This is a genomic window from Amycolatopsis thailandensis (genome assembly GCF_042723255.1).
In the GTDB taxonomy this organism is placed as follows: Bacteria; Actinomycetota; Actinomycetes; order Mycobacteriales; family Pseudonocardiaceae; genus Amycolatopsis; species Amycolatopsis thailandensis.
Genome location: NZ_JBHXJK010000052.1, coordinates 1 through 54,902, shown reverse-complemented (window position 1 = coordinate 54,902; position 54,902 = coordinate 1). Strand labels below are relative to the sequence as shown.

The following is a 54,902-nucleotide window of genomic DNA, read 5'->3' as shown; positions in this document are numbered from 1 at the left end:
GAGCACGTGCCGCTGGGCGAGTTCGCGGACCGCCGCCGTGCCGTTCTCCCAGCCGTCGAGGACGTAGCCCTCGTAGCGGCGGACTTCCGGGACCGGGCGGACGCGGAGGGCGACCTCGGTGATCACGCCGAGCGTGCCCTCGCTGCCGACGGCGAGGTGCCGCAGATCGGGTCCGGCGGCCGACGCCGGCGCGACGCCGAGCTTCCATTCGCCGCGCGGGGTCGCGAGCCGGACGCCCGAAACCATGTCCTCGAACCGGCCGTAACCCGAAGAGGCCTGCCCGGCGGACCGGGTCGCGGCGTAGCCGCCGATCGTGGCGCGCTCGTAGGACTGGGGCACGTGCCCGAGGGTGAAACCGTGCCCAGCGAGCAGCCGATCGGCCTCCGGGCCGGTGACCCCCGCCTGCAGGACCGCGATCCGGGAGACCGGGTCGACGGAGACCAGGCCGTCGAGCCTGGTGAGGTCGAGCGCGATCACCGCGCTCTTGTCCCCGCGCAGCGCCGAGACCCCGCCGACCACCGACGTCCCGCCGCCGAACGGGACGACGCCGACGTCGTGCCGTGCGCAGATTTCCAGCACCGACTGGACTTCGCCGGGATTCCCCGGCAGGACGACGGCGTCCGGCACCGGAAAATCACCGAACCCGCGGCGCCGCACCAAGTCCAGATAGGACAGGCCGCTCGCCCGCGCGAGCCGTTCCCCCGGCGTCGCCAGAACGTGTTCGGCGCCGACGAGGTCTTCGAGGTCTCGCTTCGGCTGTTCGTCCAGTCGCGGTTCGGGAACGGACAGCGCCGATTCGGGTGCGAACGGCGCCGCGGAGGCCAGCGGGCCGATACGCTGGACGAGCCACCGCAGCGCCTTCGCCGGAAGGTGGGCCGCGTCACCCGCCTCGGGCGTCCAGGATCGTCTTAACCGGTGGTCAATAAGCTCGGTCACGACTACAGTGTTACATATGGACGTAAAACGTCACTCACCTGCGGAAACAGGCGTCTCGGCACTGGCGGACACCCGATCCCGCCAGGCCTCGACACGCGTGTCCGACGACGTTCTGCTCGACGCGGCGAAGAAGTGCGTGCTCGCCGTCGGCGTGCGGCGGACCACACTCGCCGAGATAGCGCGGACGGCGAAGGTCAGCCGGATGACCGTCTACCGCCGGTTCCCGGACGTGCGCAGCGTGCTCGCGACCCTCATGACCCGGGAATTCGGCGGCCTGCTGCAAGGCGCCGCCGAACCGGAGGTCGAACCGGCCCACTTCCGCGAGAAGCTCGTCCAGAGTTCGACGGCCGCCGTCGCCGCGCTGTCGGGCGACCCGCTGTTCCGCACACTGCTGGACCTCGACCCCGAACTGGTCCTGCCCTACATCGTCGAGCGGCTCGGGAAGACCCAGCGCTTCGCCGAAGGCGTGATCCTGCACCTGCTGCGAGGCGGCCACGAAGACGGCTCGATCCGCAAGGGCGACCTGCCCTCGCAGGCGCGCACCCTGTTGCTGCTCATCCAGTCCTTCACGTTCTCCTACCGGCCCGCCACCGCGGACGTGAACGAGAAAGCCCTGATGGCGGAGTTCGCCCACGTGCTCGACGCGGCGTTGCGACCGTGACGCCAGGCTCGCTCAACGCTCTGCGCCGTGAGCGGGAGCTCGCGGCACTGGCCGGCGGCGAGCGGGTCGACCTGGTGGTGGTCGGCGGCGGTGTCACCGGCACGGGGATCGCGCTGGACGCGGCCGCGCGCGGGCTCTCGGTGGCGCTGATCGAGGCGTACGACCTGGCGTACGGCACGTCGCGCTGGTCCAGCAAGCTGGTCCACGGCGGGCTTCGGTACCTCGCCAAGGGCGATCTGGCGCTGGCGCACGAAAGCGCGGTCGAACGCGGGATCCTGATGACCCGCACCGCCCCGCATCTCACCCGGGCGATCCCGCAGCTGTTCCCGCTGTATCCCGAGACTTCCCGCGGTCAGCAGGCGTTCATCATGACCGGCCTCGTCGCCGGTGACGGGCTCCGCCGGGCGGCCAGGACCCCGGCGTCGGTGCTGCCCCGGCCGCGGTCGATCCCGGCCGCGGAGGCGCTCGCGCTCACGCCCGGCCTGTCGCCCCAAGGCCTGCGTGGCGCGCTGCTGGCCTACGACGGCGCGCTGACCGACGACGCGCGGCTCGTGGTGAGCCTGGCGCGCACGGCGGCGTCACGCGGCGCGAAGATCCTCACGCGGGTCGAAGCCCTCCGGCTCGACGCCGATTCCGTGCTGGCCCGCGACCGGCTCACCGGGCAGGAGATCGAGATCCGCGCCGGTCAGGTCGTCAACGCGACGGGCGTCTGGGCGGGCGAGCTGGCGGAGTCGGTGCGGCTTCGGCCGTCCCGCGGTTCCCATCTCATCCTGGCTTCGGGGGCGGCACGGATCGGCGCGACGTCGGTCAACGTCCCCGTCCCCGGTGAGAACAACCGGTTCGTCTTCCTGCTGCCGCAACCCGACGGCCGCGTGTTCGTCGGGGTCACCGACGAACCGACGGACGGCCCGGTCCCGCGCGTGCCGACCGTGCCGGAGTCCGATGTGGACTTCCTGCTCGAAGTGGCGTCGAAGGCATTCACCCGCCCGCTGACCCGTGCCGACGTCGCGGGCTCGTTCGCCGGACTGCGGCCACTGGTCGAAGGCGGCGGCGGACGCAGCGCGGATCTCTCGCGCAAACACGCGGTGGTGACCGGCTCCGACGGCGTGCTCACCGTCGTCGGCGGCAAGCTGACGACGTACCGGAAGATGGCCGAGGACGCCGTCGACGCGGCGTTGAAGCGGTCCGGGCAGCGTGCCGGGCCGTCGACCACGTCCCGGCTCCCTTTGCTCGGCGCGACTCCGCGCCATCGTCTGTCCTCTGTGGACGCACCGGCCCGGCTGGTCGCCAAGTACGGCACCGAAGCGCCGCGTGTCGCGGCGCTCGGCGAGGTCGATCCGGAACTGGGCCTGCCGCTGTCCGACGGCACCGAGATCAGCGCGGCGGAGGTCGTCTGGGCCGTGCGGCACGAGGGCGCGCTCGACGTCGATGACGTCCTGGAGCGCCGCACCCGGCTCGGCCTGGTCACCTCCGACGCCGAGGCCGCCCGCGCCCGCGTCCAGGAGCTCGTCGACAAGTCGCTCGCCGGCCTCGCCTGACCGCGTTTCGTCCTCTGAATGCGGTACTTGCGTGCGCAACTACCGCATTTAGTCCTCTAGATGCGGTGAAGCGCGCCCTCAACTTGACGAGTCGTTGGGTTTTTGCAACAGTATGTTCCATGAGCCCGGTCAGACGCGGCAAAGAGCTGCCGATCTACAACCGGCTTCCCGTACTTCGCGCCGAGCGCGGACTGAGCCGGGCCGCCCTCGCGACGGCGGTCGAGGTCAATCCGCAGACCATCGGCGCACTCGAACGAGGCGACCACTACCCGAGCCTCGACCTGGCGTTTCGCATCTGCGCCGTGTTCGACCTCCCGGTCGAGGCCGTGTTCAGCCGCGAACCGTTCACGCCACTGTCCACTCAGGTCTACCGGGAGGGGGGAACATGAGTGAGGAACGAGGCCGTCTCGCGACGTACTGGGAGCGTCAGCAGGAGCGCTGGGAGGCGCTGGAACGCAAGCGAGCCCAGCGGCTTCCGTCCTGGCGGACGAGGAAACGGCGGCGGACGTTGAGCGTGTTCGTGGTGGCGGGCAACCTGATCCTGATCACCGGCGCCGCCCTGTTCCACGTGGCACCCGAGGTGGTCTTCTTCGTGTGCTGGTTCGGCGGCTGCGTCGTCGCGGGCGGCGCGCACTACCTGCTGCGGATCCTGACCGGCAAGATGAGCAACGGCTTCTCCAGCCGGCTCGACGAGCGCGAGCGGGAATGGCGTCACCGTGCCACGTTCATCAGCTACCAGGTCTTGGTCGCGCTGATGATCGTCGCGGTGTTCTATGGCCTGCTCGTCTCCGGCACCGAGGACGGCGGCGCGCGCGGCGCGATGATGGGCTGCGCGCTCCTGGTCGCCGGCACCACGCTGTCCGGCGTCATCCTGGGCTGGTCGCTGCCGGACGACGATCCGGAGGACTTCGAGGAGGTGACTCCCGCATGATCGTCACCAGGACCCGCTCTGATCGGCGGCGGCTCGCCGTCGCCGCGGTGATCGGCCACCTCGTGGTCATCGCCGGAGCCGCGTTGCTGCGCGAGCCGACGTTGTGGTTCGCCGTCGGCATGATGGGCCCCGGGCTGTGCCTGTGCGTCGGCGCCGCGGCCGTGTTGCGCCGTTCGGTCGGCAGACCCGGCTCCGCGGCGAAGGACCTCGACGAGCGCGAGCTGCTGCTGCGCGACCGCGCGCACTACGCGGCGTTCCAGGGGATCTGCCTGCTGATGCTGGTGGACCTCGCCTACGGGCTCTACGCGGCCGGGCAGCCGGATTCCGGCTCGTTGCTTTCTTCGATGACAGCGGCGTTGTTCGTCTTCGGTACGTCGCTGCCGGCGCTCTGGCTCGCCTGGAAGCTGCCGGACGACGATCCAGAGGACTTCGACGAGGGGATTCCGGCATGACCGGCCACAAGCGGCGCCACAAGGTGTCGATCGGGGTGATCGCCGTCGCTTTGGTGGCGGGCGGGGTGTTCGGCGGCGCGGTCAGGGCCGTATTGGTTTACCGGGCCACTTCGGTGGTGAGCAACGTCAAGCTGGACGGCTTGATCCAGCGCAACCGCACGGTTTCCGGCGTCCATCGGGGGATCACGGCGCTCGTGCGGTATTTGGAGGAGGGCAAGTGGAAATGACCGAGGGGAAACTGGAGATCGACCGGATCTCCAAGAAGTACGGCGCGAAGGTCGCGCTGGACGAGGTGAGCTTCGAGGTCCAGCCCGGTGAGCTGTTCGGGTTCGTCGGCAGCAACGGCGCGGGCAAGACCACCACGATGCGGATCGTCCTCGGGGTGCTGGCGGCCGACTCCGGCCAGGTGCGCCTCGGTGGCGCGCCGATCACCCACGAGACCCGCACGCACATCGGGTACATGCCGGAGGAACGCGGCCTGTACCCGAAGATGAAGGTGCTGGAGCAGCTGGTCTACCTCGCCGAACTGCACGGGATGTCGGCCAACGACGCCCACCGCAGCGCCGAGAACTGGATCGCCCGGCTCGGGCTGAGCGAACGCAAGAAGGACGAGGTCCAGAAGCTGAGCCTCGGCAACCAGCAGCGCGTGCAGCTCGCGGCCGCGCTGGTGCACGATCCGCGCGTCCTCGTGCTGGACGAGCCGTTCTCCGGCCTCGACCCGCTGGCCGTGGACGTGATGAGCGGTGTGCTGCGCGAGAAGGCGGCGACCGGGGTGCCGGTGGTGTTCTCCAGTCACCAGCTGGATCTGGTCGAGCGGTTGTGCGACCGGGTCGGCATCATCCGAAGTGGACGGATGGTCGCCTCGGGCACCGTCGGCGAGCTGACCGCGGGCGCGGGCAACGGCCTCGTCGTCACAGCGCCCAATGCCGCGCCCGGCTGGGCTTCGGCCGTTCCCGGTGTCCGGTCCGTCGAGCAGAACGGCCCGACGTCGATCCTCGAACTCGAGGCGGGAGCCGACGATCAGGCCGTGCTCGCCGCGGCGCTGGCCACCGGGCCGGTCACCGAATTCACCAAGCGCAGGCGTTCGCTGACCGAGCTGTTCCGCGACGCCGTCGCCGAGAAGCCCGCCGCACAGGGAGTTTCCGCATGAACACCGTTTCGTCGTGGCGCGCGGTCTGGCTCATCGCCAAACGTGAACTGAACACCCGGCTGCGCACCCGGTCCTTCGTGGTCGGCACCGCCGTGCTGCTGGTCATCCTGATGGGCTACGTCCTGCTGCAGTCGACGCTGGCCGACAACCAGGACAAGAGCAAGATCGGGCTCACCGGGCAGACCGCCGGGATCGCGCAGCAGCTCCAGAAGGCGGGTGAGGCGCTCGGCGAAAAGATCGAGACCGTCACCGTCGCCGATCCGGCCCAGGGCAAGACGCAGGTCGAGAGCGGCGATCTCGACGCGTTGCTGTCCGGCAACGCCACCGAGCTGAAGGTGCTCGTCAAGTCCGAATTGGACACCAAGCTGCGCACCGTGCTGAACGGCGTGTCCCAGCAGGAAGTGCTGAACGGCATCCTTTCCGAGGCCCAGAAGTCCCCCGACGAGGTGATGCGCACTGTCGGGCAGACGCAGGTCGAGGTCGACTCGATCAAACCGCCGGATCCGGAGAAGTCCCAGCGGATGGTGATCGGGCTGATCGTGGCCGTGCTGCTCTACATGAGCATCGTGACCTACGGGACGCTGGTCGCGCAGGGTGTGGTCGAGGAGAAGTCCAGCCGGGTCGTCGAGATCCTGCTCTCCACCGTCCGGCCGTGGCATCTGTTGCTGGGCAAGGTGATCGGGCTCGGCCTGGTCGGGCTGACGCAGCTGGTCATCATCGGCGGCGCGGGGTTGATCGTCGCCTCGGCGACCAACGTCCTGACGCTGTCCGGGGTCGCGACGGGCGCGCTGCTGTGGGGTGTGGTCTGGTACCTGCTCGGGTTCCTGCTGTACGCCACCGTCTACGGCGCGATGGGTTCGCTGGTCTCCCGGCAGGAGGACACCCAGTCGGTCATCGGCCCGGTCAACATCGTGCTGATCCTCGGCTTCGTCGTCGGGTTCAACCTGCTGGCGCAGTCCCCCGAGGGCACGGGGACGAAGATCCTGTCCCTGGTGCCGTTGCTCTCGCCGGTGCTGATGCCCGCGCGGATCGCGGCCGGGACCGTCGAGGTGTGGGAAGTCGCGCTGTCGCTGGGCCTGACCGTGGGCGCCATCGCCCTGTTCACCTGGCTGGGGGCGCGGATCTACCAGAACAGCGTCCTGCGGGTCGGCAGCCGGATCAAGCTTTCCGAGGCCCTGAAGGGCTGACCCCCAAGTACGTGAAGGCCCCCTTCATTGCGCCTAGGTACATGAAGGGGGCCTTCACGTACCTTTGATGGCGCCGTAGCGCTCCAGGGCGACCTGGCGTTCGTGGGCGTGGTCGACCATCGGCGCCGGATAATCCTTGACGCCCTGCGGCTTGTGCACCGCTTTCCCTTGCACGGAGCGGAGTTCGGGGACGTAACGGCGGACGTACTCGCCCGAGGGGTCGAACTTCTCCCCCTGCGTGGTCGGGTTGAAGATCCGGAAGTACGGCGCGGCGTCGGTGCCGCTGCCCGCCACCCACTGCCAGTTCAACTGGTTCGACGCGAGGTCGCCGTCGACGAGGTGCCGCATGAAGTGCCGGGCACCCAGCCACCACGGCAGGTGCAGATCCTTGACCAGGAAACTCGCGACGATCATCCGGACGCGGTTGTGCATCCAGCCCTCGGCGAGCAGCTGCCGCATCCCCGCGTCGACGATCGGGAATCCGGTGCGCCCCTCGCACCAGCGTTTGAAGCCCTCGTCGTCGCTCTCGTGTTCCATGGCGTCGAAGCGGGAGTCGTAGTTCTTGCGCGCGGTTTCGGGGCGGTGCCACAGGACGTCGGCGTGGAACTCGCGCCAGGCGAACTCGCCGCGCAGCGACTTCGCGCCTGATCCCTCGTTCCCGGCGAGGTCGGCCAGCAAGGTGCGCGGGTGGACGCAACCCCAGCGCAGATACGGCGAAAGCCTTGTCGTACCGGGGCGATCCGGGCGGTCGCGATCCTCGTCGTAGGTCTCCAGGCCGTCGTCGAGGAACTCGTGCCAGCGCTCCAGCGCGGCCTTCTCGCCGGGCTCCGGCAGCTCCATTCCTTTGAGCGACGGGGATTTGGGGAGCTTGACCGACCGCGGCGGCTCCACCCAGTCCACTATGGACTTTCCGGTGTCCGCCGGGCGCGGCCAGCCGTGGCGCACCCAGGCGCGGTAGAACGGGGTGAAGACGCGGTAGGGGTCGCCGTCCGGTTTGGTGATCCGGCCGGGGGTGACCGCGTACGAGGAGCCGGTCTCGGTCCAGGCGATGTCGTGCTCCGCCAAGGCCTTCTTGACCTCGTCGTCGCGGCGGCGGCCGTACGGGCCGGTGTCCGAGCTGACGTGCACGGCCGCGGCGCCGATCTCCCGCGCGGCCTTCACGACCTCCTTGACCGGGTCGCCCTTGACGAGCATCAGCCGTCCGCCGAGCTGGTCTTCCAACGCCTTGAGGCAGCCGTGCAGGAACGCGACGCGCGGCGCGCCGGAGGGCTTGAGGAGCGCGTCGTCGAGGACGTACAGCGCGAGGACGTGCTTGCTGTGCTTCGAGGCTTCCAGCAGGGCGGCGTGGTCGCCGAGGCGCAGGTCGCGGCGGAACCACAGCACTACGGGGGCTTCTTTGGTCACCCGGGGAACCCTAAGCGGTACCGGCGGTGAGCGCAGTCCGGCCCCCGGATGTCATGAGGGGTCCCCATGGGACGTTTTTCGCCCTATGGGGACCCCTTATGACACTTACGAGACCGGAGGGTCAGCGCTCCGAGATCGGCGCGTAGTCCCGCTCGGCGGAGCCGGTGTAGATCTGCCGCGGGCGGCCGATCTTGGTGGCCGGGTCCTGGATCATCTCGCGCCAGTGCGCGATCCAGCCCGGCAGACGGCCCAGCGCGAAGAGCACGGTGAAGTACTTCGTCGGGAAGCCGAGCGCCCGGTAGATCAGACCGGTGTAGAAGTCGACGTTCGGGTACAGCTTCCGCTCGATGAAGTAGTCGTCCGAGAGCGCGGTCTCTTCCAGCTTCTTCGCGATGTCGAGCAGCTGGTCGCCGCCCTTGAGCTTGGAGAGGATCTCGTCCGCGGTGTTCTTGATGATCTTCGCGCGCGGGTCGTAGTTCTTGTAGACCCGGTGCCCGAAGCCCATCAGGCGGACACCCTTTTCCTTGTTCTTCACGCGCCGGACGAAGTCCGCGACGTCGCCGCCATCGGCCTGGATGCCCTCGAGCATGTCCAGGACCGCGCTGTTGGCGCCACCGTGCAGCGGGCCGAACAGGGCGTTGATGCCCGCCGAGATCGAGGCGAACAGGTTCGCCTCGGAGGAGCCGACGAGGCGCACTGTCGAGGTCGAGCAGTTCTGCTCGTGGTCGGCGTGCAGGATGAACAGCAGGTCGAGCGCCTTGGCGACGTCCGGGTCGACCTCGTAGGGCTCGGCCGGGAAGCCGAAGGTCATCCGCAGGAAGTTCTCGACCAGGCCGAGCGAGTTGTCCGGGTACAGCAGCGGCTGGCCGACGGACTTCTTGTACGCGTACGCGGCCAGGGTCGGGACCTTGGCCAGCAGGCGGATGGTGGACAGCTCCACGTTCGCTTCGTCGAACGGGTTGAGCGAGTCCTGGTAGAAGGTCGACAGCGCCGATACCGCGCTGGAGAGCACCGGCATCGGGTGCGCGTCGCGCGGGAAGCCGCTGAAGAAGGCCTTGAGGTCTTCGTGCAGCAGGGTGTGACGCTGGATCTTGCCGGTGAACTCGTCCAGCTGGGCCTGGGTGGGCAGCTCGCCGTAGATGAGCAGGTACGAGACCTCGATGAAGGTCGACTTCCCGGCCAGCTGCTCGATCGGGTACCCGCGGTAGCGCAGGATGCCGGCGTCACCGTCGATGTAGGTGATGGCCGACGACGCGGCACCGGTGTTCACGAACCCCGGGTCGTGGGTGATGTACCCGGTCGTCGCCAGCAGCTTCCCCAGCTCGATCCCAGGCGCACCCTCGACCGGGTGGATCACCTTGAACTCGTGCTCGCCGTTGGGCAGGCGCAGCGTCGCGGTCTCGCCGGACTGCCCCGCAGCCGTCGTCGCGTCGGACATGTAAGTCCCTCTCACGTTCAGCACGGGCCGGCGGCGCCTGTAGGTTCCACAGGTACGCCCTCTTTCACGCGCGTGACCCACGGCCTCGCTGCACACCGCCCCGCTGGGGTATGAATTCCCCTCCACGCTAGTCGAGAATGGGGTCAACGCGCAGCGGGTGAGTTGCTCACAACAGCCCCTTTGGGACCAGGTTCACACGGCGGATGCCATATCGTCGGCCGTCGGCGGTTCCGCCCCACTCCGAGAGACCGTGATCGACGCCGCTTTCGCCGCGAATTCGAGCGCCGTGCGCCAGCCGTCGGCGTCGAGAGTGGACACGTCGCGCACCCCGTTCGAGTACAGCCACGCCAGGAGCGCGCCCTGCACGGTGTCACCCGCGCCGATGGTGTCGACGACGGCGACTCGGCGTGACGGGACCTGCGCGATTTCCCCCGCCCGTGTGATGACGGACAACCCCTGCGCGCCACGGGTGAGCACCACGGCATCAACTCCGCGAGAGGTCCAGACCTTTGCCGCTTCGACCGGATCGGCGCCTTCGGCGAGCCATTCCGTGTCGTCGTCGGAGATCTTGAGCAGGCGGATGTGCGGCAGCCAGGACTCGAACCGCGCCCGGTAAGCCGCCGGATCGGTGATCAGCGCCGCGCGGATGTTCGGGTCGAGGACGGTCAGCACGCCTCGGGCGGATTCACGGCGCAACACGGTTTCGTACGTGCTCGCGCCCGGCTCCAGGACCATGCCGAGAGTGCCGAGCGAGAGCGCCGTCACACCGTCCGGCAGCGGGCCGGGGTCGCCGACGAGCCTGTCCGCGGTGCCCTCGGTGTAGAAGGTGTACCGCGCGGAACCCTTTTCGTCGAGCGCGACCACGGCGAGTGTCGTCGGCTCGTTTCCCCGCTGCAGCAAGACGGTGTCGACGCCGGAGGCGTGCAACCGGTCCACCAGCGCGACCCCGAAACGGTCGTTCGAGACGCGCGAAAGGAAGCCCGTCGGGACGCCGAGCCGACCAGCGGCGAGCGCGACGTTGTACGGACCACCACCCATCCGGGGCAGCAGGGCGCGCAGCCCACCGTCCACAGTGGAATCCAACGGTTCACCAGGAACGAGGTCGACCAGCGCCTCTCCACCCACCACGATCACGGGCGCGATGCTAGCCGAGAGGGCGGCGAAACCACCATGATTGTCAGTTCAGGACATTTTTTGTCGCGATTCCTCCAAGCAAAAGCTCTGACAAAGCGGTGAACGCCTCGGCGTCGGTCACCCCGGTGCGCTGACCGACGACACCGGTCTGGATTCCCTCGATGATCAGCCCCGCCATTTCCGCGATCAGCCGCGCGTGCACCTCGCGGAAAACACCGTCGGTGACGCCGCGGTCGATGAACGACCGGATCCGCTGGGCCGCGGCGCGGCTGTTGAGCTGATACGCGTCCCGCGCCGGCGCGAATTCGGCGATGTCGGTCATGAAAGCGGCCGAAGCGCGATTCAGGTATTCGGAGATCCCGGCGAGGTACTCCCCGAGGATCTTCCGGGCGTCGTCGATACCGCCGATCCGCTCCTCCAGGAGCTCGGCGGCGCCCTTGAAAAAGTGCGCGACCACCTTGACCGCGAGCTGCTCCTTGCTGGGCGCGAGCGCGTAGAGGGTCGACTTCGAGCAGTGGAGCCGGGCGGCGAGGTCGTCCAGCGTGAACTGCGAGAACCCCTCGGAGAGGAAGAGGGCTTCGAGTTCCGAGAGCAGTGCTCGCTGACGCGCGGTGGGCTGACGGCGCGGGGTCCTGCTCTCGGTCATCGGATCACTATCCCTTACGCGGACGGTGTCCCCCCAGCGCCATCTACTGTACGCTGAATCAGCCCACAGTACTGTTTTGAGTACAGTTCAGCGCGGAGGAATCATGCCGGCGGACCGTCTGCTGCCCAGCACCGAGGCTCAGGATCTGATCGATCTGGCCAAGGAGATCGCACGCGAGGAACTCGCCCCGATCGCGAGCAAGTACGAAGAGACCGCGCACTTCCCGCGCGAGCAGTTCCGCCTGCTCGGCCAGGCCGGGCTGCTCGGGCTGCCGTACGCGGAGCGATGGGGTGGCGGCGAGCTGCCGTACGAGGTCTACCTGCAGGTTCTCGAGGAGATCGCGGCCGCGTGGATGTCGGTCGGTGTCGGGCTGTCGGTGCACACGATGTCCTGCTTCGCGCTGGCCCACCACGGCAGCGACGAGCAGCGCGACCGCTGGCTGCCCGCGATGCTGGAAGGCGGTCTGCTGGGCGCGTACGCGCTCTCGGAGACCCACGCCGGCTCCGACGCGGCCGCCCTCTCGACCCGCGCGCGGCGCGACGGCGAGCAGTACGTCGTGAACGGCACGAAGGCGTGGATCACCCACGCGGGTGAGGCCGACTTCTACACGACCATGGTGCGCACCAGCGACGACGGCGGCCAGGGCATCAGCTGCCTGCTCGTCGACGCGGCGACGCCGGGTCTCTCGGCCGCGCCGCCCGAGCGGAAAATGGGCCTCACCGGGTCGACCACCGCGCAGATGCTGTTCGAGGACGCCGCCGTCGACGCCGACCGGCGGATCGGCGAGGAGGGCGAGGGACTGAAGATCGCGCTGTCCTCGCTCAGCTCCGGACGCCTCGGCATCGCCGCCTGCGCCGTCGGCCTCGCGCAGGCCGCGCTGGACGAGGCCCTCGAATACGCGAAGGGCCGCACGCAGTTCGGGCGGCCGATCATCGAGTTCCAGGGCCTGGAGTTCCTGCTGGCCGACATGGCCGCCACCGTCGAGACGTCACGCGCGATGTACCTCGACGCCGCCCGCCGCCGCGACCGCGGACTGCCGTTCCAGCGGCAGGCGTCGATCGCGAAGCTCGTCGCGACCGACGGCGCGATGAAGGTGACCACCGACGCGGTGCAGGTCCTCGGCGGCGCCGGCTACACGAAGGACTTCCCGGTGGAGCGGTACATGCGGGAGGCGAAGGTGCCGCAGATCTTCGAGGGCACGAACCAGATCCAGCGCATGGTGATCGCGCGGGAACTCCGGAAGGCCTGACTCTCCGCACTGATACGATCACCAGTGGTCACTCGGCAGCCATGAGACACTGTGGAGGACGTGAGGAGACGCTGTGACAGCCCTTCCCTTTTCCACAACGGGGTCGCACGGTGAGTCAGGGTGGGCCATCCCGGAGCACCTGCTGTCCGTCGCGGAGTACGCGGCGCTCGGTGAGCCCGATTCGGGATTCACCGAGCTCGTGGAAGGCCGCCTCGTCATGTCACCGAGCCCCAAGAGGCGGCACAACAAGGCGCTGTACGCCTTGGCGAGACAGCTGGAATCGCAGCTGCCCGATCACCTCGAGTTCGTCCAGGACATCGACGTCGACCTAGGGCTGGTTCCACCTGGTGAGCCGGGCTTCGCCAGGCGTCCGGACCTGATCATCGCCCTTCGCGAAGCGGGCGACCGGATCGACGCGGAAGACACGATGTATCACGCGGACGACGTCGTCGTGGTGGTCGAGATCGTGTCACCGGGCTCGAAGCGCACCGACTACGTGACCAAGCACGGCGAGTACGCCGACGCGGGGATTCCGCATTACTGGATCGTCGATCTCAGCGAGCCCGTCTCGCTTGTCGCCTGCCATCAAGCGGGTGAACTCGGCTACCAGGATGCTCCCGCCATGACCGGTGAATTCACCGCCACCGAGCCGTTTCCGGTGAAATTGGACCTCGGCCGGCTGCTTTCCTAGCACGGAACCGCTTCGCTACCGACCTCGTGAGTGGCAAGGACGGCCTGTCGTCCGTCTGATCACGCGAGTTCGCCTTCCGGCCCGGCGACCAGGCCGGTCCAGGTGCTCGTGAGTGGTAAGTGCCGTTAGAACGACACTTACCACTCACGACCCACGTGACCGAACGGCCGCCTGCTCAGCCTTCGCGGTAACGCCTGTCTTCGGTGACGCCGACCCCGGCTTCCTCGTCGAAGTGGTAGACCTCGCGCCCGCGCACGAACACCCGCATCGCGCGGTTCATCACGTCCAGCGGGTCGCCCGACCAGATGGCCACGTCCGCGTCGAGGCCCGGCTTCAGCGCGCCGACCTGGTCGTCGAGGCCCAGCATCGCGGCCGGGTTGACGGTCAGCGCCTTCAGCGCGGTCTCCGGGTCGAGGCCGTCCTTCACCGACAGCGCCGCCTGGTACACCAGGAAGTTGATCGGCACGACCGGGTGGTCCGTGGTGATCGCGATCCGCACGCCCGCCCTGGCGAGGATGCCGGGCGCGCGCAGGGTGCGGTTGCGCAGCTCCACTTTGGACTTGGTGGTGAACAGCGGGCCGAGGATCACCGGCACGTCGCGCTCGGCGAGCAGGTCCGCGATCAGGTGGCCTTCGGTGCCGTGGTTGATCACCAGTTTGTAGCCGAACTCGTCCGCCAGCCGGATCGCGGTGACCATGTCGTCGGCGCGGTGGACGTGCTGGTCCCAGTACAGCTCGCCGTCGAGGACCTTGGCCAGCGTCTCCTTGGTCAGGTCGACGTCGAACGGCTTGCCCTCGCCGGCGGCGTGGTCGCGCTGGGCGGCGTAGTTGCGCGCGGCGGTGAACGCGTCGCGGATGGTCGACGCGACGCCGAGCCTGGTCGACGGCGTCTGCTTCCTGTCGCCGTAGACCCGCTTCGGGTTCTCGCCGAGCGCGCTCTTCACGCTGACACCCTCGGCGAAGATCATGTCGAGCACTGTCCGGCCCCAGGTCTTGACGCCGATCGTCTGCCCGCCGATCGGGTTCCCCGAACCCGGCTTGATAACGACGCTCGTGACACCGCCCGCGAGCGCGTCGTCGAAGCCGGGCTCGTACGGGTCGATCCCGTCGATCGCCCGGAACCGCGCGCCGTTGGGGTCGGTCATCTCGTTGGTGTCGTTGCCCGACCAGCCTTCGCCGTCCTCGTGGACGCCGAGGTGGGCGTGCGCGTCGATGAACCCGGGCAGCACCCAGCTGCCCGCGGCGTCGATCAGTTCCGCGTCGTCGGGGACGTCGACGTCGGCGTCCGTGCCGACCGCGACGATCTTTCCGTTCTCGATGAGGACCGTGCCGCCGTCGATGGGTTCACCGTCGACAGGGACGACGTAACCACCGACGATGGCCTTGACCTGTGCTTTGTCAGACATACTTTGACACGCTAACGAACTGTGCCGTCCGTCCGCACGCGGGGCTTTTCGAAGTGGACGAGCTCGTAGTGTTCCTCGGGCGTGCGGTGCGTCTCGACGTAGCCGAGCTTCCGGTACATCCGGAGCGGACCGGCGCTGCGCTCGCCGGTGAACAGCCGGAACACGGTCACGGACGGCGGCATGGCCGCTTCGGCGGCGAGAAGCAGCGCGCTGCCGAGCCCGTGTCCCTGCCTGTCCGGGGCCACGATGAGCCTGCCGACGAGACCGGCGCCGCCGTCCACGACGATCCGGACGCTGGCCACCAGCCGTCCGGATTCCCTGACGCCCCAGGCGAAACACGCGGGATCGCCCAGGGCCTCCTTGGTCTGTTCGAAGGTCTCCAGCAGCGGCGGGAGGTCGATGTTCTCGTGCGCCCTCGCCTCCGGGACGTACGCCGCGCGCTGCAGCGTGAGCACTTCGCCCGCGTCCACGGGCCCCAGCCGAAGCGGCGGTGACGGCGGTGATGCCATCAGCGCACCCTGATTCCCCAGCTCCCGGTCCACGAGGAGGCGGGCTCCAGGTCGATCAGGTCGGTGCCGGTGTTGAGCGCGTCGGCGGGGCAGGTCATCGGCTCGATCGCCACCGCCCGGCCGCGGCCGACCAGGTCGTCCGGCGTGAACACCTGCGCCCAGTGGAAGTCCGGCCCGGCCCAGACCACCAGCTCCCGCTCGCCGTGCGAGAGGACGAACTGGTGGTTGCCGTCGTCCGCGACGCTCAGCCCGCCGAACGCCGTGTCGAGGTCGACGCCTTCAAGGAGCTTGCCGGACCGGAAGTCGTACTCGGTCCCCTCGACGTCCTGCTCCTCGGCGTACGGCATCTGCTCGTCGCCGAGGTACGGCCGGACCCGGCTCGCGGGCAGCGTCAGGGTCAGCTCGTCGGTGGGCACGTCACCGACGCGGAAGTACGGGTGTGTGCCGAGCCCGACGCCGATCGGGCTCTCGCCCTCGTTGCGGATCTCGTGCGTGACGACCAGTTCGCGCGGCGAGATCTCGTAGGTGATCGTCGCGCGCAACGGCACCGGCCAGCCCTCCTGCGCCGGGACGTCGACGGCCAGGGTGATCGACGACTCCGCGTGCTCCAGCAGCTCCCACTCTTCGTGCCGGGTCAGGCCGTGGATCGCGTTGCCGCGCGCCTCCTCGGTGATCGGGAGCTGCTGCTTCTCGCCCTGGTGGACCCACTGGCCGCCCTTGGTGCGGTTCGGCCAGGGAAGCAGCACCTGCCCGGCACCCTTCGGCGGCTTCTCGTCCTCGGCGAAGGCCTCGACGTACGGCACACCGCCGACCTCGAACGCGCGCAACCCGGCACCGATCTCGGTGACGACGGCGCGCGCGTTGCCGCGGGTGATCTCGAACTGCTCTCCGGTGGGATTGGCCATGCCGACGAGGTTACTGTGAGAATGCCCCGCCCGGACGAAGGAGACCGCCGCGATGACCGTTCCCGGCTACCCCAGCACCGTCGGCCGCGTCTTGGAGCGGAGCGCGCGCCGTGTCCCGGGCAGGGTCGCGCTCACGTTCGCCGATCGCGTGTGGACGTACGCGGAGCTCGATCGCGCGGCGGGACGGGTCGCGGCGAAGCTGCTCGAAAGCGGACTCGTCCACGGTGACCGCGTCGCGGCGTTCGGCAAGAACTCCGACGCGTACTTGTTGCTGTATCTCGGTTGCGCGCGGGCCGGGCTGGTGCACGTGCCGGTGAACTTCAACGCTCGCGGCGAAGAACTCGAGTACCTGCTCACCCAGTCCGAACCCGCTGTCGCCTTCGTCGATCCCGCGCTGGCCGAGCACGTGACGTCCGACCATAAGTCCACTTCGGACATTCTCGGCTGGGCGCTCGACGAGACCGTCGTCCCGCACGAGGAGTCCGGTGTCGCGGACGACGATCTCGTACAGCTGCTCTACACGTCCGGGACGACCTCCCGGCCGAAGGGCGCGATGCTCACCCATCGCGCGCTGGTGCACGAATACTCGTCCTGCATCGCCGCGCTGGACCTGAGCGACCGCGACGTGCCGCTGCACGCGCTGCCGCTGTACCACTCGGCGCAGATGCACGTGTTCCTCATGCCGGGTCTGGCCGTCGGCGCGACGAACCATCTCGTCGAGGCGCCCGATCTCGGCGACATCCTCGCGCGGATCCCGCGCCAGGGCGTCACTTCCCTCTTCTTCCCGCCGACCGTCTGGGTGGGACTCGCGAATCATCCCGGCCTCGCGGACGCGGATCTGAGCGGTCTCACCAAGGCGTACTACGGCGCGTCGATCATGCCCGTGCCGGTGCTGAACAAACTCCGCGGACAGCTGCCGGGGGTCGGCTTCTACAACTGCTTCGGCCAGTCGGAGATCGGTCCACTCGCGACAGTGCTGCGCCCCGAAGAGCACGACGCGCGACCGGATTCCGTCGGCCGCCCGGTCTTGTTCGTCGAGACGCGCGTGGTGGACGCCGAGATGAACGACCTCCCGCCGGGCGAACTCGGCGAGGTCGTGTACCGCTCTCCCCAGCTGTGCACGGGTTACTGGGGCAAGCCCGAGGAGTCAGTGGAGGCTTTCACGGGTGGCTGGTTCCACTCCGGCGATCTGGTGCGCCAGGACGAGGAGGGTTACCTGTTCGTGGTCGACCGGATCAAGGACGTCGTCAACACCGGCGGCGTGCTCGTCGCGTCGCGCGAGGTGGAGGACGCGCTGTACGCACACCCCGCCGTCGCCGAGGTCGCCGTCGTCGGTCTGCCGCACGAACGCTGGATCGAGGCTATCGCCGCGGTGGTCGTGGCGAAGGAGTCCGTCGAGGAAGCGGAGTTGATCGAGTTCGCCAAGAAGTCACTGGCGGCGCACAAGGTCCCGAAGTCGGTGCATTTCGTCGGCGAACTGCCGAAGAACGCTTCCGGGAAACTTCTCAAACGCGAGCTGCGGCAACAGTTCGGCGGTTCAGCGTCCGCGATCGGGGTCTAGCGCTTCGGCGTACGCGGCGAACTCGCAAGCCGCTTCGAGACTGCCCGGGCGCGGCGGATCTTCGGGATCCCAGCCGAGTTCGCGATCTCGAAGGACTTGCGTGAGCAACGACCGCCAGCGTGGATCGAGGTGTTCGCGAGCCCATTCGAGCGCGCCGCGCTTCGACTCGACCTCGGCCGTGCGCAAGGTGTAGAGCACGCGGCAACAAGTCGACACGATGTAGCGCTGGGTCCACGCGATGTCGAAGGGCGCCCAGGTCCGGATGCCGTCGACCAGGCCGTGCAGCTCCTCGCGCATCGCCGCGCGCATCGCCTCCGGCGGCGGTTCGTCGACCAGGCTCGCGATCGGCGGGCCGTCGAGCACGACGCCGCGGTGGCGCAGGATCCAGCGGGTGTGGAGGCTGTTGCAGTGCGTGTCCCAGATCAGGACGCGATGGCCGTGATCGCAGTACAGCCAGGGCGTGCCGAGCCCTTGGCTCGTCCTCAACGAGGCTACGTCCGCGTACGAGCCCTCGATTTCCTTGCACCAGAAGCCTTCCCTGGTGGGAAGTTCGTCGTGGAGAACGCGGAGGGCCGCCTCGGCCTCGCCGCTCGGCGGTTCGGTGGTCGCGATGATGAAGTCGCAGTCGCTGTGGAGGTCTCCGGCTCCGAGTGCGAAGGACCCCTGGACGTACGCGCCGACGTAGGTGTCGCCGAGGATCTCGCGGGCGGAAGCGACCAAGTCGGTGAGGACTTGATCGAGTTCCGCGTAGGGCGTGTACACGGTGCGGACGCTACCCGGTCTCGCGTAGGATCTCCCATGCGTTGAACCCGTCCTCGGCGTGCGGACTGCCAAGCGCGAGCCAGGCCGGGTGCCGAGAGTCGTCGAGGCAATCGACGAGACAGCCGAAGCGGGGTATGGCCGGCGGCTCCCCGGGAAAGAGCTCATCGGGGTCATCGACGAGTGAAGTCAGGAACGCGATGTCGGAGATATGACGACTGGGCGCACCTGGCTTCACCGGCTCATCGATCAAGGCCTTCACCTTGACGACCAGAGCGGCGGCCAGCCCAGGCAGATAGAGGGTCGCCGACTTCCCGTCGTAGACGACCGAGAGCGGCCGCGCGTCGTCCAGCGCCGTCTTGCCACCGGGGATCGAGACGATCTTTCCGGCGGGCGTCCGGAGTTTTGGGGCGGCGCGAGCGCCGAGTTTGTCCGGCGCGAGGATGTCGATCACCATGCCGCTGTCCGGGTGCAGGTAGCGATGCGCTTTGCCGTCCGCACTGATGCCATCGACCTCGTAGCCAAGGTTCTTGAGCACTTCGTGCGCGCGAGGGAACGCGTCGAGCGTGAAACGAACATCGAAGAGTAGATCGATGTCCTTGGTCACGCGTGGGATCGAACGACCGGCCAGCAGACCGTGGAGGATGACCATCTGCCCGCCGATCATGACCCAAGGTTTGGGCAACCGGTCAGCGAGGTCGAACATCGCGGGCCAGACGATACGGTCACCCCCGCCCTGCAACGGTGGCAAAGCCAGCGTGCCCAGACCGGGCCGCGCGGAATCGATCATCCGCCGAGCTTATGCACCTCGCCCAAACGGGTGAGAAGTTGTTGCGCCGCAAGGACAGAGCGCTCATCCCCGGCATCGAGCAGATCCGCCGCGACGGCCGCCGGGATCGCGTAGCCGTCCGATCCCGGCGGACGAAGAACACCAGACAGGGCCGGAACGCGGATCACCGCGTTGGGCTCCGCACTGTCCAGTCGAAGCCGTCGTGACCGCGCGAGCTCCTCGAAACGGGCGGCGTCCACGTAGAACTCCTCGTCCGCGCCCCCCGCCATCAAATCGGCACCGTAATGACCAGCGGCGGCCGGGCCGCTGACAACAGCATGCGGGTCCTCCCGCAGCCGTGCGAGCGGGCCAGCCAGCATCCGGACGCGGTACACGCGCGCACGGCCGGAGAGCAGGCGCGGCCATTGAGCGGGCTCGCGTTCCCGCGCGTAGCGCTTGAGCCGGACCCGCTCGGACGGCGAGATCCACGACGGGTTAGAGCCGCTCAGCGACCACAAGAATCCCCAGGCCATCCGCGCGGAAAGCGGGCGGCCGGCAGCGGGCTTCACCACGCTCTTCCGATGCTCGACCGATCGGGCATCGATCAGCAGTTCACGGCCGATCCGAATCGCGTCGAGCCTGCCGCCGTGCACGAGTTCGCGGACGCGCTCTCGTGAAATGTCCAGAACCTGCGCCGCCCGCGCGACCGGGAGCAACTGGGCCGAGTCGACCATGCCCGCTCCCCTTCAGCCGCCGGTCGGTTCACCGCCCAGTTTACACAAACATTCGCAAAACAGAGGGTTTGTGTAAACCAGTCTTACTAGACCGGTCGTCATAGTTTGAGCTACAGTCGGCCGCATGGTCCGCCGCACCGACACCCGGCAGCGCATGCTCGACTCCGCCGCCGAGCTCTTCCACCAGCAGGGTTATCACGCCACCGGTCTCAACCAGCTCGTCGCCGCCGTCGGCGCGCCCAAGGGATCGCTCTACTTCCACTTCCCCGGCGGCAAGGAACAGCTGGCCGCCGAGGCCATCCGCCAGTCCGCCGATCGGCTCTGCGACCAGTTGCGCGCGATCGTCGCGAGCTCGCCCGACGTGATCACGGGCATCGAGAACGTCGTCGACGCGCTCGCGAAGTCCTTGGAGGAGTCTGATTTCCAGCGAGGTTGCCCGCTCGCGACGGTCGCGCTCGACGCGTCGGGTGACAGCGAGGAGATCCGCCGGGCCTGCGCCGACGGTTACACCTCCTGGCACACCCTGATCGCCGAAGCGCTGAACACCGACAAGGCGGCCCACCTGGCGACAGTCGTCCTCGCCGCCGTCGAGGGCGGCTTGCTGCTGGCCAAGACGTTGCACGACACCGCGCCGCTGCGCGCGATCGCCCCTCACCTTCGCACCACACTCGAACGGGAGCTGCCCTGATGCGCGTCCACCATCTCAACTGCGGGACCATGCGGCCGCTCGGCGGCAAACTCGTCGACGGCAAGCCCGGCCTGTTCCGCCGCGCGGAACTGATCTGCCACTGTCTTCTGCTGGAGACCGACACCGGGCTCGTGCTCATCGAGACCGGCGTCGGGACCCCGACCGTCACCCGGCCGGTCGAATGGCTCGGTGCCGGTTTCGTCCGGCTGGTCCACCCCGACAGCGACGACGACCTCAGCGCCACCACGCAGATCCGCGAACTCGGCTTCGACCCGGCCGACGTGCGCGACATCGTGCTCACCCACCTCGACCTCGATCACGCGGGCGGGCTCGTCGACTTCCCGCGGGCGCGGGTCCACGTGCACGCCCGCGAGCTCCAGGCGCTCGAAAAGCCGGTCGACCGCAAGGAGGCCGGCCGCTACCGGAAGGTCCAGTTCAGCCACGGCCCGATCTGGAAGTCGTACCGCGCCGACGGCGAGCCCTGGTTCGGTTTCGACGCCGTCCGCGAGCTCGAAGGTGTGCCGGACGTCCTGATCATCCCCCTCGCCGGGCACACCCGCGGCCACGCCGGCGTCGCTGTCGACACGGGTGACGGCTGGCTCCTCAACGCCGGTGACGCCGTCTTCCACGGCGGCGAACTGGCGGAAAAGCCGCACATCCCCTTCGCACTCGGCTTCTTCGAGTCGTACATGCAGACGGAGAAAACGGCACGACTGGACAACCAGCGCCGGCTGCGCGAACTTGTCAGTAACAACGGTGACGAAGTGACGGTGTTCGCCGCGCACGACGCCACCGCATTCGAACGGCTCAGCCAGAGGAGCAGGCTATGAAGGTCCACCATCTGAACTGCGGCACGATGCGGGCGCCGGGAGGCAAGTTCCTCGACGGCCAGCCCGGTCTGCTGCGCCGCTCGGAGCTGGTGGCGCACTGCCTTCTGATCGAGACCGGCGACGGGCTCGTGCTGGTGGACACCGGTTTCGGCCGCAAGGGTGTCGCGAATCCCGGCGCGTGGCTCGGCACGCCGTTCACGATCATGGTCGGCGCGAAGCCGGTCGAGGTGGAAACGGCGGCCCACCAGGTCGAAGCTCTCGGCCACAAGCCGGAGGACGTGCGGCACATCGTCTGCACCCACCTCGACGTCGATCACGCGGGCGGGCTCGCGGACTTCCCGAACGCGGTCGTGCACGTCCGCACCTCGGAGCACGACGCGGCGACCTCACCCGCGAACGCGAGCGAGAAGTTCCGGTTCCGCGCCAACCAGTTCGCCCACCGTCCACTGTGGAGCACCTACGACGAGGCCGGTGACGAGTGGTTCGGCTTCCAGGCCGTCCGCGAGCTCAAAGGCCTGCCGCCGGAGATCCTGCTGGTGCCGCTCGCGGGACACACCAAGGGCCACACCGGGGTCGCGGTCGACACCGGCGACGGCTGGCTGCTGCACGCGGGTGACGCGTACTTCTTCCACGGTCAGATGGATCCGGTGAAACCGCACTGCCCGCCGGGGATGACCGTATTCCAGAACATGGTGCAGACGCTGCGCAAGCCGCGTCTGGAGAACGTCGAACGGCTGCGGGAGCTGAGCCGAGAACACGCCGACGAGATCACCGTGTTCTCGGCCCACAGCCCGGTGGAGTACCAGGCCCTCAGCCGCGGTTAGGGGTCAGCCGACCGGCGGCTCGATGGGCTGCCGGTCCTCCTCGCTGTGCGTCGCCCGCATGACGAGCCAGTTGATCCCCCACAGCACGACACCGACGCCGAGCAGGATCGCGGCGACCTTGTAGTCGCGCGCGGGCCGTCCGGACAACGGTGTCACCAGGTAGACACAGAAGATCGCGGCCAGCACCGGGACGATCGTCGGCGCACGGAAATGCTTGTGCGCCGACTTTTCCTTGCGCAGCACCAGCACGGCGACGTTGACGATGGCGAAGACGGCCAGCAGCAGCAACGCCGTCGTACCGCCGAGCACGCTGATGTCCACAAAGGACACGAGACCGATGGCGATGACGCTGGTGAACACGATCGCCACCCACGGGCTGCGGCGGAACGGGTGCACGGTGCCGAGCTGCTTCGGGATGATCCGCTGGTTCGCCATGCCGTAGAGCAGGCGGCTGGCCATCAGCATGTTGATCAGCGCCGAGTTGATGACCGCGAAGAGACCGATCGCGGAGAAGACCTCGCGCGGGAACCCGGGCGCCCCGACGTCGAGCACCTTCAGCAGCGCGCTGCTCTTGGCGGCCTCCAGCTCGTCGGCGGGCACCAGCAGCGAAGAGGTCACGGAGACCAGGATGTAGATGGTCGCGGCGATGACCATGCCCCACAGCATCGCCTTCGGGAAGATCCGGATCGGGTCCTTGCACTCCTCGGCCATGTTGACCGAGTCCTCGAAACCGACCATCGCGAAGAACGCCAGCGACGTCGCCGAGGTGATCGCCACCAGCATCGTCTGGTTCTCGGTGTCGAACTCGACCAGCCGCGAGGCGTCCCCGTTGCCGTTGAGCACCGCCCAGACACCGACCCCGATGATGATCAGCAGCCCGCCGATCTCGATGCAGGTCAGCACCACGTTGGTCTTCACCGATTCGGAGACCCCACGGAAGTTGATCAGCCCGAGTCCGATCACGAACAGGATCGCCACCAGTGGCATCGGCGCGGTGATGAACTCGGCGAGATAGGTGTCTCCGAAGGCCTTCGCCGCGGACGAGGCCGACGTGATCCCCGAACACATCACCGCGAACGCCACCATGAAGGTGAGGAAGCGGATCTTGAACGCCTTGTGCGTGTACAGCGCGGCCCCCGCCGCCTGCGGGTACTTGCCGACCAGTTCCAGGTAGCTGAACGCGGTCATGATCGCGACCACGAAGGCGATCAGGAACGGCAGCCAGAGCGCGCCGCCAACCCGTCCCGCCACTTGCCCGGTGAGCGCGTAGACGCCCGTCCCGATGATGTCCCCCACCACGAAGAACAGCAGGAGCTTGGAACCCATGACCCGTTTGAGGCTCGGCTGACCGGCAGGGCCGGCCTGTTCCGTTGTCGTCGTGTCCGCCATGCGGCAAGAGTGTGCCGCATCACGTCTGTGGCCGACAGTCCGATTTGGTCAGTTCTTCGTCACGGGTTGACGGAGACCGATTCGGGGTATCAGTTCGCGTCGACCGCGGTCTTCACCAGCGGGAGCATCATCTCCTGCGTCATCTTGATCGGCCCGGTGTAGTTGACCAGCATCGGGACGTTGTTCACGACTTCGGCGACCGCCAGCGTCGCGGTCTTGTTCTCGTCGGTGTAGTAGATGGCGCCCTCACCGACCCCGGCGACGTCCTTCGCGTTCGTCTTCGCCTTCTTCATCGCCGCGATCATCTCGGGGGGCTTGATCTTGTTGCCTTCGAAGCGGGTCACGGCGAGCGCGCCGAGTTCCTTGCCGTTCGCGGAGTAGACGCAGCTCCTGGCCTTGCCGCCGTTGGCTGCGTTGTCCTGCACCGGGCCCGGCGCCGACGTCACGCCCTGGATGTTGATCGCCTTCGAGACGGCCTCGGCGGGCAGCAGCGCGCACGGCTCCTTCGAACCGGCGCCACCGGTGGGAGCGGCCGAAGAACTCGGCGCGGCGGAGGAGGACGGAGCGGGCGCCTGGCTCGACGGCTTCGCCGCGTTGTCCGACTTCCCGTCCCCGGAAGAACAGGCGGAAAGGGTCGCGATGACAGCGGCGAATCCGACGATCGCTCGTGAAATACGCATGGGCCCGACGATAGCCCCGGCGAATCAGTCCACCGGGGCCCGGTACCGCCAGAAGGACGGGATCAGCAGGGCGGCGGCGACGACCAGCACGATGACCAGCACCCCGCCGCCCGAGGCGGCGGCCGCGGTGCCGACACCGGCGGCAGCCCAGCCGTGGGTGAGGTCGGCGATCCGCGGACCGCCCGCGACGACGACGGTGAACACGCCCTGGAGCCGTCCGCGCATCTCGTCGGTGGTGGCGACCTGCAGGATCGACATCCGGTAGATCGCGCTGACCATGTCGGCGGCCCCGGCGAGCGCCATGAAGAAGACCGCGAGCCACAGCGAGTTCGCGAGTCCGAAGCCGACGATGGCGGCGCCCCAGACGCAGACCGAGATGATCACGCCGGCACCTTGTTTGCCGATCTTGGTCAGCCAGCCGGAGAAGAGGCCGATCAGCATCGCGCCAGCCGGGAGCGCGGCGTACAGCCAGCCCAGCGCCGGTCCGCCGCCGGGCGGGTCGCCGAAGGTGCGTTCCGCCATCTCCGGGATCAGCGCCCGCGGCATGCCCGCGACCATCGCGATGATGTCGACGAGGAAGGACGCCAGCAGGATCTTCTGGGTCGCCAGGTATTTGAAGCCGTCGATGATGTCGCGGATCCCGGCGCGGCGCGCGATCTCGCCGAGCGGCGGGATCGGGGGCAGCTTCCAGACTGCGATGAGGGTCAGGGTCAGCGCGACGACGTCGATCAGGTACAGCGTCGAGAGGCCGAGGATCGGGATCAGCGACCCGGCGAGCAGTGGGCCGAAGACCGCCCCGAAGGTGGCCATCGTGCTGCTCAGCGCGGTCGCGGGCGCGATCAGGTTGTCCGGCACCAGCCGGGCGACGACGGCGCTGCGGGTCGGCATGTTGACCGCGAAGAACGCCTGGTTGACCGCGAGCAGGGCCAGGACGAGCCAGACGGAGCCGATGTTCACGAACGCCTGGAGCCACAGGACCGCCGAAGTGACGGTGACCCCGACGTTGGTGACGAGCAGGAGCTTGCGGCGGTCGACGGCGTCCGCGATGGCGCCGCCCCAGAGGCCGAAGACGAGCAGGGGGATCAGCGCGACGAGGCCCGTCAGGCCGACGTACGCCGACGAGCCGGTGAGGTCGAAGACCTGTTTGGGGACCGCGACGGCGGTGAGCTGGCTGCCGATGGCGGTGACCGCCGTGGACAGCCAGAGGCGGCGGAACGCGGGGATCTTGAGCGGCCGGGTGTCCACGACGATCGAGCCGAACAGCTTGCGGACACCTTTGCGCTGCTCAACCCCCACGTCATCACTCACAACCAGACAGCTTAGCCGCGCTAACTAACCAACCGCGCGCGATTTATGTCACCCACCACCCGAAGGGAACTTTCCCCACGTCAGACGCGGCGAAGGACGCTTTCGCCTCATGAGATGCGGCGAAAGTCCCCTTCACCACGTCTCACGCGGCGAAAGTCCCCTTCAGCCCACGGCGCTGCGCTCGCGCCACGGCCCCGGTGACCTCACGCTGTCGCGCCCTAGTCTCCGTGACCCCACGCTGTCGCGCCCCAGTCTCCGTGACCCCACGCGTCTCCCGGAAGCGCGTCAGCGCGACGGGAGACTTCACCTCGAGCGCCCTCTTTCGGGCCGAAGGCCCACGAAAACGCGATGAAGGGGCGCCCTCCGCACCCAACGCGAGTTGGAAGCGGCCTGGCGCCCCTTCGGCGCGCTTTTCGTCAGCGCTCGAGAGATATCACGGCGCGACGCGCTCTACCTGCCAGCCGTCGTCGGTGCGGACGTAGCGGAGCCTGTCGTGCATGCGGTCCTCGCGGCCCTGCCAGAACTCGACGACGTCGGGCCGGATGCGCCACCCGCCCCAGTGCGGCGGGAAGGGGATGTTCTCGACGTCGGCGAAGCGGCGCTCGATGCCGTGCAGCGCGGTCTCGAGGGCGCGGCGGCCGTCGACGACGCGGGACTGCGGCGACGCCCAGGCTCCGAGCTGTGAACCCCGCGGCCGGGAGGCCCAGTACTCGGCGGTCTCGGCGACGTTGACCTTCTCCACCTCGCCGCGCACGTGCACCTGGCGCTGGAGGGCGTACCAGGGGAAGGTGATCGACGCATAGCGCGTCGCGGTGAGGTCGTGGCTCTTGGTCGACGTGTAGTTCGTGTAGAACACGACGCCGCGCTCGTCGAGGCCCTTGCACAGGACGGTCCTGGAGGACGGCCTGCCCTCCGGGTCGGCCGTGGCGAGCACCATCGCGTTCGGTTCGGCGACCCCGGCGGAGACGGCCTGGTTCAGCCAGTCCTGGAGCTGGGTGGTCCAGGTCTCCGCCAGCGCGGACTCGTCGAAAGCGGCCCCTTCGTAGGCCACCCGCATCCCGGGCAGGCGAACGACGGCGTCGCCGTTGTCGGCAGCGCCTTCCTTGATCTCCGGCATCATCCGCCAAACCTCCGTACCCGGTCGGGGCATCTGTGACTGCGGCTTCGCCGCCGACGGTATTGCCTCCGACGCGGCGGCGAAACCCACTGAACGGTGACACCCGCCACCCCCGTCCGATCATCTGTGCGTAACCGCTGGACCGCAAGCCGTTACCTCCCGGTTACCTGCCCGGTCCTGATCGATCCAGCACGGGACGCCCGTCGTACCGCTTTGTTCCGAATCGCCCCGGCGACCCGCGGAATCGCGCTCGCCGCCGCGGAGCCGGACCGGCCCGTCTTTATCCGGCGCGGGAATTGCCTGGACAGACCGGGTCCGCGCAGATCGACAAGGAATCGTCCGCCAATGAAAAAGGCCCCCGCTTCCCTTTTCTTCGCCGACCATTCCGGCGCCCGCGAACAATTCTTCCGGCCATTCGAGTCCGGCCCGCGCGGGCGACCGGTCCGCCGTCCCGTTAATTCTGTCGATTGACAGAAATTACCCGGCCGGGAAACCTCCGCGACACATCCGGGCAAGATGTGTCAGAAGACCGGCCCGGGACGGCAATTCGTCCCGAAACCGGCCTTCACTTCTCCTGTCCGGCTGTCAGTTCGTGACAGTGAACTCCGCGCGGACAATCCAGCCCCAGCAGTCGTACGACGCCGTGTACCGGCCGGGCACCGTCCCCACTGGACCGTCGCCCCGGAGCGCGACGCCGATGCCCCCGGTACCGCCGTCTCCCACCACCCGCAAGGGAATCGGCGCGGCGAGACCGTCCGCGGCGAGCGTCGTCGCGAGCTCGCCCGCACCGGACGGGCGCAGGCAATAGATGTCCGCGGTGACCGTCCCACCTGCGACGACGGCGCCAGGGCTCAACACCAGACTGGACGGTCTGGTCGCGTTCGCCTGACCCGCTCCGGCCAAGGTGGACACGATCGCCGCCCCAGCGACGCACAACGCGGCCGAACGAAATTTCATCCTCTGCTCCCTCCCGGAAGACGGGCGAAGTTTTCACCCGCCACCCGATCGACGTACCCCGACCGGCCGGGGTTGCCCATCAGGCGAGACTCTTCCCCTTGGGGCGAACGGCCGGATTTAGCAGAATGTGACAGCAAATCGAGCAAGAGCTGACGATCACACTAGGTAGACCTTGCGCCACTCGATAGGATCGCCGCCGAGAGCAACGGGGTGATCACCTCTATCCAGAGTGTTCAGAGGTTTCGGATGGGACTGCCGGGTGTGCGGCTGATCCATCCGCTATTGCCGGCCGGGCTTCCACGAGGAGCCCGACACCGGTCGATCAGTCCTGCGCTCGAACCGCCGGAACTTTCCACGCCCGAGTTACTCCCCTTCCCCAGGAGTGCGTTGTGATTTCCCGTTACCGCCGTCTCATGACGGCGTTGTTGTGCGCCATTTCGCTCGCGGGCGTGACCGCCCTTTCGGCATGTTCCGACAGCACGGCGGCCTCCGGCACCAAGGTCACCATCGGTTACAGCGCCTGGCCGGGCTGGTTCCCGTGGGCCGTGGCCCAGGAGAAGGGCCTCTTCGAGAAGAACGGCGTGACCGTCGACCTGAAGTGGTTCGACAGCTACACCGAGAGCATCAACGCGCTCTCCTCCGGCGCGATCGACGCGAACAGCCAGACCCTGAACGACACCCTCGCGTCGGTCAGCGGTGGCGCGAAACTGTCGGTCGTGCTGGTCAACGACAACTCGACCGGCAACGACAAGATCATCGCCCGCCAGGGGATCACCGGCGTCGCCGACCTCAAGGGCAAGAAGATCGCCGTCGAACAGGGCACCGTCGACCACTACCTCCTGCTGCTCGCGCTGCAGGAGGCGAAGCTGACCGAAAAGGACGTCGAGCTGGTCCCGCTGCTGACCGACGCCGCCGCGGCCGCGTTCGTCGGCGAGCAGGTCGACGCCGTCGCCGCCTTCGCCCCCTTCACCACGAAGGCGCTGGAGCGCCCCGGCAGCCGCGCGATCGCGACGTCCGCCGAGTTCCCCGGTGCCATCCCCGACCACCTTGTCGTCTCCGAGCAGATGTCGAAGGAGCGCAAGAAGGAGGTCCAGGCGCTGGTGAACACCTGGTTCGAGACGGTCGAGTGGATCAAGCAGAATCGGGACGAAGCCGTGAAGATCATGGCAAAACGCGGCGCCGTGTCGATCGACGAGTACAAGACCTACGACGCCGGCACCACGATCTTCACCAAGCAGCAGAACCTCGACGCCTTCACCCCCGGCGTGACCCCGGCCCACCTCAACTTCCAGGCGGGCAAGATCGTCGAATTCATCCTCTCCAACGGGCTCGCGCAGAACCGGCCCGACATCGACGGGCTGTTCGACGACCAGTACGTCAAGGCGGTGAAGTGAGCACCACCGACGCGGCGAAGCCCGCCTCTCAGCGGACGGACGCCGCTGACGAGGCCGAAGCGCGGCGTCTCGACGACGAGCAGCGGCTCGCCGAAGCGCAGGAAGACCGTCGCCGGGGCGGCGCGCGACCGGACTGGTCGCCGCTGCCCCGCCGGGCGGGCCTCAAGCCGAACGCGTCCCCGCTGTTCTCGCTCCGGACACCGATCCCCGCGCGCTGGCGGTGGACGCTGGCGGTGGCCTCGTTCGCGATCCCGCTGCTGATCTGGGTGACGCTGAACGCGCTGGGCACCATCAAGCCCACGTTCCTGCCGACGCCGGTCGCGGTGTTCGACGCGCTGCTGAAGATGATCGAGTCCGGCGAACTGTTCAGCGATCTCTGGGCGACGACCCAGCGGGTGCTGCTCGGCTTCGGGCTCGCGGTGCTCGTCTCGGTCCCGCTCGGCATCGTGATGGGGACGTTCAACGCGGGATTGGCGCTGTTCGAACCGGTCATCGCGATGCTGCGGTACCTGCCGGCGAGCGCGTTCATCCCGCTGCTGATGATCTGGCTCGGCCTCGGCGAGCCGTCGAAGGTCGCGGTCCTGTTCCTCGGCACGGTCTTCTTCAACACGCTGATGACCGCCGACGCCGTGCGCGGGGTGCCGCGTTCGCTGATCGACGTGTCCTACACGCTCGGCGCGCGACGCGGTGAGGTCCTGCGCAAGGTGATCGTCCCGCACGCGCTGCCCGGCATGATCGACGCGACCCGCGTCAACGCCGCCGCCGCGTGGAACTTCGTGGTGGTCGCCGAACTGATCAACGCCACCGCCGGACTCGGCCTGCGGATCATGCGGGCGCAGCGGTTCACCCAGACCGACCGGATCTTCGCGCTGCTGATCGTGATCGGCCTGCTCGGGCTGGTCATCGACATCGCGCTGCGGCTCCTGCGGGCCCGGGTCGGGAGGTGGGCGGCGTGACGCTCCAGCTGAAAGCCGTCGCGAAGGACTACACCGTCCGCGGCAAGACAACCCGCGCGCTCGACGGGATCGACCTCGACGTCGCGCGCGGCGACTTCGTCTGCGTGGTCGGCGCGAGCGGGTCCGGCAAGTCGACCCTGCTCTCGCTGATCGCCGGCCTGACCGAGCCGTCCGAAGGTCTCATCACCCTCGACGGCGACGCCGTGACCGGGCCCGGCCCGGATCGCGGCCTGGTGTTCCAGCACGGCGCGCTGTACCCGTGGCGCACGGTGGAGAGCAATGTCGCGTTCGGACTCGAACTGCTCAGCCTCGACAAGGCCGAACGCGCGCGCCGGGTCGACTGGTATCTCGAAGAGACCGGGCTCGCCCATCTGCGGAAGTCGTTGCCCAAACAGCTTTCCGGCGGGCAGAAGCAGCGCGTCGCGATCGCGCGGGCGCTGGCGGGCGAGCCCGACGTCCTGCTGCTGGACGAACCTTTCGGCGCGCTGGACGTCCAGACCAAAGAGGACATGCAGGTCCTGATCCGCCGGATCTGGACCGACACCGGCACCACCGTGCTGATGGTGACCCACGACGTCGAAGAGGCCGTGTTCCTCGGAAGACGCGTCGTGGTGCTGGCCTCGGATCCGGGCCGGGTGGCCGCCGACATCGTGGTCGACCTGCCCGAAGACCGCGAGCTCGCGGTCAAACGCGCGCCGGAGTTCGTCGCGCTGCGCGCGTCCATCGAAGATCTCGTCCGGGAACAGCACCGCGGACATCTCGGGCGGAGCCGAGAAGAAAGGTGACCATGAGGCACGGGAAGACCCGGCCGGAACGCACCCCGCGTTCCGGACTGCTCGGCAGACTCGGCATCCGGGGCAAGCTCAACCTGCTCCTGATGCTGCCGCTGACCGCCGTGGTCCTGGTGTCGGTGCCTTACGTCGCCGGTGAAGTCGACGACGCCCGGTCCGCCCGCACCACCGCCGACGTCGCGTCGCAGGCCCGTGCCCTCGGCACGCTGGCGTGGGAACTGCAACGGGAGCGGCTGCTGACGGCGCACTACATCGCGTCGTCGTCGGCGAGCAGCTCGGCGATGCTGAAGCAGCAGGGCGTCGTCGCGGACACGGTGAACCAGGTGCGCGCGCAGCTGCCCGCCGACGCTCCGGAAGAGCTCGCGGCGGCGCTGGTGCGGATCGGGTCGCTGAACGAGATCCGGGAGAACGCGCTCCGGCGCGGCGCCTCGCTCGACAGCGTGGCGCGGACGTATCACGCGGTGATCGACGCGGTCATCAACTCGCTCCGTCTCGTCCCGCAGCAGACCAGTGACGCGGAGGGCACCCGTCAGCTGACAGCGCTCGACGCGCTGCTGCGCGCGAACGAGGAGAACTCGTTGCGCGGTATGGCGTTGATCATCGTGCTGGTCACCCCCGATTCCGGGCGGCCGGTGCTGGACGACGCGAAACAGCAGTCGTCGCTGTTCCTCGAACGGTTCGTGCAGCAGGCCGACGTCACCCAGGCGACCCAGGTCGTCGCGGTCGAGCAGGGCGAGACGGGCCGCCGGGTCGACGCGCTGGAAGGCAAGATCGCGGAGACCCGCGGCTCGCAGGCCGTGCAGAGCCTGCTGCCGGACATCCTCGGCGCCGTCGACGCCCAGTCCAACCAGCGGCGGCTTGCCCAGGACGCGGTCACCACCGGCATCACCGACACCGCGTCCGCGCGCGCGGACGCCGCGCAGAACCTGGCGTGGACGATCGGTGTCGGCGCCGGTGTGCTGTTCCTGCTGGTCGGTGGTCTCGCGATCGCGGTCAGCCGGTCGATCGCCGATCCGCTGCGGAAGCTGACCACGGCGGCGACGTCGGTCGCCGACCTCGCGAGCACCGAACTGGTGCGCGTCACCGACACCGAGCAGGCGGAAGAACTCGCGCCGCGGCTCGCCACGATCGACGTGTCCTCCCAGGACGAACTCGGCAAGCTGGCCGAAGCGTTCAACCGGGTCCAGGCGACCGCGGCCGAACTGGTGGAACGGCAGGCCGTCACGCGGCGCAACGTCGGCCTCATGTTCGCCAACGTCGCGAAGCGGACGCAGAACCTGGTGGGCAGGCAGCTGGCGCTGGTCGACGAACTGGAGCGCAACGAACAGGACGTCGCGCTGCTGGCGAGCCTCTACCGGCTCGACCACCTCTCCACCCGTCTGCGCCGGAACGCGGACAACCTCCTCGTCGTTTCGGGAAACCGCGACGAGGCAAGGATTTCCGGGCCGATCGAGCTGTCGACGGCGTTGCGCTCCGCGCTCGCGGAGATCGAGGACTACCAGCGGGTCCGGCTCGGTTCGATGGGCGACCTCCTGCTGTCGTCGCCGTTCGGTTCGGATCTCGTGCTGATCTTCGCCGAGTTGCTGGAGAACGCGACGTCGTTCTCGCCGCCGGAGTCCTTTGTGGACGTCGGAACGAAGATCCTGCCCGACGGCTCGTGCCTGATCGTGATCGTGGACCAGGGCATCGGCATGACCGCCGAACGGCTGGCCGAGGAGAACCGGCGGCTGGTCGAACGCGAGCGGCTCGAACTGGCGCCGACCAGTGTGCTCGGGCTGTTCGTGGTCGGACGGCTCGCGCGGCGGCACGGGCTCAAGGTCGAGCTGACCGAAACCGAGCCGGGCGAGGGCATCACCGCGCGCATCATCGTCCCGTCGGATCTGCTGACCTACCGGGCGCCGGTGCCGAAGTCGGTCCCGGCGCCGCCGGCGTGGCCGACGGTGGAACCGGGCGACGAACCCGTCCCGCAGCCACCCCGGGCCCAGCCTCGGGAGAAGGCGCCCGCGCACGAGCCGCCGACACTGGCGATCGCCGGGATGATCCCGCGCGACGGTCTGCCACCCCGGGACTTCCGCTGGTTCCGCAAGACCGACGGCGAGATCGCGGAGCCGATGCCGGAACCCGCACCGCTTCCCGTTTCACCGCCCGTGTCCCTGCCCGCGTTCGAGGCGCCCAAGCCGACGCTGACCGCCGACTCCGGGGAGACCCGCGGCGGTCTGCGGCGGCGGGTCAAGGGCGCTCAGCTTCCCGGTGCCCCCGACGCGCCGTCGCGGCAGAAGTCCAGGCATGATCCAGAAGCGGCCAAAGCGGCCTTCGACGGGTTCGAGGCCGGACTCGCGAAGGCCACCACAGGATCCCCTCAAGATCCGGTACCGCCGCAAGCACCTCCGCCCCCGGTGAGCCCGCCGGCGGGCAACCCGATGCCGATGCCGACCCCGACACCGGTGCCCGCCGCCTCGCGCGGCGGTCTCACCCGGCGGGTCCCCGGCGCCCAGTTGGCGCCGGGACTGGCGAAAGGGCCGGCCGCGCGACACCAGACCGCGCGGGCGGCGCTGAACACCACCAAGCCCAAGGGCATGCGTGACCCCGAGGCCGAGCGTGCCGCGTTCGACGCCTTCAGTGACGGGTTGGAGAAAGCCGTCAACCCGGAGATGGAACAGAGAGAGAAGAGCAAGAGATGACGACCGGAGTCAGCGTCGAAGCCCGGAACTTCAACTGGTTGGTGACGCGCTTCGCACAGAACACGGCGAGCGCGATGGGCGCGATCGCCGTCTCGGCCGACGGCCTGCTGATCGCGATGTCGTCCGAACTGGAACGCGCCAACGCCGACCGGCTGGCCGCGATCTGCTCGGCGATGCTCGGACTGGCGCACGGCGTCTCCGAGAGCCACCCGCTCGGGTCGCCCGACAAGATCATCATCGAGCTGGAGCAGGGCTACCTGCTGGTCTGCACGATCAGCATCGGTTGTTCGCTCGGCGTGCTCGCCACCAAGCAGGCCAGCCTCGGCACGATCGCCTACGAGATGGCGATGTTCGCCAACCGGGCCACCGAGGTGCTCACCCCCGCGCTGATCGAGGAACTCAAGAAGAGCGTCGGCAGCTAACTGACGAGGGGACAAGGGAATGAGCGACGATCAGGTACCTCAGCCGAGAGGCGCCGAACAGGGCATCTCACCGCTGCGCCCGTATCTGCTCACCGCCGGCCGCGCGCAGCCGGTGGACGGCACGCTCGAAATCGAGGCACAGGTGCTCACGAGCAGGCTCGGAGCGGCGTCACAGGCGAGGCTGACCTTCGAACGACGGGAGATCGTTTCCCTTTGCCGGGAAACGAAATCCGTCGCCGAAGTGGCCGCGATGCTCGGCCTGCACATCGGCGTGGCCAGGGTGCTCGTGGCGGATCTCGCCGCGCTCGGCTACGTCGTGCTGCGCCGCCCGGCCGGAGCTTTCACCCAGGACCTCGGCATGATCGAAAGGGTCATTCGTGGACTCGAAGCAATTCGCTGAACCGGTGTCGGCCAGGCCGCCGACACCGGTCAAGATCGTCATCGCGGGCGGGTTCGGGGTCGGCAAGACCACCACCGTCGGCGCGATCTCGGAGATCAAACCGCTGACCACCGAGGCAGCCATGACCTCGGCGGGCGCGGCCGTCGACGGCCCGGGCGGGGAGGTGCCGTCGAAGACCACCACCACGGTGGCGCTGGACTTCGGCTGCATCACCATCGACGAAGAGGTGAAGCTGTACCTCTTCGGCACCCCGGGGCAGGACCGGTTCGGGTTCATGTGGCACGACCTCGTGCTCGGGGCGCTGGGCGCGCTCGTCATCGTCGACACCCGGCGGCTCGACGACTGCTACCCGGCGGTCGACTACTTCGAGAAGGCCGGGCTGCCGTTCGTGGTCGGGGTGAACGTCTTCGACGGCTCCCTCAAACACGATCTCGAAGACGTGCGCTGGGCGCTCGCGGTGAGCGAGGACGTCCCGCTGATCACCTTCGACGCACGAGCTCGGCTTTCGGTGCGGGACGCGCTGCTCGCGGTGCTGCACAACACCTTCCGGCGGGCCTCCGCCGCTTCCTGACGCATTTCGTCCTCTGAATGCGGTACTTGCGCGTGCATCTACCGCATTCAGAGGACGAAACGCGGGGTCAGGCCGGGCGGGTGATCGCGGCCAGCATCAGGGCCCGGAGTTCGGCGGCGACGTCGGCGACCGGCAACGGCGGCGTATGCGCCTGCCACTCGCGCAGCAGCCCGGTCGCCGCGCCGACGAGCGCGATCGCCGTCAGGTGGTAGTCGCGATCCGGCGCCACGCCGTGCGCGGCGGCGTGCCGGGCCTCGGCTTCGATGAACGCGGCCCACCGGTCGACCCATTCCTGGTGCTGCGCCTCCAAAGCGGCGCTGACGCCGACCGCTTCGACGTAGTTCAGCCGCGGCATCCGCGGATCCGAGGTGACGGTGCCGACGAAGACGTCCAGCAGCGTCCCGATCCGGGTGACCGCGTCGGCGTCCTCCAGCCGTTCCAGCGTGCCGGTGACGTGCTCCAGCGCGAGGGCGTTGATGCGCTCGTGCAGGGTCAGCAGCACCTTCTCCTTGCTCTCGAACTCCTCGTAGAAGTTCCGCGTGGAGACGCCTGCCCGGGTACACAACTCGGTGATCTTCGCCTGGCGGTAGCCCGTCGAGGTGAACAGGTCCAGGGCCGCCACGAGCAGGCGTTCACGCCGTTCGGCGCGCCGCTGCTCCGGTGCGACCCCGCCGTACGTGCGGGCCACTCGTCCTCCCCCGATTCGGTAACAGGGATTGCCAGATGCTACCAACACCGCCTACATTGCGAAAATCTCGATTACCAAACTGGAGACGGCAATGACGCTTCGGACAGTTCTGGTCTCAGCCCTCGCAGCCACCCTCATCGGCGCGCCCGCCGCGCAAGCCGCGCCAAGCGCGCCAGGGGACCTGGTCGACTACAAACCGGTCGTCGCCACCGCTCCGGCGAAGGCCTGGAAACTCACCTACCGCTCGACCTCGGCCACAGGGAAGCCGAACACGGTGTCGGGCATCCTGCTGGTGCCGCCCACCCCGTGGACGAAGGGGTCGCGCCCGCTGATCAGCTACGCCGTCGGCACCCACGGCCTCGGCGACCGGTGCGCGCCGTCGAAGCGGCTGACGAACGGGTCTGAGAACGAAGTCCTCCTGATGAGCCAAGCGCTTTCGCGCGGCTGGGCGGTCGTCGTGACCGACTACGAAGGCCTCGGCACCCCGGGCACGCACACCTACGCCGTCGGTCAGTCGGAAGGCCGGGCCGTCCTCGACGCCGCCCGCGCCGCCGCCCGGGTCCCCGAAGCGGGACTGTCGAAGACCGGACCGGTCGGCGTTTTCGGTTACTCACAAGGAGGTCAGGCCGCGGCGTTCGCCGGTGAACTGCAGCCGTCCTACGCTCCCGACGTCAACCTGGTCGGCGTCGCGGAAGGCGGTGTCCCGGCGGATCTGAACGCGGTCCTGAAGTTCAACGACGGCGGACCGGCGTTCGGTCTCGTGCTCGGCGCCGCTGTCGGCTACGCGGCCGCGTACCCGGAACTGCCGTTTGACAACGTGCTCAACGCGAAGGGCGAGAAGGCCGTCGCGAAGGTCAAGGAAGCCTGCACCGTCGAACTCGGCGCGGCGGCGCCTTTCGCTCGGCTCAACGACTTCACGACCGTGCCGAACGTTTCCTCGGACCCGCGCTGGCAGGCCCGCCTCGGCGAGAACCTGGCGGGTAAGACCAAACCGGGCGCGCCGGTCTACCTCTACCACGCGTCACTGGACGAACTGATTCCGCTGTCGGTCGGCAAAGGCCTGCGCGACCGCTACCGCGCCCTCGGTGCCGACGTCACCTGGCAGGAGTTCCCGCTGCTGGAACACATCGGCGGCGTCTCGGCTGGCGGCCCGGTCGCGATGACCTGGCTGGGCACCAAGTTCTGACGTGGGCCGAAGGGGCCCTTCGCCGCATGCGACGCGGCGAAGGGCCCTTTCGCAACCTTGAAGGTTGCGAAAGTGGCCTTCGCAACGCTAGCGACCGGCGGCCGACGACGCGCCCAGATGGACGACACACGTGACTGGACGGACGACACGCGTGACTGGATGGAGATCGCGCGTGACCGGACGGACGACACGGCCAAGATCGGCTCTCGTCGCGTGTCGTCCATCTGGACACACGTGTCGTCCGGCTAGTCACACGTGTCGTCCATCCGCCGACCGGAAGCCAACGGAACCACAACGTCAGGCGTCCTAGCCGAACATCCGGAGCGCGGTCACGGCATCGGGCGCGAGCGAGGTCGTGAGCGTGCCACCTGCCGCCAGTGAGGTGCGAGACCACCAGTCGCCGCAAGCTTCAGGAACCGAAGGGCCACCGACGACCAGATCGGTCGCCAGCACCCGCCGCCCCGCCAGATGCGCCAGGCTGGAGTCCAAAGTGGAGTCCCCGATCTCCAGCGTCTGCCGAAGTACCGGTACTTCACCCCGCGTCACGTGCTGCGTGGTCACCAGAGACCCGGGCCGCTCACCCGCCCGGCCGAGTACAAGCACCTCCCGCGTGTGCAGACAGGCATCCTCCGCCAAAGCGGCCCGAAGCACAGCAGAGTGCCGGGCCCGGGCGGTCACGACGGTCGGCTCCGGCAGATACTCCAGCGAGCCACCCGCCTCCACGACGACGTCCACAAGGGACGAACTGCCCTCACCGTGCAACCCGGGGAGCGCGATGGTCGCCGCGACACCGGAAATCCGCAGCGAAGCACCGGGGCCGACGCGGATGGTCAGCTTCAGCTCGTCGCCGCCCAACGGCGAGGTCGCCGAGTTGACCAGGTGCACCACCGCCGACGCACCGGTGCCCCGCTTGGGGAGCAGCGTGAGCGGCGCCATCGAGCGCAGCTCACGCAGAACGGTCCGGCCGCCCTCGAAGCAGGCGGTCAGCCGCGCGTGCGCCTTCACCCCGCGTTGACCGGGAGCAGCGAGCGCACCCAGTCCGCGACCGCGGGCGCGTTCGGAGTGTCCACAAGGGACTGTGTGATCACGGGGAGTTCGCCTCGCATCCGGTGCGCGTCCGAGGTCATCACGTCCATGTCCGCGCCGACCAGATGCGCGATGTCGATCTTGTTGATCACCAGCAGATCCGCCGTCGTCACGCCCGGCCCGCCCTTGCGCGGCACCTTGTCGCCGCCCGCGACGTCGACCACGAAGACCTGACTGTCGGCGAGCCCCCGGCTGAACACCGCGGTGAGGTTGTCCCCGCCGCTTTCGATGATCACCAGATCCAGCCCGGGGAACCGCTCCTCCAGCCGTTCGACGGCGTCGAGGTTCGCGGTGATGTCGTCGCGGATCGCGGTGTGCGGGCACGCGCCGGTCTGCACGGCCTCGATCCGCTCCGGGTCGAGCACCCCGGCCTTGCGCAGGAAATCGGCGTCCTCGGTGGTGTAGATGTCGTTGGTGACGACGGCGAGGTTCACCTCGTCGCCGAGCGCCCGGCACAGCGCCGCGGTGAGCGCGGTCTTCCCGCTGCCCACCGGCCCGCCGATGCCGATCCGGTACGCGCGGCCCGCGGTCGGCGCCGGGTCGTAGTGATCGGGTTCCGCGGCGGTCGGGTCGAAGTTGACCGGGTGGACGTGACCGTGTCCATGACCATGCTCAGCTGGCAAAGAGACGCACCTCTTCCTTGTGGTGCCGGGCGTGTGCCTCGGCGAACAGATCGAGCGCCGGAGACCCCGGCGCCGGGAGTTCCGCCGGGTCGTCCCCCGCGACCTCGGCCGCACGCGAGGAGACGTCCCGGACCTCGTGCGAAAGCCGGGCCACGACGGCGTTGACGGCGAACGGGTCGAGCCCGAGCAGCCGCACCGCCGCGCTCGCCGGACCGCTGATCGCGAGGTACGCGACCGCCATCGCCGCGTCGAAGGGTACCCCGATCAGCGCGCCGACGATCACCGGATGGTGCGGTCGCGGGGTTTCCTCCAGCAGCCGGGAAAGCACCGGCGACGGCCACGCCGCCTTGCCCGCCCTCGCCGTTCCCCGCCCCTGCGCGCGGGACGCCTCCCGCTGCGCGAGCGACGGCGTTCTGGCGTCGAGTTCGAGGTCGAGCCGTCGCCAATGTCCACTTCGGACGTTTCGCGCGGCAGCGTGCGCCGACGCGGCGGCGAACACGGCGGCCAGCGCACCCGCCGTGCGCAGGCGACCGGAGAGGAACCCCGGCAGGTCGCGTTCGTGCGTGATCAGCTTCCGGGTGACGGCTTCTTCGAGCCCACCGGAATGGACGTGCCCGCCCCCGGGGAAGCGGGAGTCGGCGAGGATGAGCGCGGAGAGGTTCATCAAAACAAAAAGTACCTTTGCGCCATGGGCAGTTCGGTCACCGGTTTCGGTTCGATGAGCTCGCCGTCGACGTACACGGCGAAACTGTCCGGCTCCACCCGGATGTCCGGCGTGGCGTCGTTGAGCACCATGTCCGCCTTGCCGCGCGAGCGGGTGTTCGCGATCGGCACGAGTTTCCGCGTGATGCCGAACCGTTCCGCCACCCCGTTTTCCAGCGCTTCCGGCGCGACGAAATGGAAGCTGCTCGCGGCCGCGACCCCCGGGTCCGCACCGAACATCGGCCGCGCCAGCACCGGTTGCGGCGTCGGGATGGACGCGTTCGCGTCGCCCATCGCCGCCCACGCGGGGAATCCGCCCTTGAGCACGACATGCGGCCGGACGCCGAAGAACTTCGGTTCCCACAGCACGAGATCCGCGAGTTTCCCGACCTCCACCGAGCCGATCTCGCGGTCCATGCCGTGCGCGATCGCGGGGTTGATGGTGTATTTGGCGACATAGCGACGAGCCCGCAGGTTGTCGGCGGCACCGTCGCCCGGCAAGGCGCCGCGCCGCCGTTTCATCACGTGCGCGGTCTGCCAGGTCCGGATGATCACCTCGCCGATCCGGCCCATCGCCTGCGAATCCGAGCTCATCATCGAAATCGCGCCGAGGTCGTGCAGGACGTCCTCGGCCGCGATGGTCGTCGGCCGGATCCGGCTTTCGGCGAACGCCAGGTCCTCGGGTACGGACGGGTTCAGGTGATGGCAGACGACGAGCATGTCGAGATGCTCGTCGAGGGTGTTCGCGGTGTGCGGGCGCGTCGGATTCGTCGACGACGGCAGGATGTTGGGCAGCCCGGCGACCTGGATGATGTCCGGCGCGTGCCCGCCGCCCGCGCCTTCGGTGTGGTACGCGTTGATCGACCGGCCGCCGATGGCGTCCACAGTGGACTCCAGGAAGCCTGCCTCGTTCAGCGTGTCGGTGTGGATCGCCACCTGGACGCCGGATTCGTCGGCGACGGTGAGGCAGGCGTCGATCGCGGCGGGGGTGCTGCCCCAGTCCTCGTGCAGTTTGAACCCGCCCGCGCCGGCGGCGAGCTGTTCGCGCAGTGCCTCGTGCCGGACGGTGTTCCCCTTGCCCAGCAACAGGACGTTGACCGGCTGGCCGTCCATCGCCCGCAGCATCCGGCCGAGGTTCCACGCGCCGGGCGTGACGGTGGTGGCCTTGCTGCCCTCGACCGGCCCGGTCCCGCCGCCGACCAGCGTGGTGAGCCCGGACGCGAGAGCGGTATCGGTCAACTGTGGGCAGATGAAGTGGACGTGGCAGTCGATCCCGCCCGCGGTCAGGATCTTGCCGTTGCCGGACAGCACCTCCGTGGACGGGCCGACGACCAGCGCCGAATCCACCCCGTCCATCGTGTCCGGGTTGCCTGCCTTGCCGATGCCGACGATCCGGCCGTCCCGGACGCCGACGTCGGCCTTGACGATCCCCCAGTGGTCCAGGATCACCGCGCCGGTGATGATCAGGTCCGGCGCGCCCTCGGCCCGGGTCGCCATCCCCTGGCCCATGGATTCGCGGATCACCTTGCCGCCGCCGAACAGCACTTCGTCGCCGCTGCCGGACGGGCCCATACTGCGGTCCTCGGTGACCTCGATGAGCAGATCCGTGTCCGCGAGACGGATTTTGTCGCCGGTGGTCGGGCCGAAGAGTTCGGCGTAGCGCTCGCGATCGATCGACGGCATCAGGACTCCTTGCGCAATCCGGGCACCGTGCGGTTCCCGGCCAGCGGGATGAGGTCGACTTCGCGTTCGACGCCCGGTTCGAAACGCACCGAAGTTCCCGCGGGCACGTCGAGCCGATGCCCTCGCGCGGCCTCCCGGTCGAATTCGAGTCCGGGATTGACCGCCGCGAAATGGTAGTGCGAGCCGACCTGCACGGGCCGGTCGCCGAGGTTCCGCACGAGCAGCCGGACCCGCGGCCTGCCGGGGTTCAGTTCGACCGGCCCGTCGCCGGTGATGATCTCTCCTGGTCGCACTCGCGGCCCTTTCTAGACGATCGGGTCGTGCACGGTGACGAGCTTCGTGCCGTCCGGGAAGGTGGCTTCGACCTGCACGGAGTCGACCATCTCGGGAATGCCGTCCAGTACCTGCGCCCGCGAGAGGACCGAACGCCCGCTCGCGACGAGTTCGCTCACCGTCCGGCCGTCACGGGCGCCTTCGAGGACGTGGTCGGTGATCAGCGCGACCGCCTCGGGGTAGTTCAGCAGCACCCCCCGCTCCAGGCGTTTGCGAGCTACGTCCGCGGCGACGTGGATGAGCAGTTTGTCCCGCTCCTGGGGGCTCAGGTGCATGAGAAAGGTGTATCACTGGAAACCGGTCGGCGCCGGTTCCCGAAACACAGGATTTACCTCGGCGGCCGGTACACGCAAAGTGAACGCCGCCGTAACTCTTCGCGTACGAGGGTCGTTTTCACTGAATCGTTCTCGTAATCGTGACCGAAAGCACCACATCTTTCGATTGCCCCTGGACCCGACGTGGAGCAAAGTTTGTCCATCCGTGCGATGAGGCGCGCCTTCGCTGCGTGTATCCCGTCCACGCATGAACACAAAGCCGGGGAATGCGCATCGAAAGGTTTCACCACAGTGAGTACCTCCACGATCAGCACCAATCAGCCGTCCGACCAGGTCGACGACGGTTTCCGACCGGGTCTCGAAGGCGTCGTCGCCTTCAAGACCGAAATCGCCGAGCCCGACCGTGACGGTGGCGCGCTGCGCTATCGCGGTGTCGACATCGAGGATCTCGCCGGCAAGGTGACCTTCGGTGACGTCTGGGGTCTTCTCGTCGACAGCCGGTTCGGCCACGGGCTACCGCCCGCCGAACCGTTCCCGCTGCCGGTGCACACCGGTGACGTCCGGGTCGACGTCCAGGCCGCGCTGGCCATGCTCGCCCCCATCTGGGGTTACCGGCCGCTGCTCGACATCAGCGACGACGAGGCCCGCGACCAGCTGGCCCGCGCCTCGGTGATGGCGCTTTCCTACGTCGCCCAGTCCGCGCGCGGCATCGGGCAGCCCGCCGTCCCGCAGACGCGGGTCGACGAGGCCGCGTCGATCACCGAGCGGTTCATGGTCCGCTGGCGCGGCGAGCCCGACCCCGCCCACGTCAAGGCCATCGACGCCTACTGGGTCTCGGCCGCCGAGCACGGTCTCAACGCCTCCACCTTCACCGCCCGCGTCATCGCCTCGACCGGCGCCGACGTCGCCGCGGCCCTGTCCGGCGCGATCGGCGCCATGTCCGGCCCGCTGCACGGTGGCGCGCCGGCGCGGGTGCTGCCGATGATCGAAGAGGTCGAGAAGACCGGTGACGCGGTCGGCCTGGTCAAGGGCATCCTGGACCGCAAGGAACGGATGATGGGCTTCGGGCACCGCGTGTACCGCGCGGAGGACCCGCGGGCGCGCGTGCTGCGCCGCACCTGCCAGGAGCTCGGCGCGTCGCGCTACGAGGCGGCCGCGGAGCTGGAGCAGGTGGCGCTGAAGGAGCTGCGCGAGCGGCGTCCGGACCACCCGATCGAGACCAACGTCGAGTTCTGGGCGGCCGTGATCCTGGACTTCGCCCAGGTTCCGCCGCACATGATGCCCGCGATGTTCAGCTCGGCGCGCACCGCCGGCTGGGCCGCGCACATCCTGGAGCAGAAGAAGACCGGCCGCCTCGTGCGGCCTTCGGCCAAGTACGTCGGGCCGGAGCCGCGTAAGCCGGAAGACGTCGAAGGCTGGGACCTGGTCGCGAAGCAGGCCTGACCACACGCGTGTCATGAAAGGGGCTTTCAAGACATCTTTTGTCTTGAAAGCCCCTTTCATGACATCTGCGGGACCGAAGAATCGTGGCGCGCGGTCGCCGAGAGCATGGCCGTCAGCTGGTCGACCAGCCAGCTGTCGAGCACCTCGCGCGGCACAGCGCGTTCCTGAAGCCAGCTCAGCAGAGCGCCCTCGACCACGGCGGTCCAGCAACGCAAGGTCAGCAGCAGCATCGGCGAAGGTTCCGGCACGCCCAGCGCGCCGAGAATGAGCTCGACGGCGCGGTTGCGCACCTCGTCGATCGCCGCGTCCGTCTCCGACGTCGCGATCACCGAACCGCTGCGCAGCAGTGCGACGTACCCCGCGCGGTAATGGTCGGCCACGTCGATCAGCCCGCGGACGGCGGCACGCAGCCGCGTTTCGGGCGGCCCTTCCTCCAGCCCGGCCAGGCCGTCGATGAGCCCTTCGGTGACCGTTTTCAGCGCCTCGACCTGCAGTTCCCGCAGGCTTGAGAAGTACCGGTAGAACAGCGGCCGCGAAACCTCGGCGCGGGCGATGATGTCGTCCACCGTGACCAATTCGGGCGCGCGTGAGCCGAACAGGTCCAGCGCGGCGCGGATCAGGTCCTCCCGGCGCGCCTGCGGCGACATCCGGCGAGGGCGTCTGGCGGAGGTCACGGGGTGACGTCCAGCTTCGCCGCGGCCCGCAGCAGTCCGGGCGTGAGCCGGGAGAGGACGAGCGCGGCCTTGGCCTCCGGTGTCGACGGCTGGATCGCCTTGTCCTTCTCGACCGCGCGCAGAATGTCGCGCGCGACCTTCTCCGGGCCGAAGCCGCGTTTCGCGTACAGCTTGCTGCTCGACTTCTGACGCCGCTTCTGCTCGACGTCGTCGACGCCGACGAACCGGGTGGTGCTGGTGATGTTCGTGTTCACGATGCCGGGGCAGATCGCGGTCACGCCGATGTTCTCGGCGGCGAGCTCCGCCCGCAGACAGATGCTCAGGGTGAGCACGGCGGATTTCGTGGTGGCGTAGGCGGAAAGGATCTTCGACGGGAGATAGGCGGCGGCCGAAGCGACGTTGACGATCTGGCCGCCTTCGGCCCGCTCGCGCATCTGCTCGGCGAAGACGCGGCAGCCGTGGATGACGCCCCACAGGTTCACGTCGATGAGGCGTTCCCAGTCCTTGACCGTCGTGTCGAGGAACGGACCGGACATGCCGATCCCCGCGTTGTTGACGACGATGTCCGGGACACCGAACTCTTCCTTGACCTGCTGCGCGAACTTCTCGACGGCTTCGGCGTCGGAGGAGTCCACTGTGTACTCGCCGACGGTGACACCCTTGTCCCGCAGGAGTTTCGCGGTGTCCGCGGCGGCGGAACCGTTGATATCGGTGATGACGAGGTCGGCACCCCGGTCCGCGAACGCGAGCGCCGTCGCGCGGCCGATCCCGCTGCCCGCGCCGGTGATCAGGACGAGCTTGTGCGCGAAGCCTTTCGCTCTGGCTTGTTTGAGCGCACGGCTTTCCTCACCACCCTCGACGTGGTCGATCAGCTCGGCGGTGGCGTCGGCGATCACCTGAGGCTTCTCGCGGACCACCCAGTGCGTCCCGACGATCCGGCGGACGGACAGGTCCGGCGCCCAGCGCTCGATCTCGGTCTGCAACGGCGTCGTGACGAACTTGTCGCCGGTGGGCGCGAGCACCTGCACCGGGATCTCGGCACTGCGCGGCTTCGGCCGGGAGAGCCGGGTGAACATGTTGGCGCGGTAGAGATTGAGTCCGAACAGGCCGTCCGAAGTGGACGGCGCGGCGGCCGCCGGATCCATCCGGCCGATCAGCGCGCCCATCGCCCCGGTGCGCCACAGCAGCTGCGGGATCAGGGGGATCTGGAAACCGAGGATGTAGGTCGAGTGCGCCCACTGGACGAGCGCGTTCTTGAGCCGTTTCGGGCTCGGCCGCACCTGCGCGCGGAACCACGCGCCCGCGTGGTCGAGGCTCGGCCCGGAGATCGACGTGAACGACGCGAGCCGCCCGCGCAGCCTGTCGCCGGTGACCGAATGCCAGGTCTGGATGGAGCCCCAGTCGTGCGCGAGCAGATGGACCTTGCCCTCGGGCCGGACCGCGTCGACGACCGCGGCGAGGTCATCGGACAGCTGGTCCAGCTTGTAGGACGCGCGTCCCGAGGGCTTGTCCGAGCGGCCCGCGCCGCGGACGTCGTAGACGACGACCCGGTAGCGGCGTTCCAGCAGGGCGGCGATGCCGTCCCACATGGAGCCGTTGTCCGGGTAACCGTGGACGAGCACCACCGTGGGCGCGTCGTCGACACCGGTCACCCGGACCGAGAGGCGGACACCGTCGCTGGCCGTCACCCACGTATGAGACATATTGTCATGTTAGACAACATGTCAATAAGGCCGTTTCTTGAGCAGCGCGCGGCCGACCGTCCACACGGTGTCGATCACCAGGACGAAGGTCCAGATCCGGCCGAGGTTCAACAGCCAGTGACCGCTCGAGTTCCAATACCAGCCCGCGTCGTGCGCTTCGCCGAACAAGGCTTCGACGGGCCAGCTGTAGCCGGCCATCGCCAGTGCCGCCTGCGCGAGGACGTACACCGCGACATGGATCGCCCAGTTCCGGAGCGGGTTCGCCCGCTTGTTCGCCTCCTCCGTCACCGGTTCGGACTCTTGTGGACTCTCCTCGATCATGCGGGGAGCCGGGTTTTCCTTTTGTGACACCGTTTTTCGGTGTTCCACGGGAAACTCCGCAACTCCGACACGCCGTACGGCGCCACGAACCACGAACGATCCGAAGATCAGGAGCGCCGCCGCGCCGAAGCAGGCGACGCGCCAGCCGACGTCCGAGCCGTAGAGTTGCCCCGCCAGGAAGGTCCCGATCGTCGCTCCGAGTAGCGTCGCGCTTTCGTAGATTCCCATGGCCCGGCCGAGGCTCAGCCCGGCCGCCTCGGCGACCACGGCCTGCTCGACGGGGATGGCCGCGGCGAACGCGGCCGCCGACAGGACCCACATGACGGCGAGCACCGCCGGGCTCGGCGCGAAGGACAGACCGGCGGCGAAGACCGCGCTCGCCAGCATCGCCAGCGAGAGCACCCGCGTCCGGCCGACCTTGCGGACGAAACCGTGCAGGTAGTCCGGTAGCAGGCTGTACACGATGAAGCCGGGGATGAACACCGCCGCGATCTCGCCGAGCTCCAGCCGGTGCCCGCGTTGCAGATGCATCAGGAGCAGCAGCGCGACCCCGGCCTCGGCCATCGCGGTCAACGCGACGAGCGCGAGCATCGGGCGCATCCGTTTGCCCAGTTGCAGAAGCCGTGGCGCGCCTTCTTCGCGTACCGGCGCGGATTTCGCGTTCAGCAAGACCACCGCGGCCACGACGCAGGCCGCCGCGCCGAGCCAGAACACCCCCCGGTAGTCGATCCAGGCGATCGCGGTCAGCGCGACCACGAACGCGATCCACGTGCCGCCACCCTCGGCCGCGAACAGCTTGCTGAACGCGCCGTCGTCCCGCGCGAGCCCCTCCCCCACACGGGCCCGCAACGCGACCCAGAACAGGGCGCCACCCGCGCCGCCGAGAACCGCGGCCAGGTACGCGACGCCGATCCCCGGCGTCACGGCGTAGACCACAAAGGACAGTCCATAGAGGACCGCACCGACGGCCGCGATCCGGCCCCGGTCGAACCGGTCCGCCAGCGAGCCCGCGATCGGCCGAACCACGAACGACACCAGTGTCTCCAGCGCGGTCAGTGCCCCGACCTCGGCGGCCGACGCGCCTAGCTGGCTTCCCACCCACAACGGCAGGAGGAAATCGAGGACCTCCGCCGGCCCCTTGGTCAGCGCGGCGGCGAGCTGATTCTCCTCCGACCGCCGTTTCTGTGCTGTTTCGTCCACCCCAGTACCTCCCCCTTTTTCGGATACGACTGTATTCTAAAGAGGCTTGGCGGGCAAGCGATAGGACCCCTTCGCCCCCTGCCGGATGCGAGGTTGCGGGCGGAAGGTGCCCCCAATGTGGCATTGGGGACACTGAGCGTCTCCAATGCCACATTGGGGGCACCGATCACGAGGCTGCCGCGCGTGGATCGGGGTGCCCGTTCGCGGAGTGGTCGCGGTCGACCCGACCGGGTCGGCGGAGAGGAAGATGCGAACGTGCCGAAGATCGTGGACCGGACCGAACGCCGCCGGGAGATCGCCGGCGCCCTCCTGCGGATCGTCGCGCGCGAAGGCGTCGAGGCCGTGAGCGTGCGCTCGGTCGCCGCGGAAGCGGGCGTATCCGGTGGCGCGGTGCAGAAGTACTTCTCCACCAAGGAAGATCTGTTCCGCTTCGCCCTCGACATGACGAGCGAGTTCCTGGAGCAGCGCTGGAACAACCTCGACCAGTCCGGAAGCCTGCTGGACCTGCTGCTGCGGCTGCTCGTCGAGGCGATGCCGCTCGACGAACAGCGCCGCGCGGAGGTGATCGTCATCAACGCCTTCACCGCCCGCGCCGCCGTCCTGCCGTCGTGGGCCGAGTTCATCCGCACCGGCTACGACGAACTCGCGGAGATAACGGCGCAGTACATCTCGAAGGCCCAGTCGGCAGGCGATGTCCGGGACGACCTCGCGGCCTCCGACCTGGCCGACGCCGTCCTGGCCCTGTCGGACGGCTTCGCGAACCGGATGCTCACTTCGACCGACCCGGCCGCACTACTGCCGTCCCTCGAAACCTCCGTCCGCACCCTGCTCACCCCCCGCGTTTAGTCCTCTGGATGCAGCACTCCAACACGCAAGTACCGCATCCAGAGGACTAAACGCGGGAGGAGGGGACATCGGTGTCCACCGATCGGTTGACAGCCGGGTTCAGTCCTGCGGACGTCCCGGGACACCCGGCGCCCCAAGCACGATCGACCTATGAAAACAGCGGTGAAAACGCGGGGCCTGCGCAAGGAGTACCCGGGCCACACGGCCGTCGGGGGCATCGACCTCGACATCGAACAAGGCGAGGTGTTCGCGCTGCTCGGCCCCAACGGCGCGGGCAAGACGACGACTGTCGAGATCCTGGAGGGGCACCGCGAGCGGACGTCCGGTGACGTCGACGTCCTCGGCGAGGACCCCGGGACCGCGGGCCGGGCCTGGCGGGCGCGGCTGGGGATCGTCTTGCAGACGGCCAACGACGCCGCCGAGCTCACCGTCGCCGAGACCGTCCGGCACTACGCCCGCTACTACCCGAATCCGCGTGACGCCGAAGAAGTGATCGAGAAGGTCGGCCTGACCGAGAAGGCGGGTGCCCGCGTCAAGAGCCTTTCCGGCGGGCAGCGGCGTCGCGTGGACGTCGCGCTCGGGATCATCGGGCGGCCCGAGCTGGTCTTCCTCGACGAGCCCACGACCGGATTCGACCCGGCGGCCCGGCGCCAGTTCTGGGACCTGATCAAGAGTCTCGCCCACGAGGGCACCACGATCCTGCTCACCACCCACTATCTCGACGAGGCCGAGGCGCTGGCGGACCGCGTCGCCGTCATCACGCGCGGCGCGATCGTCGCCGAGGGGACGCCGCAGACGCTGGGCGGCCGGGCGACGGCGGAGGCCACGGTCCGCTGGGCCGACGAAAGCGGCAGCCACCAGGAGCGCACCCACTTCCCCGCCAAGCTCATCCGCGAGCTCTCCGCCGACGGCCGCGAGCCCTCGGAGCTGACCGTCCACCGGCCCACCCTCGAAGAGACCTACCTCGACCTGATCGGAGAAGCCCGGTGACCACGCAGTCCACGCTGACCCACCCGGGCAAACTCCCCGGCACCCTGTCGCTCGGCCTCATCCGGGGCTCCGCCGAACTCAAGCAGTTCTTCCGCATCCGGGAGCAGGTGATCTTCACCTTCGCCTTCCCGTCCCTGCTGATGGTCCTGCTCGGTTCGATGCTGAACTCCTCGATGCCCGGCATGGCGATCACGACCGGCCAGGTACTCGCGGCGGGCATGATCGGCTCCGGCATCGTGTCGACGTCGTTCAACAGCATCGGCATCGGCCTCGCGTCGGACCGGGAGGCCGGGGCACTCAAACGGCTGCGCGGCACGCCGATGCCCGCCGCCTCCTACTTCATCGGCAAGATCATCCTGGTCGGCGTCACGAGTGTCGCCCAGGTCGCGCTGATGTCGATCGTCGGCACCCTGCTGTTCGACCTGGAGCTGCCCACCGACCCGGCGAAGCTGCTGACCGCGGTGTGGGTCTTCCTCCTCGGCATCACCAGTTGCACGCTCCTGGGCATCACGCTCAGTTCGGTGACGAAGTCGGTCAGCGGCGCGGTCGCGGTGACCAACCTGATCTACATCGCGCTCCAGTTCATCTCCGGTGTGTTCGTCACACCGATCACCAACCTGCCGAAGGTTATGGTCACCATCGCCTCCTTCTTCCCGGTGAAGTGGATCTGCCAGGGCTTCCGCTCGGTGTTCCTGCCGGCCGAAGCGGCGACACAGGAAATGGCGGGGACATGGGAACTTCCGATGGTGGCGCTGGTGCTGACGGCGTGGTGCGTGGCGGGGCTGCTGCTGGCGAAGCTGACGTTCCGCTGGTCGAACGAAGGCAAGTGAACGCCTGGGAGCGGCTGTTCTGGCTCTGGGAGGTCCTCTTCGGGATCACCTTCGTCGCCACGACGGCACTGATCCTCATCGGGGACGACGCCACCGTCGACAAGGCGATCGCGATCCTGTGCCTGGTCGGCGTCGGCGTCGCCTACCTGGTCCGGGGCCGCGGCCTCATCAAGGGCCCGGACTACGAGGACACGCCGTGGCTGTTCGTCGGGATCCTGATGCTCCTGCTGACCGCCGCCACCTTCGCCACCACCACCTCGAGTTTCATCCTGTTCTTCGCCTGCCCCGTGCTCTACATGACGTTGCCGACGAAGACGGCGTCGATCCTCACCACGATCGCGGTACTGCTGGGGCCGCTGTCGTCGATCGTCCGGGGCGGCCTCGATCAGCCCGCGTTGCGCATCCTGGTGCCGATGACGGCGATCCTGATCATCTTCAGCCTGCTGGCCGGGCGCTACACCACGCAGATCATCGAACAGAGCAAGGCTCGGGCCGCGTTGATCGAGCAGCTGAAGGCCAGTCAGGCGGAGGTGTCCCGGCTCTCCAGGGAGGCTGGGACCGCCGCCGAACGCGAGCGCATGGCCCGGGAAATCCACGACACGCTCGCGCAGGGTTTCACCAGCATCGTCACGCTGACCCAGGCCATCGAGTCCGAAATGGACACCGATCCGAAGGCGGCCCGGCGCCACCTCGAACTGGCGGCGCGGACGGCGCGGGAGAACCTGGCCGAGGCACGGGCGATGGTCGCGGCGCAGGGGCCGTCCGCGCTCGCCGCCGGCTCACTGGAAGAGGCCTTGCGTCGGCAGGTCGAACGGCTGACCGAGGAGGCCGGGATCGAGGCGTCGATCGAGGTCGACGGCCCGTTGCCCGCACTGCCGATGGCCACCGAGGTCGTCGTGCTGCGCGGGGCACAGGAGGCCTTGAGCAACATCCGCAAGCATTCGCGCGCCACCGAGGTGTCGCTCCGGCTGTCCGTTGTGGACGGACGCGTCCGGCTCGGCGTGACCGACGACGGCGCCGGATTCGACCCCGCCGCGCCCACCGGCGGCTTCGGCCTGGCGGGGATGCGGACGCGGGCGGAACAGGTCGGTGGCATCGTGACGCTGAAAAGCGAACCCGGTGCGGGGACGAAGCTGGAACTGGAGGTGCCCGCGTGATCACGATCATGCTGGTCGACGATCACCCCGTGGTGCGGGAAGGCCTGCGCGGCATGCTGGAGGCCGAACCGGACCTGAGCGTCATCGGGGAAGCGGGTTCCGGGGACGAAGCCGTGGCCTTGAGCCGGGTCAAGCAGCCGGACGTGATCCTGATGGATCTGCGGATGCCCGGTCTCGACGGCGTCGGCGCGACCCGGAAGATCCTCGCGGACCGGCCCGGCCAGCGGGTCGTCGTGCTCACCACCTACGAGACGGACGCGGACATCCTGCGGGCTGTCGAGGCGGGAGCCTCCGGCTACCTGCTGAAGGACGCTTCGCGCACGGAGCTGGCAGGAGCGATCAGAGCGGCGTCACGCGGCGAGACGGTCTTGGCGCCTTCGGTCGCCGGGAAGCTGGTGAACCGGGTGCGCAACCCGACGGCGTCGCCGTTGTCGGCGCGCGAGATCGAAGTGCTCCGGCTGGTGGCGCAGGGCAGCACGAACGCCGACATCGGGCGAACGCTCCACATCAGCGAGGCGACCGTCAAGACCCACCTGCTCCGGACGTTCGGAAAACTGGACGTTTCGGACCGCACGGCGGCTGTGACCACCGCTATGCGACTGGGCCTGCTCGGGTAGGCAGAATGCGTCTCATGCTTGCCACGACCGAAATGGCGCTGCTACGCCGCCTCGCGCACGAGCAATCCTCGTGCCGCGCCCCGTCCATCGTCGCCGCCGTCGTCCGCGACGGAGAACTCGTCTGGTCAGGAGGACGCGGCCGCGTCGACGGCGCGACGCCGGGCGCCGACACGCAGTACCGGCTCGGCTCGATCACCAAGACGCTCGTCGCGACGGCCGTCATGCGCCTGCGCGACGAAGGCAAGCTCGACCTCAACGACCCGCTCGAACAGCATCTGCCGGGTACCGCGTTCGGCTCGGCCACCATCGCGCAGCTGCTCTCGCACACCTCGGGCCTGACCGCGGAATCGCCCGGCTCCTGGTGGGAGCGCACGGTCGGCGCCGACTGGGACGCGCTCGTCGAAAGCCTCAAGGACGGCGCGACGCGGCTGCGGCCGGGCAGCAAGTTCCACTACAGCAACGTCGGCTACGGCGTGCTCGGCGAGCTGGTCGCCCGGCACCGCGGGCAGTCCTGGCTCGACGTCGTCCGCGCCGAGATCCTCGGCCCGCTCGGCATGACCCGGACCTCGCCGCATCCGGAAGGCGCGCACGCGAGCGGATTCGCCGTGCACCCCTTCGCCGACCTGCTCATGCCGGAGCCGTCGCCGGACGCGGGCGCGATGGCGCCGGCCGGGCAGCTGTGGTCGACGATCACCGACCTCGCCCGCTGGACGGCGTTCCTCGGCGGCCACACCGGTGGCGTGCTGAGCGAGCAGACCGTCGCGGAGATGCGCGAAATGGTCACCGTGGACGACGGGGACACCTGGTCCACCGGCTTCGGCCTCGGCGTCATGCTGGTCCGCACGGAGGGCAGGCGCCTGGCCGGGCACACCGGATCGATGCCGGGCTTCCTCGCCTGCTCGCTGGTCGACGCGAACGCCGGCCTCGGCGCGCTGGTGCTGACGAACTCGACGGCGGGCGTGGGCATCACGCAGCTGTGCCTCGACCTGATGAACCTGACCGAACAGCACGAACCGTCGATACCCAAGGAATGGGTTCCGTCCACTGTGGACCCGAAGCTACTGGAGCTGACCGGGCTGTGGCACTGGGGCCCGACGCCGTACCACCTGCGGCTGCTCCCGGACGGCCTGTTCTCGCTCGCGCCGTCCGACGGGCCCGGCCGCGCGTCGCGGTTCGCGCCGGTCGGCGAGGACACCTGGGTCGGCCTCGACGCCTACTACGCGGGCGAGACGCTGCGGGTCGGGCGGGACTCGGCGGGGAAGCCGAACCACCTCGACCTCGCGACGTTCATCTTCTCGCGGACGCCGTTCGACCCGGCCGCGCCCATCCCGGGCGGCGTCGACCCCGACGGCTGGCGCTAGCGGAAGCGGACGGCGGCGGTCGTGAACTCGCGGCCGCCGCCGGCGCACACCAGGACGTCGCTGTAGTCGGGGTCACCGACGACCCACATCCGGCGCGGGCCGCGCAGCGACTCGGCGAGTTCGCCGGGGCATCGCTCGATGACGAACTTCGCCGGGCGGCCGTCGAGGACGGCCCACCCGCGCGCGGTGTCCGCGTCCGGATCCAGTGTGGCGGTGGCCAGCGCCCAGGGGCCGAACACGACGTCGAGGACACCTTCACGACGCCGGATGGTGAACCGCAGCGCCGTCAGCCATTGACGGGTCTTCGGCGAGGAGATCTCGTCCGGCCCGTCTCCGTACACCCAGCGCGGCAGGCCGGGGACGAACACGAGCACGAGCGCCGCCGCGAAACCGAGCGGTGCGGCGATGGCCGCGGTCTCGTCCCATTCGCCGAAGACCCAGTGGATCACGAACACGAGGAAGTACAGGAACAGGAAGCCCCAGCGCGGCCGCCACGGATCGGGCATCAGGCAGCGGGGGTGTGCCCGACGGCCGTCCCCACCGCCGCGATGAACTTGCGGGCGATGCGCTTGCCCTCGCCCCAGTCGACGAAGCCGAACTTGAGGCTCGTCTGGATCGCCAGCCCCGAGCCCTCCGGCGTCCGCTCCACCTTCACCGTGACCGTCTGCCCGTAGCTGAACAGGCCCATGCTGGTCGAGAAGGTGACGTAACCCGCGGCCGAGTCGTAGTAGGGGTTCTTCCCCTTGACCGCGGTGACCCCGCTCTGGAGGGCCTGCCACAACGCCTCAGGGGGCAGGGGGAATCGTTCGTGCACTGTCGCCATGAGGCGAGAAGCTACCCGGCGGTCGGCGACGGCGGGAGGGAGTTCGCCGATCCCACATACCGGACAGGCGGCACCGACTGTCAGCAGGCCCGTCCCGACCTGAGAGACTGGGCACATGACCGACGCACCTGAGTTGACCCTCCCCGCGGACCTGAAGCCTGCCGATGGCCGCTTCGGCTGCGGACCGTCCAAGGTCCGTGACGAGCAGCTCGCCAACCTGGCGAAATCCGGTGCCACCTACCTCGGCACCTCGCACCGGCAGAAGCCCGTGAAGTCCCTTGTCGGCCGCGTGCGCGCCGGTCTGTCTGAATTGTTCTCCCTGCCCGAAGGCTACGAAGTGGTCCTCGGCAACGGCGGGACGACCGCATTCTGGGACGCCGCGGCGTTCGGCCTCGTGCGGGAACGCTCGCAGCACTTCACCTACGGCGAGTTCTCCTCGAAGTTCGCCACGGTGACCAAGGGCGCCCCGTTCCTCGCCGACCCGATCGTCGTCAAGGCCGACCCGGGCAGCGCGCCCGAGATCGCCTACGAGGCCGGTGCCGACCTGGTCGGCTGGGCGCACAACGAGACCTCGACCGGTGTCGCGGTGCCGGTCCGCCGCCCTGAAGGCAGTGACGGCGCGCTCGTCGCCATCGACGCCACCTCCGGCGCGGGCGGCCTGCCGGTCAAGGCCGAGGACTTCGACGTCTACTACTTCGCGCCCCAGAAGTCCTTCGCCTCTGACGGTGGCCTCTGGATCGCGCTGGCCTCGCCCGCCGCGGTCGAGCGCATCGGCGAGATCGGCGCGAGCGACCGGTGGATCCCCGAGTTCCTGTCGCTGACCACCGCGCTCGACAACTCCCGCAAGGACCAGACGTACAACACCCCGGCGGTGTCGACGCTGTTCCTGCTGGCCGACCAGATCGAGTGGATGAACTCGAACGGCGGTCTGGAGTGGACCACCGCGCGCACGCGCGACTCGTCGACCCGGCTCTACGAGTGGGCCGAGAAGACCTCGTACACGACGCCGTTCGTCAGCGACCCGTCGCTGCGTTCGCAGGTCGTCGGCACCATCGACTTCGCCGACGAGGTGGACGCCGCCGCGGTGGCGAAGGTGCTGCGCGCCAACGGGATCGTCGACACCGAGCCGTACCGGAAGCTCGGCCGCAACCAGCTGCGCGTCGGCCTGTTCCCGGCCATCGACCCGGACGACATCACGAAGCTGACCCAGAGCATCGAGTACGTCGTCGAGCGCCTGGGCTGAGCTAGCTTTCCGTGAAGGCCCCCTTCATTGCGCTAGGCGCAATGAAGGGGG

General features: G+C 68.8%; 59 protein-coding genes (1 of these 59 running past the window's edge). 31 read left to right on the top strand and 28 right to left on the bottom strand.

The window, feature by feature from the left end; all coding sequences use genetic code 11:
• A protein-coding gene (locus tag ACFWMR_RS21775) for an FAD-binding oxidoreductase (RefSeq protein ID WP_378379663.1) crosses the window boundary here: on the bottom strand, positions 1-936 show its 5' portion. It extends 684 nt beyond the left edge of the window; only the first 936 of its 1,620 coding nucleotides appear in the window; its start codon is at positions 934-936; the stop codon falls past the left edge of the window.
• Positions 937-1,033: 97 nt separating this feature from the next.
• Between ACFWMR_RS21775 and ACFWMR_RS21770 the strand changes: the two genes are divergently transcribed.
• From ACFWMR_RS21770 to ACFWMR_RS21735, 8 genes are all read left to right on the top strand, one after another.
• Positions 1,034-1,597: a TetR/AcrR family transcriptional regulator gene (locus tag ACFWMR_RS21770; protein ID WP_093933264.1), complete on the top strand. Its 564-nt coding sequence runs from the start codon at positions 1,034-1,036 to the stop codon at positions 1,595-1,597.
• Positions 1,594-3,135: a glycerol-3-phosphate dehydrogenase/oxidase gene (locus ACFWMR_RS21765; protein ID WP_378379662.1), complete on the top strand. Its 1,542-nt coding sequence runs from the start codon at positions 1,594-1,596 to the stop codon at positions 3,133-3,135. The genes ACFWMR_RS21770 and ACFWMR_RS21765 overlap by 4 nt, the downstream gene beginning before the upstream one ends.
• A 119-nt stretch (positions 3,136-3,254) precedes the next feature.
• Positions 3,255-3,524, top strand: a complete 270-nt coding sequence (locus ACFWMR_RS21760) for a helix-turn-helix transcriptional regulator (RefSeq protein WP_005155992.1) — start codon at positions 3,255-3,257, stop codon at positions 3,522-3,524.
• Positions 3,521-4,066 carry a hypothetical protein gene (locus ACFWMR_RS21755; protein WP_378379661.1) on the top strand — a complete coding sequence of 182 codons (546 nt, stop codon included), beginning with the start codon at positions 3,521-3,523 and terminating at the stop codon, positions 4,064-4,066. The genes ACFWMR_RS21760 and ACFWMR_RS21755 overlap by 4 nt, the downstream gene beginning before the upstream one ends.
• Positions 4,063-4,518 (top strand): hypothetical protein, encoded by a 456-nt coding sequence (locus tag ACFWMR_RS21750; RefSeq protein ID WP_378379660.1) that lies wholly within the window; start codon positions 4,063-4,065, stop codon positions 4,516-4,518. Before ACFWMR_RS21755 ends, ACFWMR_RS21750 begins: the two co-directional genes overlap by 4 nt.
• Positions 4,515-4,745: a hypothetical protein gene (locus tag ACFWMR_RS21745; RefSeq protein WP_093933260.1), complete on the top strand. Its 231-nt coding sequence runs from the start codon at positions 4,515-4,517 to the stop codon at positions 4,743-4,745. Before ACFWMR_RS21750 ends, ACFWMR_RS21745 begins: the two co-directional genes overlap by 4 nt.
• Complete coding sequence (locus ACFWMR_RS21740) at positions 4,742-5,668, top strand: ABC transporter ATP-binding protein (protein WP_378379659.1); 927 nt, start codon at positions 4,742-4,744, stop codon at positions 5,666-5,668. The genes ACFWMR_RS21745 and ACFWMR_RS21740 overlap by 4 nt, the downstream gene beginning before the upstream one ends.
• Positions 5,665-6,855 (top strand): ABC transporter permease, encoded by a 1,191-nt coding sequence (locus ACFWMR_RS21735; protein ID WP_378379658.1) that lies wholly within the window; start codon positions 5,665-5,667, stop codon positions 6,853-6,855. Before ACFWMR_RS21740 ends, ACFWMR_RS21735 begins: the two co-directional genes overlap by 4 nt.
• A 54-nt stretch (positions 6,856-6,909) precedes the next feature.
• Here the strand turns inward: ACFWMR_RS21735 and ACFWMR_RS21730 are convergent, their stop codons facing one another.
• From ACFWMR_RS21730 to ACFWMR_RS21715, 4 genes are all read right to left on the bottom strand, one after another.
• Complete coding sequence (locus ACFWMR_RS21730; protein WP_378379657.1) at positions 6,910-8,259, bottom strand: cryptochrome/photolyase family protein; 1,350 nt, start codon at positions 8,257-8,259, stop codon at positions 6,910-6,912.
• Positions 8,260-8,380: 121 nt separating this feature from the next.
• Complete coding sequence (locus ACFWMR_RS21725) at positions 8,381-9,697, bottom strand: citrate synthase (protein ID WP_093933256.1); 1,317 nt, start codon at positions 9,695-9,697, stop codon at positions 8,381-8,383.
• 192 nt (positions 9,698-9,889) lie between these two features.
• Entirely contained in the window at positions 9,890-10,831 is a 942-nt protein-coding gene (locus ACFWMR_RS21720) for a carbohydrate kinase family protein (RefSeq protein ID WP_378379656.1), read from the bottom strand.
• A 43-nt stretch (positions 10,832-10,874) separates the two neighbouring features.
• The gene (locus ACFWMR_RS21715) at positions 10,875-11,477 is read right to left on the bottom strand and encodes a TetR/AcrR family transcriptional regulator (protein WP_378379655.1); all 603 of its coding nucleotides are present in this window, start codon (positions 11,475-11,477) and stop codon (positions 10,875-10,877) included.
• Positions 11,478-11,580: 103 nt separating this feature from the next.
• Here ACFWMR_RS21715 and ACFWMR_RS21710 point away from each other — a divergent pair, with 103 nt between their 5' ends.
• A complete protein-coding gene (locus tag ACFWMR_RS21710) occupies positions 11,581-12,726 on the top strand; it encodes an acyl-CoA dehydrogenase family protein (RefSeq protein WP_093933253.1) in 1,146 nt (381 codons plus the stop codon).
• Positions 12,727-12,799: 73 nt separating this feature from the next.
• Positions 12,800-13,417 (top strand): Uma2 family endonuclease, encoded by a 618-nt coding sequence (locus ACFWMR_RS21705; RefSeq protein ID WP_378379654.1) that lies wholly within the window; start codon positions 12,800-12,802, stop codon positions 13,415-13,417.
• A gap of 175 nt (positions 13,418-13,592) precedes the next feature.
• Here ACFWMR_RS21705 and ACFWMR_RS21700 read toward each other — a convergent pair whose 3' ends face one another.
• The 3 genes from ACFWMR_RS21700 to ACFWMR_RS21690 are packed head-to-tail and all read right to left on the bottom strand — an operon-like array spanning position 13,593 to position 16,236.
• Positions 13,593-14,822, bottom strand: coding sequence for an amidohydrolase (locus ACFWMR_RS21700; protein ID WP_378274163.1), 1,230 nt, complete (start codon positions 14,820-14,822; stop codon positions 13,593-13,595).
• A gap of 11 nt (positions 14,823-14,833) precedes the next feature.
• Entirely contained in the window at positions 14,834-15,331 is a 498-nt protein-coding gene (locus ACFWMR_RS21695; RefSeq protein WP_378379653.1) for a GNAT family N-acetyltransferase, read from the bottom strand.
• Positions 15,331-16,236: an aldose 1-epimerase family protein gene (locus ACFWMR_RS21690; RefSeq protein WP_378379652.1), complete on the bottom strand. Its 906-nt coding sequence runs from the start codon at positions 16,234-16,236 to the stop codon at positions 15,331-15,333. The genes ACFWMR_RS21695 and ACFWMR_RS21690 overlap by 1 nt, the downstream gene beginning before the upstream one ends.
• A 52-nt stretch (positions 16,237-16,288) precedes the next feature.
• On the opposite strand from ACFWMR_RS21690, the gene ACFWMR_RS21685 reads away from it, so the two are divergent.
• Entirely contained in the window at positions 16,289-17,797 is a 1,509-nt protein-coding gene (locus ACFWMR_RS21685; RefSeq protein WP_378379651.1) for a fatty acyl-CoA synthetase, read from the top strand.
• On the opposite strand, the gene ACFWMR_RS21680 is transcribed toward ACFWMR_RS21685, so the two are convergent.
• From ACFWMR_RS21680 to ACFWMR_RS21670, 3 genes are read right to left on the bottom strand one after another with little or no spacing between them, the layout of a single operon-like run.
• Positions 17,774-18,559 (bottom strand): aminoglycoside adenylyltransferase domain-containing protein, encoded by a 786-nt coding sequence (locus ACFWMR_RS21680; protein WP_378379650.1) that lies wholly within the window; start codon positions 18,557-18,559, stop codon positions 17,774-17,776. The two genes, ACFWMR_RS21685 and ACFWMR_RS21680, sit on opposite strands and share 24 nt — an antisense overlap.
• A 10-nt stretch (positions 18,560-18,569) precedes the next feature.
• Positions 18,570-19,346, bottom strand: coding sequence for a hypothetical protein (locus ACFWMR_RS21675; protein ID WP_378379649.1), 777 nt, complete (start codon positions 19,344-19,346; stop codon positions 18,570-18,572).
• Complete coding sequence (locus ACFWMR_RS21670) at positions 19,343-20,059, bottom strand: helix-turn-helix domain-containing protein (protein WP_378379648.1); 717 nt, start codon at positions 20,057-20,059, stop codon at positions 19,343-19,345. Before ACFWMR_RS21670 ends, ACFWMR_RS21675 begins: the two co-directional genes overlap by 4 nt.
• Positions 20,060-20,183: 124 nt before the next feature.
• On the opposite strand from ACFWMR_RS21670, the gene ACFWMR_RS21665 reads away from it, so the two are divergent.
• From ACFWMR_RS21665 to ACFWMR_RS21655, 3 genes are read left to right on the top strand one after another with little or no spacing between them, the layout of a single operon-like run.
• Positions 20,184-20,747 (top strand): TetR/AcrR family transcriptional regulator, encoded by a 564-nt coding sequence (locus tag ACFWMR_RS21665; protein WP_378274170.1) that lies wholly within the window; start codon positions 20,184-20,186, stop codon positions 20,745-20,747.
• Positions 20,747-21,577: an MBL fold metallo-hydrolase gene (locus ACFWMR_RS21660; protein ID WP_378379647.1), complete on the top strand. Its 831-nt coding sequence runs from the start codon at positions 20,747-20,749 to the stop codon at positions 21,575-21,577. The genes ACFWMR_RS21665 and ACFWMR_RS21660 overlap by 1 nt, the downstream gene beginning before the upstream one ends.
• Complete coding sequence (locus ACFWMR_RS21655) at positions 21,574-22,401, top strand: MBL fold metallo-hydrolase (RefSeq protein WP_378379646.1); 828 nt, start codon at positions 21,574-21,576, stop codon at positions 22,399-22,401. The genes ACFWMR_RS21660 and ACFWMR_RS21655 overlap by 4 nt, the downstream gene beginning before the upstream one ends.
• Positions 22,402-22,404: 3 nt before the next feature.
• Here ACFWMR_RS21655 and ACFWMR_RS21650 read toward each other — a convergent pair whose 3' ends face one another.
• The 5 genes from ACFWMR_RS21650 to ACFWMR_RS21630 all read right to left on the bottom strand — a co-directional run bounded on the left by ACFWMR_RS21650 (position 22,405) and on the right by ACFWMR_RS21630 (position 27,852).
• A complete protein-coding gene (locus ACFWMR_RS21650) occupies positions 22,405-23,790 on the bottom strand; it encodes an APC family permease (protein ID WP_378379645.1) in 1,386 nt (461 codons plus the stop codon).
• Positions 23,791-23,879: 89 nt separating this feature from the next.
• Positions 23,880-24,470 carry a DUF3558 domain-containing protein gene (locus ACFWMR_RS21645; RefSeq protein ID WP_378379644.1) on the bottom strand — a complete coding sequence of 197 codons (591 nt, stop codon included), beginning with the start codon at positions 24,468-24,470 and terminating at the stop codon, positions 23,880-23,882.
• 24 nt (positions 24,471-24,494) lie between these two features.
• Positions 24,495-25,778, bottom strand: a complete 1,284-nt coding sequence (locus ACFWMR_RS21640) for an MFS transporter (protein ID WP_378274175.1) — start codon at positions 25,776-25,778, stop codon at positions 24,495-24,497.
• A 433-nt stretch (positions 25,779-26,211) separates the two neighbouring features.
• Positions 26,212-26,898: a pyridoxamine 5'-phosphate oxidase gene (pdxH, locus tag ACFWMR_RS21635; protein WP_093933241.1), complete on the bottom strand. Its 687-nt coding sequence runs from the start codon at positions 26,896-26,898 to the stop codon at positions 26,212-26,214.
• A gap of 582 nt (positions 26,899-27,480) precedes the next feature.
• Complete coding sequence (locus ACFWMR_RS21630; RefSeq protein WP_378379643.1) at positions 27,481-27,852, bottom strand: hypothetical protein; 372 nt, start codon at positions 27,850-27,852, stop codon at positions 27,481-27,483.
• Between the two features lie 413 nt (positions 27,853-28,265).
• Here ACFWMR_RS21630 and ACFWMR_RS21625 point away from each other — a divergent pair, with 413 nt between their 5' ends.
• Genes ACFWMR_RS21625 through ACFWMR_RS21595 form a run of 7 tightly spaced genes read left to right on the top strand, consistent with a single transcriptional unit; the run spans position 28,266 to position 35,067 of the window.
• Complete coding sequence (locus tag ACFWMR_RS21625) at positions 28,266-29,246, top strand: ABC transporter substrate-binding protein (RefSeq protein ID WP_093933239.1); 981 nt, start codon at positions 28,266-28,268, stop codon at positions 29,244-29,246.
• Positions 29,243-30,202 (top strand): ABC transporter permease, encoded by a 960-nt coding sequence (locus ACFWMR_RS21620; protein WP_093933238.1) that lies wholly within the window; start codon positions 29,243-29,245, stop codon positions 30,200-30,202. Before ACFWMR_RS21625 ends, ACFWMR_RS21620 begins: the two co-directional genes overlap by 4 nt.
• Complete coding sequence (locus tag ACFWMR_RS21615; protein WP_378379642.1) at positions 30,199-30,987, top strand: ABC transporter ATP-binding protein; 789 nt, start codon at positions 30,199-30,201, stop codon at positions 30,985-30,987. Before ACFWMR_RS21620 ends, ACFWMR_RS21615 begins: the two co-directional genes overlap by 4 nt.
• A 2-nt stretch (positions 30,988-30,989) precedes the next feature.
• On the top strand, positions 30,990-33,674 hold the full coding sequence (locus tag ACFWMR_RS21610; RefSeq protein WP_378379641.1) for a sensor histidine kinase: 2,685 nt from the start codon (positions 30,990-30,992) through the stop codon (positions 33,672-33,674).
• Entirely contained in the window at positions 33,671-34,096 is a 426-nt protein-coding gene (locus tag ACFWMR_RS21605; RefSeq protein WP_005156032.1) for a roadblock/LC7 domain-containing protein, read from the top strand. Before ACFWMR_RS21610 ends, ACFWMR_RS21605 begins: the two co-directional genes overlap by 4 nt.
• A gap of 19 nt (positions 34,097-34,115) precedes the next feature.
• Positions 34,116-34,496, top strand: coding sequence for a DUF742 domain-containing protein (locus ACFWMR_RS21600; protein WP_005156033.1), 381 nt, complete (start codon positions 34,116-34,118; stop codon positions 34,494-34,496).
• Positions 34,474-35,067, top strand: a complete 594-nt coding sequence (locus ACFWMR_RS21595) for a GTP-binding protein (RefSeq protein ID WP_093933236.1) — start codon at positions 34,474-34,476, stop codon at positions 35,065-35,067. Before ACFWMR_RS21600 ends, ACFWMR_RS21595 begins: the two co-directional genes overlap by 23 nt.
• A gap of 67 nt (positions 35,068-35,134) precedes the next feature.
• Here the strand turns inward: ACFWMR_RS21595 and ACFWMR_RS21590 are convergent, their stop codons facing one another.
• A complete protein-coding gene (locus ACFWMR_RS21590) occupies positions 35,135-35,755 on the bottom strand; it encodes a TetR/AcrR family transcriptional regulator (protein WP_093933235.1) in 621 nt (206 codons plus the stop codon).
• A 91-nt stretch (positions 35,756-35,846) separates the two neighbouring features.
• Here ACFWMR_RS21590 and ACFWMR_RS21585 point away from each other — a divergent pair, with 91 nt between their 5' ends.
• Entirely contained in the window at positions 35,847-36,941 is a 1,095-nt protein-coding gene (locus tag ACFWMR_RS21585) for a lipase family protein (RefSeq protein WP_378379640.1), read from the top strand.
• A gap of 117 nt (positions 36,942-37,058) precedes the next feature.
• Positions 37,059-37,190 (top strand): hypothetical protein, encoded by a 132-nt coding sequence (locus ACFWMR_RS21580; RefSeq protein ID WP_378379639.1) that lies wholly within the window; start codon positions 37,059-37,061, stop codon positions 37,188-37,190.
• Between the two features lie 57 nt (positions 37,191-37,247).
• Here ACFWMR_RS21580 and ACFWMR_RS21575 read toward each other — a convergent pair whose 3' ends face one another.
• The 6 genes from ACFWMR_RS21575 to ACFWMR_RS21550 are packed head-to-tail and all read right to left on the bottom strand — an operon-like array spanning position 37,248 to position 41,643.
• Entirely contained in the window at positions 37,248-37,946 is a 699-nt protein-coding gene (locus tag ACFWMR_RS21575) for an urease accessory protein UreD (RefSeq protein ID WP_378379638.1), read from the bottom strand.
• A complete protein-coding gene (gene ureG, locus ACFWMR_RS21570) occupies positions 37,943-38,650 on the bottom strand; it encodes an urease accessory protein UreG (protein ID WP_093933232.1) in 708 nt (235 codons plus the stop codon). Before ureG ends, ACFWMR_RS21575 begins: the two co-directional genes overlap by 4 nt.
• Positions 38,640-39,314, bottom strand: a complete 675-nt coding sequence (locus ACFWMR_RS21565; RefSeq protein ID WP_378379637.1) for an urease accessory protein UreF — start codon at positions 39,312-39,314, stop codon at positions 38,640-38,642. The genes ureG and ACFWMR_RS21565 overlap by 11 nt, the downstream gene beginning before the upstream one ends.
• A complete protein-coding gene (locus ACFWMR_RS21560) occupies positions 39,314-41,035 on the bottom strand; it encodes an urease subunit alpha (RefSeq protein ID WP_378379636.1) in 1,722 nt (573 codons plus the stop codon). Before ACFWMR_RS21560 ends, ACFWMR_RS21565 begins: the two co-directional genes overlap by 1 nt.
• Positions 41,035-41,328, bottom strand: coding sequence for an urease subunit beta (locus tag ACFWMR_RS21555; protein ID WP_378379635.1), 294 nt, complete (start codon positions 41,326-41,328; stop codon positions 41,035-41,037). The genes ACFWMR_RS21560 and ACFWMR_RS21555 overlap by 1 nt, the downstream gene beginning before the upstream one ends.
• Positions 41,329-41,340: 12 nt before the next feature.
• Complete coding sequence (locus ACFWMR_RS21550; protein ID WP_093933228.1) at positions 41,341-41,643, bottom strand: urease subunit gamma; 303 nt, start codon at positions 41,641-41,643, stop codon at positions 41,341-41,343.
• A gap of 291 nt (positions 41,644-41,934) precedes the next feature.
• On the opposite strand from ACFWMR_RS21550, the gene ACFWMR_RS21545 reads away from it, so the two are divergent.
• Complete coding sequence (locus ACFWMR_RS21545; RefSeq protein ID WP_093933227.1) at positions 41,935-43,086, top strand: citrate synthase 2; 1,152 nt, start codon at positions 41,935-41,937, stop codon at positions 43,084-43,086.
• 56 nt (positions 43,087-43,142) lie between these two features.
• On the opposite strand, the gene ACFWMR_RS21540 is transcribed toward ACFWMR_RS21545, so the two are convergent.
• The 3 genes from ACFWMR_RS21540 to ACFWMR_RS21530 are packed head-to-tail and all read right to left on the bottom strand — an operon-like array spanning position 43,143 to position 46,984.
• The gene (locus tag ACFWMR_RS21540) at positions 43,143-43,733 is read right to left on the bottom strand and encodes a TetR/AcrR family transcriptional regulator (RefSeq protein WP_378379667.1); all 591 of its coding nucleotides are present in this window, start codon (positions 43,731-43,733) and stop codon (positions 43,143-43,145) included.
• 23 nt (positions 43,734-43,756) lie between these two features.
• Positions 43,757-45,448: an SDR family oxidoreductase gene (locus ACFWMR_RS21535; RefSeq protein WP_378379666.1), complete on the bottom strand. Its 1,692-nt coding sequence runs from the start codon at positions 45,446-45,448 to the stop codon at positions 43,757-43,759.
• Between the two features lie 36 nt (positions 45,449-45,484).
• Positions 45,485-46,984, bottom strand: coding sequence for an MFS transporter (locus ACFWMR_RS21530; protein ID WP_378379634.1), 1,500 nt, complete (start codon positions 46,982-46,984; stop codon positions 45,485-45,487).
• Between the two features lie 255 nt (positions 46,985-47,239).
• Between ACFWMR_RS21530 and ACFWMR_RS21525 the strand changes: the two genes are divergently transcribed.
• The 6 genes from ACFWMR_RS21525 (at position 47,240) to ACFWMR_RS21500 (ending at position 52,785) form a co-directional block, all read left to right on the top strand.
• Positions 47,240-47,830, top strand: coding sequence for a TetR/AcrR family transcriptional regulator (locus tag ACFWMR_RS21525; RefSeq protein ID WP_378379633.1), 591 nt, complete (start codon positions 47,240-47,242; stop codon positions 47,828-47,830).
• Positions 47,831-47,992: 162 nt separating this feature from the next.
• A complete protein-coding gene (locus tag ACFWMR_RS21520) occupies positions 47,993-48,820 on the top strand; it encodes an ABC transporter ATP-binding protein (protein ID WP_449224334.1) in 828 nt (275 codons plus the stop codon).
• Positions 48,817-49,650 (top strand): ABC transporter permease, encoded by an 834-nt coding sequence (locus ACFWMR_RS21515; RefSeq protein ID WP_378379631.1) that lies wholly within the window; start codon positions 48,817-48,819, stop codon positions 49,648-49,650. Before ACFWMR_RS21520 ends, ACFWMR_RS21515 begins: the two co-directional genes overlap by 4 nt.
• Positions 49,647-50,807 carry a sensor histidine kinase gene (locus ACFWMR_RS21510; protein WP_378379630.1) on the top strand — a complete coding sequence of 387 codons (1,161 nt, stop codon included), beginning with the start codon at positions 49,647-49,649 and terminating at the stop codon, positions 50,805-50,807. Before ACFWMR_RS21515 ends, ACFWMR_RS21510 begins: the two co-directional genes overlap by 4 nt.
• Positions 50,804-51,424, top strand: coding sequence for a response regulator (locus ACFWMR_RS21505; RefSeq protein WP_005156061.1), 621 nt, complete (start codon positions 50,804-50,806; stop codon positions 51,422-51,424). The genes ACFWMR_RS21510 and ACFWMR_RS21505 overlap by 4 nt, the downstream gene beginning before the upstream one ends.
• A 14-nt stretch (positions 51,425-51,438) precedes the next feature.
• The gene (locus ACFWMR_RS21500) at positions 51,439-52,785 is read left to right on the top strand and encodes a serine hydrolase domain-containing protein (RefSeq protein WP_378379629.1); all 1,347 of its coding nucleotides are present in this window, start codon (positions 51,439-51,441) and stop codon (positions 52,783-52,785) included.
• Here the strand turns inward: ACFWMR_RS21500 and ACFWMR_RS21495 are convergent.
• Both ACFWMR_RS21495 and ACFWMR_RS21490 read right to left on the bottom strand, forming a co-directional pair.
• Complete coding sequence (locus ACFWMR_RS21495) at positions 52,782-53,291, bottom strand: hypothetical protein (protein ID WP_378379628.1); 510 nt, start codon at positions 53,289-53,291, stop codon at positions 52,782-52,784. The genes ACFWMR_RS21500 and ACFWMR_RS21495 overlap by 4 nt on opposite strands.
• Positions 53,291-53,608 (bottom strand): hypothetical protein, encoded by a 318-nt coding sequence (locus ACFWMR_RS21490; protein ID WP_093933219.1) that lies wholly within the window; start codon positions 53,606-53,608, stop codon positions 53,291-53,293. The genes ACFWMR_RS21495 and ACFWMR_RS21490 overlap by 1 nt, the downstream gene beginning before the upstream one ends.
• Positions 53,609-53,723: 115 nt before the next feature.
• On the opposite strand from ACFWMR_RS21490, the gene serC reads away from it, so the two are divergent.
• Positions 53,724-54,851, top strand: coding sequence for a phosphoserine transaminase (gene serC / locus ACFWMR_RS21485; RefSeq protein ID WP_191259710.1), 1,128 nt, complete (start codon positions 53,724-53,726; stop codon positions 54,849-54,851).
• Positions 54,852-54,902: the final 51 nt, after the last annotated feature.

What these genes read in the sequence shown, in the direction of transcription:
- ACFWMR_RS21490 (WP_093933219.1), bottom strand. Translation starts at nt 53,608, where the DNA reads ATGGCGACAGTGCACGAACGATTCCCCCTGCCCCCTGAGGCGTTGTGG.
- ACFWMR_RS21695 (WP_378379653.1), bottom strand. Translation starts at nt 15,331, where the DNA reads ATGGCATCACCGCCGTCACCGCCGCTTCGGCTGGGGCCCGTGGACGCG.
- ACFWMR_RS21645 (WP_378379644.1), bottom strand. Translation starts at nt 24,470, where the DNA reads ATGCGTATTTCACGAGCGATCGTCGGATTCGCCGCTGTCATCGCGACC.
- ACFWMR_RS21725 (WP_093933256.1), bottom strand. Translation starts at nt 9,697, where the DNA reads ATGTCCGACGCGACGACGGCTGCGGGGCAGTCCGGCGAGACCGCGACG.
- ACFWMR_RS21540 (WP_378379667.1), bottom strand. Translation starts at nt 43,733, where the DNA reads ATGTCGCCGCAGGCGCGCCGGGAGGACCTGATCCGCGCCGCGCTGGAC.
- ACFWMR_RS21500 (WP_378379629.1), top strand. Translation starts at nt 51,439, where the DNA reads ATGCTTGCCACGACCGAAATGGCGCTGCTACGCCGCCTCGCGCACGAG.
- ACFWMR_RS21600 (WP_005156033.1), top strand. Translation starts at nt 34,116, where the DNA reads ATGAGCGACGATCAGGTACCTCAGCCGAGAGGCGCCGAACAGGGCATC.
- ACFWMR_RS21560 (WP_378379636.1), bottom strand. Translation starts at nt 41,035, where the DNA reads ATGCCGTCGATCGATCGCGAGCGCTACGCCGAACTCTTCGGCCCGACC.
- ACFWMR_RS21760 (WP_005155992.1), top strand. Translation starts at nt 3,255, where the DNA reads ATGAGCCCGGTCAGACGCGGCAAAGAGCTGCCGATCTACAACCGGCTT.
- ACFWMR_RS21715 (WP_378379655.1), bottom strand. Translation starts at nt 11,477, where the DNA reads ATGACCGAGAGCAGGACCCCGCGCCGTCAGCCCACCGCGCGTCAGCGA.
- ACFWMR_RS21690 (WP_378379652.1), bottom strand. Translation starts at nt 16,236, where the DNA reads ATGGCCAATCCCACCGGAGAGCAGTTCGAGATCACCCGCGGCAACGCG.
- ACFWMR_RS21550 (WP_093933228.1), bottom strand. Translation starts at nt 41,643, where the DNA reads ATGCACCTGAGCCCCCAGGAGCGGGACAAACTGCTCATCCACGTCGCC.
- ACFWMR_RS21710 (WP_093933253.1), top strand. Translation starts at nt 11,581, where the DNA reads ATGCCGGCGGACCGTCTGCTGCCCAGCACCGAGGCTCAGGATCTGATC.
- ACFWMR_RS21585 (WP_378379640.1), top strand. Translation starts at nt 35,847, where the DNA reads ATGACGCTTCGGACAGTTCTGGTCTCAGCCCTCGCAGCCACCCTCATC.
- ACFWMR_RS21735 (WP_378379658.1), top strand. Translation starts at nt 5,665, where the DNA reads ATGAACACCGTTTCGTCGTGGCGCGCGGTCTGGCTCATCGCCAAACGT.
- ACFWMR_RS21665 (WP_378274170.1), top strand. Translation starts at nt 20,184, where the DNA reads ATGGTCCGCCGCACCGACACCCGGCAGCGCATGCTCGACTCCGCCGCC.
- pdxH (WP_093933241.1), bottom strand. Translation starts at nt 26,898, where the DNA reads ATGATGCCGGAGATCAAGGAAGGCGCTGCCGACAACGGCGACGCCGTC.
- serC (WP_191259710.1), top strand. Translation starts at nt 53,724, where the DNA reads ATGACCGACGCACCTGAGTTGACCCTCCCCGCGGACCTGAAGCCTGCC.
- ACFWMR_RS21755 (WP_378379661.1), top strand. Translation starts at nt 3,521, where the DNA reads ATGAGTGAGGAACGAGGCCGTCTCGCGACGTACTGGGAGCGTCAGCAG.
- ACFWMR_RS21685 (WP_378379651.1), top strand. Translation starts at nt 16,289, where the DNA reads ATGACCGTTCCCGGCTACCCCAGCACCGTCGGCCGCGTCTTGGAGCGG.
- ACFWMR_RS21565 (WP_378379637.1), bottom strand. Translation starts at nt 39,314, where the DNA reads ATGAACCTCTCCGCGCTCATCCTCGCCGACTCCCGCTTCCCCGGGGGC.
- ACFWMR_RS21660 (WP_378379647.1), top strand. Translation starts at nt 20,747, where the DNA reads ATGCGCGTCCACCATCTCAACTGCGGGACCATGCGGCCGCTCGGCGGC.
- ACFWMR_RS21670 (WP_378379648.1), bottom strand. Translation starts at nt 20,059, where the DNA reads ATGGTCGACTCGGCCCAGTTGCTCCCGGTCGCGCGGGCGGCGCAGGTT.
- ACFWMR_RS21750 (WP_378379660.1), top strand. Translation starts at nt 4,063, where the DNA reads ATGATCGTCACCAGGACCCGCTCTGATCGGCGGCGGCTCGCCGTCGCC.
- ACFWMR_RS21610 (WP_378379641.1), top strand. Translation starts at nt 30,990, where the DNA reads ATGAGGCACGGGAAGACCCGGCCGGAACGCACCCCGCGTTCCGGACTG.
- ACFWMR_RS21745 (WP_093933260.1), top strand. Translation starts at nt 4,515, where the DNA reads ATGACCGGCCACAAGCGGCGCCACAAGGTGTCGATCGGGGTGATCGCC.
- ACFWMR_RS21630 (WP_378379643.1), bottom strand. Translation starts at nt 27,852, where the DNA reads ATGAAATTTCGTTCGGCCGCGTTGTGCGTCGCTGGGGCGGCGATCGTG.
- ACFWMR_RS21495 (WP_378379628.1), bottom strand. Translation starts at nt 53,291, where the DNA reads ATGCCCGATCCGTGGCGGCCGCGCTGGGGCTTCCTGTTCCTGTACTTC.
- ACFWMR_RS21580 (WP_378379639.1), top strand. Translation starts at nt 37,059, where the DNA reads ATGGACGACACACGTGACTGGACGGACGACACGCGTGACTGGATGGAG.
- ACFWMR_RS21650 (WP_378379645.1), bottom strand. Translation starts at nt 23,790, where the DNA reads ATGGCGGACACGACGACAACGGAACAGGCCGGCCCTGCCGGTCAGCCG.
- ACFWMR_RS21700 (WP_378274163.1), bottom strand. Translation starts at nt 14,822, where the DNA reads ATGTCTGACAAAGCACAGGTCAAGGCCATCGTCGGTGGTTACGTCGTC.
- ACFWMR_RS21740 (WP_378379659.1), top strand. Translation starts at nt 4,742, where the DNA reads ATGACCGAGGGGAAACTGGAGATCGACCGGATCTCCAAGAAGTACGGC.
- ACFWMR_RS21655 (WP_378379646.1), top strand. Translation starts at nt 21,574, where the DNA reads ATGAAGGTCCACCATCTGAACTGCGGCACGATGCGGGCGCCGGGAGGC.
- ACFWMR_RS21625 (WP_093933239.1), top strand. Translation starts at nt 28,266, where the DNA reads ATGACGGCGTTGTTGTGCGCCATTTCGCTCGCGGGCGTGACCGCCCTT.
- ACFWMR_RS21605 (WP_005156032.1), top strand. Translation starts at nt 33,671, where the DNA reads ATGACGACCGGAGTCAGCGTCGAAGCCCGGAACTTCAACTGGTTGGTG.
- ACFWMR_RS21675 (WP_378379649.1), bottom strand. Translation starts at nt 19,346, where the DNA reads ATGATCGATTCCGCGCGGCCCGGTCTGGGCACGCTGGCTTTGCCACCG.